Genomic DNA, 57467 nt, shown 5'->3' with positions numbered 1-57467 from the left:
GATACGACTGCCGAGCACCTTCAAATCCTGATCCGGAAGCGCGATATCCAGCGCATCCATCTGCCCGGAAAAACGGCTGCGCAGCAGCATGACCGCGCCTTCAATGACCAGTTTGAGGCTGACCGGCTCGGCGGCGGTGCGGCCCTTGCGTGCCAATATCTTCAGGTCACCGGTAATCGTGCCGATGCGCTCGGTCAGCGCGGCGATGTTTTCGAGATTTTCGGTCGCCTCGGACAAACGGTCGCGTTTCAGCAGGGTGCGGGCATTGTCGGCAAAGGCGCGGATCGTCGCCACGGGCTGGTTGATTTCATGCGCCACACCCGCCGCCACCTGGCCCAGAATCGAAAGGCGGTTGGCCTGCACCAGCTCATGCTGCACATTGCGCAACTCGCCCGTTGTCTTTTCATGCAAAGCGATTTCCGCCTGCAGATGGTCACGGGTCTTCGTCAGGTCGCGGGTTCGCTCCTGCACCTTCATTTCCAGCTCCGTGCGGGCGCGCTGCTCCTCTTCCTTTTCCTTGAGCGTCTTGTGTCGGCGCCACAGCCACAGGGCCGAAAGACCCATCAGCGGCATCAGCGTCGCCAGCGCCACCACCCGGCCCTCGCGGATGGCGGCGTTCAGCGCCGGCGCTACGGGTTGCAGGTAATGCAGGGTCCATGTGGTCGTCGGCACCGGCGTTTCCAGCCGCAGATAATCGCCGCGCTCCCGCCCCGGCTCATCGACATGGATCAGCGGAACATCATCGCCCGATGAGCGGGCCGGCCGGAACGGCAGGGTCGCCAGCGTCTCATTGCCGAATTGCAGGCTTTCGGAAATCACCTTTCGCCGCGCTTCATCAATCGGCGCAACGGTCTTGAAGCGCCATTCCGGCACGCTCGTCATCAGCACGACACCGTTTCTGTCGACCACATAAACCGGCTTGCCGCCAATGTTCCAGTCCGATTCCAGACGATTGAACTCCACCTTGGCGATGACAACACCAAGCGGCCGCCCGTTCGCGGCATCGATGCGGCGGGAAATATAAAGACCCGGCCGGCGGCTGACATTGCCGAGCGCGTAATGTTCGGACATGCCGGTCTTCATTGCCGCCTGAAAATATTCGCGGAATGCGTAGTTGGAGCCGACGAAGCTGTCCTCCTCCCGCCAGTTGCTGGAAGCGATGGTGAGACCGGTTGGCCCGGTCACATAGATGACCGACGACTGCGTGCCTTCAATCAGCCCCTCCAGCTTGCGGTTCAGCCGGTCAACTGCGACGGCGTCGCCGCCATCCAGCGCGGTGGAAAGATCGGGATCACCTGACAGAACCAGCGGAATGGCGCGCGGCCGCTCCAGCGCGACATTCAGGAGCGCAATCTTCAGTTCGGCATCGGTTGAGGCCTCGAAACCCGCCGTTCGCATTGCCTGATGACGGGCGAATTCATCGGCCACCAGCAGGGCACCAAGACTGACGAGCAGCCACAGGCCGGCCAGCGCCAGCCACTGCGCGCGACGTTTCGCCTGAGAATGAGGTGCCTGATCCTGATAGGTCATGCGCTAATTGTGCGGATTTACACACAGACCGCAAGAGAATTTGTCCGGAATTCCGCACAAATGCCCGTGAGCCGGCAAAGCACCAATAAAAAGTACTTTTTAAATCAGGCAGTTACGACAAATAAGCAAGTCTGGCATGCGTATTGCACATGACTCCGCAATCGGCGCGAAGCCGTCAACGTCACGGCGATCCCGGGAGGCCAATAAAGGCAGGGTGAGGCCGAGGAGGAAAAAACATGATCGACAGCACAGCCGTGGCCGCAGGCCACGCCAAGCAGCCATTTTACAAGCACCTGTATTTCCAGGTTCTGGTCGCCATCATCGCCGGTATCGCGCTTGGCCATTTCTATCCGACCTTCGGTGAGCAGCTGAAGCCGCTCGGCGATGGCTTCATCCGCCTCGTCAAGATGATCATCGCTCCCGTCATCTTCCTTACCGTCGCAACCGGCATTGCCGGCATGAACGACATGAAGAAGGTTGGACGCGTGGCCGGCAAGGCCATGATCTACTTCCTGGTGTTCTCCACCCTCGCGCTCGTTGTCGGCCTCATCGTCGCCAATACCGTGCAGCCGGGTGCCGGCATGAACATCGATCCTTCGACGCTGGATGCCAAGGCCGTCGCGACCTACGCCGACAAGGCCCATGAGCAGACCATCACCGGCTTCCTGATGAACATCATCCCGACCACCATCGTCGGCGCATTTGCCAGTGGTGACATTCTGCAGGTGCTGTTCTTCTCGGTTCTGTTCGGCATCGCACTCGGCATCGTCGGCGAAAAGGGCAAGCCCGTCACCGATTTCATGCATGCCATGATGTATCCGATCTTCAAGCTGGTCGCGATCCTGATGAAGGCCGCCCCCATCGGCGCTTTCGGCGCCATGGCGTTCACCATCGGCAAATACGGCATCTCGTCCGTCACGAACCTTGCAATGCTGATCGGCACCTTCTACGTCACGTCGGCCCTGTTCGTGTTCGTGGTTCTCGGCGCCGTCTGCCGCTACAACGGCTTCTCCATCGTCGCGCTCATCCGCTACATCAAGGAAGAACTGCTGCTGGTTCTCGGCACCTCGTCTTCCGAAGCCGCCCTGCCGGGCCTGATGAGCAAGATGGAAAAGGCCGGCTGCAAGCGCTCCGTCGTCGGCCTCGTCATTCCCACCGGTTACTCCTTCAACCTTGACGGCACCAACATCTACATGACGCTGGCGGCCCTCTTCATTGCTCAGGCAACCGGTATCCACCTGTCCTTCGGTGAACAGATCCTGCTGCTGCTCGTTGCCATGCTCTCCTCCAAGGGCGCGGCCGGCATCACCGGCGCTGGCTTCATCACGCTCGCCGCAACGCTCTCCGTCGTGCCATCCGTTCCGGTTGCCGGCATGGCGCTGATCCTCGGTATCGACCGCTTCATGTCGGAATGCCGCGCGCTCACCAACTTCGTCGGTAACGCCGTCGCCACCATCGTCGTCGCCCGCTGGGAAGGTGAACTGGATCAGGACCAGCTTGCCCGCGTGCTCAGCGGCCAGGAAGAAATCTCCGGCATCGCCGATGTGGATACGGCACTGCCGGCATCGGTTCAGCCCGCCGAATAATACGACCTCCCAAGGTCCGGCCTGTCGCGGCTCCGTCCGGACAGGCTCTTACATGAAGGCCGGCGCATCATGATCGATGCGCCGGCCTTCCACGTTCAGATATAGTCGTGAAAACAGTTCTTATCGCCGGGCAGATGTTATAGAGCCAGACGGGAGCGAATGGATGAACGGAGTCGGCATCACATGAAGAACCTGTTTCTCGCCTGGCAATTCTGGGCACTGCTGTCAGCGGCTTTTGCGGCGCTCACCGCCATTTTTGCGAAGATCGGCATCGAAAACGTCAATTCCGATTTCGCCACCTTCATCCGCACCATCGTCATCCTCGCCGCCGCGGGCCTGATGGTTTACATCACCGGCAACTGGCAGCAGCCCTCCACCATTTCCGGGCGCACCTGGTTGTTCCTCGTGCTTTCAGGCCTGGCGACCGGCGCATCGTGGATATGTTATTTCCGGGCACTGAAAATCGGCGATGCCGCCCGCGTCGCCCCCATCGACAAGCTGAGCGTCGTCTTCGTCGCCGTCTTTGCGGTGCTGTTTCTCGGGGAAAGGCTGTCGTTGCCCAATTGGCTCGGCGTTGTCCTGATCGGCTGCGGCGCAGTGCTCGTGGCCTACAGGGGATAGAACGATGCCGGCCGGATGAACCGACCGGCAATATCTGCGGGAATCTTCAGCCGCGCGCGGCCGCGACCTTGTCGAGACCACGTTTCACACCAGCAAACAGCTCGTCCAGCTGCTCCGCCGTGATGATCAGCGGCGGGCAGAAGCAGATGGATTCGCCGATCGGCCGGGTGATGACACCCTCTTCCTCGATGGCCGCGGCAATAGCGAGCGTCGTATCGCCGGCCTTCAAGCCTTCCCATGGCTTCACTTCCAGCGCGCCAAGGAGACCGACGCCGCGCGAGGAATGAATGAGCGGATGATCGGCAAGCGCCTTCAGATGATCAAGAAATTTGCCCTCCAGCCGGGCGACATTGCCGACCAGATCACGCTCCTGAATGATCTTCAGGTTTTCCAGCCCCACCGCCGTCGCGACCGGATGACCGGAGGCGGTGTAACCATGGCCGAAGGAGCCGATCCGGTCGGACTCATCGGCAATCGGCTGGTAAAAACTGTCATTCATGATGATCGCCGAAAGCGGCATGTAGGACGACGAAATCTGCTTGGAAACGACAAGCACGTCCGGCTTGATGCCATAGGTCTCGCAGGCAAACATCTTGCCGGTGCGACCAAAACCGCAGATCACCTCATCCACGACAAGCAGAATGTCGTATTTCTTCAGGATCGCCTGCACGCCTTCCCAATATCCTTCCGGCGGCAGGAGAACCCCGCCGGCGCCCATCACCGGCTCGCCCCAGAAGGCGGCGACGGTTTCGGGGCCTTCGCGGAGGATCAGGTCCTCCAGCTCCTTCAGGATACGCACGGTGAAATCCGCTTCGCTTTCCCCATCCTTGCCGAAATGCACATAGGAGGGGCAAGCCGTATGCAGCATGCGGTCCAGCGGCAGATCGAAGCTCTCATGGTTGCGCGGCAGGCCGGTGATCGAGGCTGATGCGATGGTCACGCCATGGTAACCCTTGATGCGGCCGATGATCTTTTTCTTGTCTCGTCTGCCCAGCGCATTGGAGCGATACCACACCATCTTGGCGGCAAGATCATTCGCCTCGGAACCAGACGAGGTGAAGTGCACCTTCGACATCGGCACCGGCGAAAGCTCGATCAGCAATTCGGCGAGATCAACGGATGGGCCATGCGTCTTGTAGGAGAAGGTGTGGTAATAGGGCAGCTTCTGCATCTGCTTCGTTGCAGCATCCACCAGCCGCTGTTCGCCAAAACCAAGCGCCACCGACCACAGCCCCGCCATCGCCTCGATATAACGCTTGCCGCTGCTGTCGGTGACATAGATGCCCTCACCGCTTTCGATCACCAGACCGCCGGTCTTTTCGAATTTGCGCAGGTTGACGTTCGGGTGCATCTGATAGGCGATGTCGCGTGCCTCGACGGAATTCGGCAGGATGGTCATCGGTAAGGGCTCCGTTTCGGTTGGATTGGGCTGAGGCGTCAGACGTGCTGGCCGCCATTGATGTGAATTTCCGCGCCGTTAATGTAGCGCGACTGGTCCGAGCAGAGGAAATAGATGGTCTGCGCCACCTCCGCCGTGGTGCCCAGCCGGCCGAGCGGCACCTGGGCTTCTACCAGCTCCGCCGTTCCGGGAGAGAGGATGGCGGTGTTGATCTCGCCCGGCGCAATGGCATTGGCGCGCACGCCGCGCGGGCCGAATTCATGCGCCAGTTCCCGCGTCAGCGCCGCAAGCGCTGCCTTCGAGGTGGCATAGGCCACGCCGGCAAAAGGATGTACGCGCGAGCCGACAATCGAGGTGACATTGACGATAGAGCCTTTCGCGGCCTCCAATTCCGGCAAAAGCGCGCGGGCGAGCAATGCCGTGGAAACGAGGTTGACGTTGAGCACACGCGTCCAGATGTCAGCTGTGGTATCCGCCACACCAAGTCGGCTGCCGCCTTCGCCCTTCGGTGAAATACCGGCATTGTTGACGAGAGCCGCAAGTTTTCCTTCTGGCAGGCGCGAACGCACCTCGGCCGCCAGATCTTCAATGCCGGATAAGTCCTCAAGATCTGCCTGGATATGGCTCTCCCGCGCCGATGGCCAGCGGCACTCCTCCGAGAATGGTTGCCGCGATACGGTGAGGATTCTCCAGCCCTTCTCCTGAAACAGCTTGACGGTGGCATGTCCTATTCCACGGCTGGCGCCGGTCAGAAGCATAAAAGGAACTGCCATATGAGAACTCCCGTGCCATGCGGACCGTTGAGCCGATCGAACATTCAGCCCGCATGTTAGAGAGTTACAACCGGTGGACAAGGGCTTTTTTGTCGCGGCGCGCCGGCGGGAAAACCGCCACGGGCTAATCCCATTTGATGGGCGCCTTTCACCCGAAGGGAATATTTGAAGCCGGCCGTTTGCCCATAAAATGAAGTCTCCCGAATTTGTGATCTGTATTGGGAGGGGGCAAAAATGCGTATCGACATCATCGACACCGACGCCGGTTTCGAGGCGATCCGGCAAAACTGGGACGCGGTGTTCATGGCCGATCCCCATGCACGGCATTTCCTCTCCTGGGGCTGGCTCAGGGATTATATGCCACGCCGCAAGCGCTGGTTCATTCTGGCTCTGCGTGAACGCCCGGAAGGCTCGCCCTATGTGGCCTTTTTCCCGTTGCGCCTCGTCACCGAGCCGGACAAGAAAACCGGCCGCTTCCACGACAGCATCGTCATGGCCGGCAATGCAGCGGCGGATTACACCGGCTTCATCACCCTGCCGGACTATGAAAATCACGCCGTCGCCGGTTTCTGTTCCTACATTCGCCAGCAGAACTGGACCGAACTGAAGCTCGACTACCTCTCCGGCCCGCCGGAACGGCACAGTGCGATGGTCCGTGCGCTGCAGGGGCCACTCGTCATGTTTCGCGACAACATGCCGACCAACCCCTATAACATCAACAATTGCATCTGCCCGGTGGTCGCCCTGCCCGATACTTTCGACGGCTATCTCGACAGCCATATGAGCAGCCAGACCCGCCAGAAGCTCAGGCGCTTCCTGCGGAAAGTGGAGGGTGGCGATGAATATCGCATCACCTTCGCAACGAAAGAAACGATCAAACGGGACATGGATATCCTGTTCGACTTCTGGCGCATCCGCTGGGCGCCACACAAGGGCAAGGAACGCACGGAACTGCTGATCGGCGCAACACGGCAGATGCTGATGGATGTCTATATCCGAGGCGATCTGGAAGTGCCTGTCCTGTGGTTCGGCGACCAGCCGCTCGGTGCACTCGCCAACATCATCGACCGGCAGAAAAAGTCTGTGCTGTTCTACATCACCGGCCGCGACGAAAACTGGAAGACCCCCTCGCCCGGTCTTGTGCTGCACGGGCATTGCATCCGCAGAGCCATCGAGCAGGGTTTCAAAACCTATGACTTCCTGCGCGGTAATGAGCCCTATAAATATTTCTTCGGACCGGAAGAGCAGAAGCTCAGTTGCACGCTATTCCGCACCCGCTCGGGCGAAAATCTCGGCGGCACGCTGCATCCACGCAGTATCCGTTTCGTCTATGAACAGGGCCTCAAATTTTACAAGACCGGCAAAAAACCCGCCGCCAACATCGCCTTTGCCCAGGTGCTGGCGGCAGCAGCCGACCATTCCGGCGCGCAATTCGGTCTCGCCAACCTGTCTTTCGACCGGGGTGAGTTCCGGGAGGCGGAAATCGCCTTTCTGGCACTTCTTGCCAGCGGTCAGGACCCGGTTCTGCTGTGGATGCGCATCGGTGAAGCGCGGCTGGCGCAACAACATTATCACGAGGCATCAGAAGCTTTCCGGCAGGTGACCAATCGCGCGCCTTTCCACCGCGAGGCGCTTTATAAATGCGCCGTCGCCCTCATCGCCGCCGAAAGGGCGGTGGAAGGTGCCGAAATCCTCGACAGGCTGCAGCACTACCATTCGGACGACGCCGCGCATCTGGAATATGCCGAGAAAGCACGCGCGGCCCTTGCACGGCTGGAATTGGCCAAACCAAAGGCCGCTATGCCTGCCGATGTCATCACCCTAGCCGCCAAGCCCAAGACAACCGGCAAACGCTGGCACCCGCCAAAGGTTTTGCATTGAAGGCAATGATCTGTAAGTTGCGGCAGGAAAAACCGGCCGCAACCCGCAGGGATTTTTATGTTTCTGACCAACAAGGACATGCTCGATCTCATCGAGCTTCGCCATGATCTCCATCGCCATCCGGAAACCTCCGGCGAAGAAAAGGAAACAGCCCGACGCATCCGCGCTTTCCTCGAACAGGCAAAACCCGACCGGCTTTATGCCGATCTGGGTGGCCATGGCGTCGCGGCGGTCTATGACAGCGGCAAAAGCGGCCCGGCGATCCTGATCCGCTCGGAACTCGATGCCCTGCCCATCCACGAAAAAAGCGAGGCCGAATACCGTTCCGGCACCGACGGCAAGGGTCACCTTTGCGGCCATGACGGCCATTCGACCATCTTGACGGCGCTGGCGCTTGGCCTTTCCCGCAACCGACCGCAAACCGGCAGCGTCATTCTCCTTTACCAGCCGGCGGAAGAAACCGGCGCTGGGGCGGCAGCCGTCATCGCCGATCCGCGCTTTGGCGAGATAAAGCCGGATTACGCCTTTTCCCTCCACAATCTTCCAGGCCTGCCATTCGGCCATGTCAGCGTGGTGGAAGGGCCGGTCAATTGCGCTTCGCGTGGTATCAAAATCCGTTTCTCCGGCAAGACGGCGCATGCCTCCTCGCCGGAGCACGGCGTTTCGCCGATGCAAGCGATATCGCAGCTGATGCCGGCCTTGACCGATCTCGGCTCCGGCTTTCCGCCAGAACCCGATTTTTCGATGGTGACGATCACCCATGCAGTGATGGGCGAAGCGGCCTTCGGCATCTCGCCGGCCGACGCGGAAATCTGGGCGACGCTGCGCACACTCACCGACGACCGGATGGAAAAGCTCTGTGCGGCTGCGGAAGCGCTTGCAAAAAAGCTGGCGGACGAACAGAAACTGACGCTCGACATCACCTACGACGATATTTTCCTGCATTGCGAAAATGCGCCTGACGCGGTCGATCACATTCTGCGGGCGCTGGATGAAGAGAAAATTTCCCATAGTTCGGAAGGGCTTCCCATGCGCGCTTCCGAGGATTTCGGCCGCTTCCGCGCCGTCTCGTCATCGGCCATGTTCTTTTTAGGCGCAGGCAAGGATTATCCCAACCTGCACAATCCCGATTATGATTTTCCGGACGCGCTGATCGGCATCGGCGCAGGCATTTTCATGCGCATCATCCGCAACCTGACGGATGCGGGATAACAGCGGCCATTTTCTGGCCGCCGCCTCCTGGCCCAACGTCAGCCGCCTTGCGGACCGTTGCTCGGCCGGGCCGCGCGCACCGCCGCCAGTCCGCGGATACCATCCTTATTGCCGATGGACGTCAGGCTTTCGAAAATCTGGGTCGCTTCGCCGTAACGGCGCATGGCAAGATAGGAATAACCGCGCAGCACCATCAGATCCGCACGCTCGTCGGCAAGCCGAGAACGCTGATCGAGCAGCAGCAGCGTCTCCGCATAGCGTTTTGACTGGAAGGCGGAAACCGCCCTGTCCGCTAGGATAGAGACCTGCAATTCGGTCGCACGGGACCGGTCCATGCCCGATTTCGTCGCCGAAACGGCCGCATGGTCCGTCAGCCCCATGCGTAGATAAGCAAGGCTCTGGCCATAGGCCGCATCGCTTTTGACCGTCGACTGGCCGCCTTCAATGGCGGATTCGAAGGCTTTCAGGGCTTCCGCCGGCCGGTTTGTCTCCATCAGGCACCAGCCGAGATCGAGCGCCTGTTGCGGCGGCAGTCGCTGCGGATCGGGATAGGCTGCGCAGGACCGGGGACGCGATGCGGCGCGGGCTTCCCGTTGCGCTTGCGCCGGGCGGCGTGCCTGCTTGCGCGAAGGCTCCGGAGGCGATTGCTGAACGGCTGGCTGGCTGTACACCACCGCTGTCTCCGCCTGCGGCACATAGGGCGCGGGTGCTGTCGTCGGAGAGGCCGCGGCAACAGGCGGTGCGGTTACCGGCGCCAGCGGCTGGCCGGACTGGTCCACCATGCGTGCGGTTCCCACATCGGCGATCCGCTGCGAGCGGCTTGCCCATTGCTGCTGGATGCCGCGCAGACCGGCAAGATTGCGCAGGTCATGATAGCTGAGCGCCACGCCATAGGCCGAAGGTTCGTCATCCGGTTTCCAGCCAAGCGCCGTACTGAACCATTGCAAGGCAAGCGGCGTCTGCCGGAAAGCGAGCGAATACCAGCCGAATTGCTGCGCCGTCGCCGCATCCTTGCGCGCCACCGTTTCGGCAGCGATGCGTTGCAGCACATCCGGCGGCAGCACGACAGGCGGTTCAAGCGCCAGAAGATTGGCCGTTGCGGCAAGATAGGTGGCAAGCGCGTCATCAGAAGAGGTGCGCCACTTATACATGACGTCCTCGGCCTCACGCGGCTCGTTGCGGTCGATCAAGGCCAGCGCCAACCCTTGCGAGGCAGATGCGCTGTCTTCCTCTTCCCGCGCCTTGCGGAACCATTTTTCCGCCTCTGTCATGTTCTTCTGGCGAATGTTGTACCAGCCGAGCAGCAGGGCGTCGCTGGCCAGCTTGTCAGTCTCGGCAAGTCTTTCAAGCCGCATCAGGTAAGCGGAAGGAACGGCAATGCCTTCCTTCTCCCCCGCCTTTGCCACGAACTGGCGGGCGAGATCATTCTTGACCGGTTCGAATTCCAGCTGGCCATCGGCGCCGGGCTTTTCCTTGGCCAGCAGCTCGCTCATCATCTCCGTCGGTAAAAGCGCGGATGCCTTCTGCACCGTGGCCAGCCTGTCGCTTGGCATCGTGCAATTGTTGAGAATGTAGAGATAAGCGTCCCGTGCCCGCCCCATGCGGTCGGTATTGGCAAATGCATCGGCGACCCGCCATAAAACATCGACTTCGCTGCAGGTCAGCAGGCCGGGATTGTTTGCCGCAGCGTCAACCACCGTCGCATATTGCTTGAGATCAGACGCATTGACGAGGCGCTGGCGCGCTTCGGCGAGAGACAGCATGCCGGTCAGATTGTCGGGCGGCTGCCAGCCGGGTTCCGTCTGCTGGCGGTCGGCAATCGCCTTTCGCACTTCGGCATAACGGCCGTCGGTATAAAGCTCCCACATGGCATCGAGTTTGGGATCGCCATTTTCGGGAATGGCGAGCGGATCGGCCGGCGGCGTCCAGTTCGGATAAAGCGTGCGCAGCCGGGCAATCTCGGCCTGAAGGCGCTGGGTATCGCCTCTGGCCGCGAAATAACGCAGCGCGCTGAGATCGACCTCGGGCATATTGGCCGCAGCCGGTTCAGCCGCGCGGGGAGTGGGCGCCTGCGCCATTTGCGGCTGTGGTGATTGCCAGCCGGTCTGTGACGGGCGATCCATTGCCGGCACCGTTACCGGCGGCGTTGCGGCCGGCACCGTGACAGGCGGCGTGACCTGCGCCATCTCGCGATTTTTCAGGAAGGCATTGATCTGCGCGGGATTGGCCGCAGCCGGAGATGGGCGCGGTACCGCACGGTTGTCGCCAACCGCCGACGTATGCACGTCAGACACCCGCCCGAGAATGCTGTCGCGCCAGTGGAAGGCGGCAAGCGCAATCAGGAGCAGGATGAGAGCCGAGGTCGACAGTGGCTTGTTCATCGGCATTCCCCGTTATTCCTTGCCAGAAACGACAATGCCAGAAGATGCAATGTGGAAGGATAATAAAGTGTTGGCTGGAAGCTTTTAAGTTCGGCGGGAATGGCCGGACCGCCGGCAACGCAGGCCGCCAGCGCCGGAATGATGCGGTAGCCGGGGTCCGACAGGACGTCCTTGACCGCTCCGCTCTTCAGGTCGAAAGTCCCTGCGGCACCGCTTTCCAGCATCATGCCATCCTTCAGCCGCGCAAGCAGTTCCGGCGCTCCCATTTTTGCCCTTGAGAGATAAAGCGGGATACGCACAGCATTATAACCGAATTCCGGCGGAAAACCCGAAGCCGGCTCCGGCTTCGTCTTCACCGACACCCAGTCGGCCGGCAACTTTCTGTCGCTGAAGGCAAAAGCGCCGACCTGCGCCACGCCGTCATCGACAAGCGCTTTCCACAGCGGTGATGGCGCAACCAGATCAAGGACCGGAAACGCCTCGAAAATGAGATAGGAGGGGTTGACCACCGGGCCATCGCCTCGGTCATCCTCACCAAAACCGCTGGCGGCCGGCAAAAGCAGCGTTCGCCCGCCGCGCTGCACCACGGTCTTCCTGAGGATGGCGGATGCGATGGCTGCGGATGCCTCGGCATAATCCTGCCGGTTCCACTGGCCCGCGGCGAGCGCCAGCGCATAGGCGATCAGGATATCGCCATCGGTCGCGTTGTTGATGTCAGTGACGTGCGGCCTTGTGCGCGGATCCCATTTCCAGACGGAAAGTCCGTCGTCGCGCACCAGCAGTTCGGTGCGGGTGAAGCTCCAGATCAGTTCGAAATCGGCGAGGTTGTCGGAGAGCACGGCGAGCCACATGCCGTAGCCCTGCCCTTCGCTGTGGCTGATATTGCCGTTACCGGTATCGATGATGCGCCCGCCGGGATCGAGAAAGGCGTTCTTGTACGCGGACCAGGCCTCCGGCGACACCGATGCCGCGCGGGCGACGGAGATGCCGGCAACCAACGCCATCACGGACAGGCAGATAATGCGGGCAAGTTTCGAAACCCCGCCCGTCATCGATGTCGTCCCATCAGGCGCAGCATCACGAAGGTGGCAAAGCCCAGAAGCGACACGAAGCCAATGAATGCCAGCGAATAAGAAAGCACATTGGAGGACAGCCAGTTGGCAGCGATCAGTCTCCAGTTGGAGAGCGAAAACGCCCCGGTAATATAGAAATACGGCCGTTCCACCTCGACTGTTTCGACCTTTGCAGCAGCCGCATCGTAAACGGCGACCCGTCCCGTGACGTCGCCCCAGCGGTTCTCGCGCGTCATGGCCGACATGCCGTCGAGAAGCTCTGCCGATGTTGGCGCGGTGGCAAGCGTCCAGACGCCTTCTCCGGAGGGGCTGAGCCCCTGCGCCAGCATGAAGGAGGCGTTGGCAGGCGGGGCATAGGGCTGCTCGGCGGCTGGCAGGAAACGCAGCGTATCCGAACTCAGATCGAAATTCCGCTTCATCCAGTCCTCGAAGGACGAGACCTGCCCCTCCCAGACGCCGCCATCCACCCTCTCCCGCCAGTCGTTGAACAGGGTCTCGCTGTTTTGCGCGGGTGGCTGGACACCGGTTCCGACTTTCCAGGATATCTGGCTGGAGGGAACGAGATTGAACTGGCTGATCAATGCCTGCGGAAATTGCGAAATCGTTCCGACAAACAGCGCATCGCGATCGCCGATGACAAGGGGCGAAGCGACGGTCTCAACATTGATCGGATGTCCCGCAACACTCGCAAGCCGGCTGACGAGGGTTGCCGCCGCCGACATGGTGTCGGTATCGAACCGATCGAGCGAGAGGGCAACCGGGCTTCTGGCAGCCCTGTAAGGCTGGCCGGCACCCGCCATCGCCGCGAGATCCGGTTTGCGACCGATCCGGGCATAATCCGGAATATGGATTTCGGTGGTGTCGAACAGGGCAAAACGCGGGGTCGTGCTGGCCGGCGCGCCCGGCGCGCAGGCTTGATCCTGCGCCGTCATCAACACCGCCTCGATCGTTATCTTGTTCGGTCCCGGCTTCAGATGGCGCATCGTGACATTGATGGGCAGATGCCGGAAAATACCGCCGCCATTGTTGGAGATCGGCACCGTCGAAGCAATCTCGTTATTAACGTAGATGTCGATATGGCTGCCGGGCAAGACCTGCGAGGAATAGGCAGCGTCGAGCAGCAGCGATGCCTCACCATAGGCGGACGCATAAAAATCGGCGGGCATGCCGATGTAGAACTCGTTGCGGAAACGGCGTCCGCTAAACTCGCTGCTTTCGAGGCCAAGTTCGGAAAGCGCGATGCGGCGATCCGAGGTGATGAGCGGAACGTCCGGCGCATGCCAGCTGCGGGTCGAAAAAGCCGTTCTCTGGGAGCCGGGCGCGCGCGAGATCGAGGAAAACAGTGTCTCAATGGCCGCCTGCACCGCCTGCGGAGTGGGGCCGCTGACGAAAAGCGGCGAAAACCCGCTGGGCACCGCACTGCCAAAACCGGCAAAGGCGCCCGCCGATGCTTCCGGCGGCAACGCCCCGGCGATACCCGCAATCTCACGGGCGGTGCCTACCAGAACCGTCAGCGTTCCGGGCTTGCGCTCGGATGAAGGGGCCGTCACGAAGCGGATCGACTGGTTCGGCATCAGGGTTCGGAGCGCCAGCGCCTGCGAAAGGCGCAGGAGTGAATCCGCAAATGCCGGATTACCGAGCGACGGCGCGACGATCTCGATCGAGGTCGCGGCTTTACCATCAGGTCCAGTTGCCTGAATGTCGTCAATATTAGTGAAAGCGCCGGCAACATCGGCATTGAAGCCGATATAGGTGTTCGCCGGATTGACGTCGGTCCACAGATCGTAGGTGGACTGGATCGTGCAATCGGTCCTGTGTCGCTGCTGCACGCCGAGCGTCACGACATTCGAGCCGACCTGCAGCACGCCGGGCGGGATTTTCAGGGAGACATTGCCCTCACCGTCAGGCGCTTCAATGCGCGCCACATCCAGTGGAACATTGTTCAGGCTGACCTGAAAATTCGAGCTTTCAGGCGCAACCACAATGGCGTTCTGATAACCGATATTAAGCGAAACGGCGGCATTGGCCTGCTCTGGCGTCAGATAGATGCCCCATTGCCGCCGGTCCGTCTCGCCGGAAAGGCTGAGCTTCTCATAGGGCAAAATGTAACGGCGGCGGCTATCCGCAGGGGACAAGGGGGTCTGCACCGTAGCTGGTCTTGCTCCCTCCTGACGCGGAGGAACAGTAACCGGCGGAACGACGGGGCGCTGCGGCGGTTGCGCCCCGGGCGCCGGCTGAACCACAAAGGGCGGCTGCGCCGGCGGTATGGCCGGAAGCGGAACCGGCGGCGGCTGGCTGGGTGCCGCTGGAGGAACGACGACGGGCGGCGACACCGGTGCAGGCGCAGTCTGCGCCGGCCTTTCCGGGGACATATCAAAGGGTGAGGACTGCGCCATCGCACCGGTTGCGGCGGCACCCCACATCAATGCTGTCAGCGAACCCCTGATCTTTTTACCGCCGGTCATTTTACAGCTCCGGCAGGTTTGACGTTTTTGGCCGAGGGCCGGAGCGCCTTGACCAGATAAAAGAGACCGCGCTGCGTCTGAAACAGCGATATGGCGAGGAAGATCGCCGTACCACGAATGAGGCCGGGGTTCCTGCGGCGCACGCGCTGGAACTCGCTCCACTGTTCGGAATTGGCGAAGATCAGGTCGGCGATCAGGCGGTGATCGACGGCGCGCTGCGGTGAGAAGGTACAGCCGATGGAAACCAGTCCTTCGCCGCGCACCGTCCGGACCACCTTGACGGGCATGGTTTCCGGCACGCCTTCGCTGTGGGGCTTCACCTTCACGATCGCCGTCGTGTTCTTTTCGACGGTCGTGGCACTGTCGAACAGATTGATCAGCAGCCCATGCACCGATACGTTGTCGATGGAGGCCGGCACCCATGCGTCACTGCCCTCGAGCTTGACCTCGCAACGCCGCTTGACGGTGATGCGTCGCGACGCCGACTTGTCACCGCGCTCGGAGACGACACCGAGCGCACAGCCGGCAAAGATGAGGTTGAGCAGGTTCCAGCCGCCGACGACCAGGGTCACATCGGCCTTGTAGGGCTCGCTATAGATGCGCCAGATGGCAAAGGCCATCGCGACCACCAGAAGCGCGAAAATCACGAAGAAGGGACGGCTGATTTCCGATAGCCGCGCCTCGGCAATGGATTCGTCCTTGGCCGTCACCTTGAAGGTCGGTTTACCGGGATTGAAGATCACGGAGACGACCGCAGGCAGAAGGTGGACCGTCTGTACATATTCGTAAAGTTCAGAAATCCACGGCCAGCGGAAGCTGCCATAGAGATAGTTCTGCATCATCAGGTTCACGAGCATGTAGGCGGCCGTATAGGCGAGGAATTCGCCACCCGAAGCCACGAAAATCTGAAGGTCGAAGAACAGGTAGAACAGCGGTGCGAACAAGAAGATCGTGCGCGGGAACGGAAACAGCCAGAACAGCGTCGACGACATGTAACAGAGGCGCTGCGTGAAGGAGAGGCCACGCTTGAACAAAGGCTGACGGAAGATCAGGATTTGCATCATGCCCTGCGCCCAGCGGCTGCGCTGGCCGATGAAGCTGGCAAACGTGGCCGGCTGCAGGCCGGCGATCAGCGGCTTGTCGACATAGATGCTGTTCCAGCCGCGCGAATGCAGCGCCAGTGCCGTTTCGCAATCCTCGGTGATGCTGACACCGCTGAAGCCTTCGGTATCCTGCAGCGCCTCTCGCCGCAGCACGGCGGCGGAACCGCAGAAAAACGCGCCGTTCCACTTGTCGAGACCACGCTGGATGATGCCGTAAAACATCTCGTTTTCGCTGGGCATCGTCTCGAAGGTGCGCAGATTGCGCTCGATCGGATCGGGATTGACGAAGAAATGCGGCGTCTGCACCAGGAAGAGCCGGGGGTCTTCCTCGAAATAACCAACCGTCTCCAGAAGAAAATCGCGGGCGGGCGCATGGTCGGCATCAAACACCGTCACCAGTTCGCCGGTCGAATGGGCAAGACCATTATTGAGATTGCCGGCCTTGGCGTGGACGTTGCGCTCGCGCGTCAGATAACGCACGTCGAGATCCTCGCAGAGCTTCTTCAGTTCCTCGTGGCGACGCTGCGCCGCCTGCGCCTCAACGATGTTGCTGGAATTGCGCTTCTGCACCGAGCCGCCATCATCCAGCAGCCACACCGTGAACCGGTCGGCCGGATAATCCATGTTCTTGGCCGCCGCCAGCGTGTTGGCCAGAAGCTCGGCATCCTCATTATAACTCGGCACGAAGACATCGACCGTCGGCCGATAGTCCGGTGAGCCGGGCCGCGTCTTGCGCGACGGCAGCGGCATGGAGACGATGACAAGGCTGAGGCCCAGCATCACGACGCTGTACATTTCCGCCAGATAAAGCAGAAAGCCGGGAATGAAGTTCTCGAGCTGGTTGACGGGCGGCAGCGTGCTGGTGGTGCGCCAGTAGACGTAACGCAGAACGATGGCCGTGCCGAAACCCAGCGCCACCAGACGCCAGGCCCCCTGCCCGTTGAACCCCTTGATGGTTGCCAGAAGAACCAGCGAGATCGCGGTCGCGACCAGATGCGTCTGCAGGCTGACCGGCATCGTGACGATGGCCAGAACGCAAAGCGACACAAGCAACCAGACAATGACTGTGATGGCCTTGTTCATCCAGAAACTTTCCGTTCTCTTCGCCATCCGGAATTTCGGCCCGGAATTTCCGCTTCATTCCCGGTGATCATCTGCATCCCTGGGCCGCTCCCGAACCGGCCAGACATGCTGGCGAGGGAATGGACACCTGCGGAACCTGTGATGGTTGCTGGCCGCTCCTTGCCGTTTCGCTCTCGGCGCGCTGGCCCATTGCTGCTGATCGTGCAGGCTGAACGGGCGCGCCAGCCGATGTGGGCGACGGAATATTGACAGCAGCAACGGGCGGCAGCGGCTGTGGTTCCGGCTGCACCGGCGGGGCGGCAACCGCGCGACGGACTGGCGGCGTTGTCGGCACGCTGGCAGTCACTTCGCCGCCGGGCCGCATCGGCACCTCGTTTGTCTTCAGGGGATAGACCGGATTGCCCGGCCGTCCGAGGTTTTTGTCCACCGCCTGCGGCGTGCCGTAAGGGTTCCAGCTTTCAGAAGCATAGGTGCCGGTGATCGTGTAATTATACATCACCGCCAGAAGTCGCTCGACACTCGCGCCGGACTGGCAGAGGCGCAGCCGCACCTTGATGCGGCCGAGATTGCGGAAATCCTGCCGCATGCTTTCCGGCGAGCGTATATCCTGCCAGCCATACAGACAGGTATCATCACCCCGGCCGCTGCCGGCGGCATAAGAAAAGGCGCCATAGCCATTCTGCAGGTAGTTCGCCGACATGGCGATGTTTTGTCCCGGAAATTCGGTGCGGATTTCACGCGCGACTGACGCAGCCCGAAAACCGCTGAAACCAAGAGCGTCGCGATCGGTATCACCGGCCTGCTGCGGGCCGAAAAACTCCGCCTTGATGTAGTTCTGTCCGGGCGTGGCAGCCTCGGATCGCAATATGACCTGTTGCGCCACCGCATTGGAATAGGTGCGGTTGACCACGGTGACGATTTCCGGACCACCAGGCGGCGGGAAAACCAGCGCTTCGGACGGAGACAACATCTGTGCGCCCCCGAACGAGCGAACGCCCGCGGGAGTATTGCAGCCCGTAAGAACCACAATGGAGAACAGCAATGAAGTATAGGCAGAAAATCTCACTGCCTTGTGCCCCTCTATTTCCCCAACGCCGCCCATATTAAAAAGAGGCCGAATCACTAATGACGAGACCATTCCTACGAAATACGTGAGGACTACGAATAAGCAATCTCAAATTTTCGTTGTAATTTCCGACACTTTGTGGATTCCGAATCACTCTGGACGCGCTATTTGCCACTGAGGACCGTGGAACCAAACGCACGAATGCGGGTTGGCTCAGGGTGAGGTCGATGATTTTACGGTTGCAGCGCAATATGTCCCATGGTCTACTTGCTTCTATAATCACGTATTTTTATTGATCTATTTTTTCATTCGACTGTAAAAACAGAGAGTTAACTGATGACAGTGCAATTTCCGAGTGCCGCCCAGGCGCTTGCCGAAGAGATCGGAACATTACGGAAATGGCTGAATGAGGATGCCCTGCCGCTATGGTGGGAGGCGGGTTCGGCCCGCCCGGATGGCGGCTTTTACGAGCGCCTCGGCCAGGATGCCAAACCGGTTTTTTCCGATGATCGTCGCGCCCGTGTGCAGCCGCGTCAGGCCTATTGTTTCGCCGCCGCCGGCCAGCACGGCTGGCAGGGGCCATGGAAAGACGCGCTCCTGCATGGTCTTTCCTGGTTCGAAAAGGTCTATCGTCTCGATAACGGTCTTTATGGCAACCTCGCCGACCAGACCGGCAAACTGATCGATCCGTCCTTTGATCTCTACAATCAGGCCTTTGCGCTTTTCGCCGCCGCCCAGACCGCTGCGAGCCTGCCCGAGCGCAAGGACGAGATGCGCGGCCGGGCGCTGGATATTCTTGCCATCCTCAAGCGCGACTACAAACACCCCGTCGCCGGTTTCGAGGAGGAAAACCCGCCGCGCACGCCGCTCTGTTCCAACCCGCACATGCATCTGTTCGAGGCGATGCTGGCCTGGGAGGTGCAGGACCCGGAAGGCCCATGGTCGGCGCTGGCCGACGAGATCGCCGATCTGGCGCTCACCCGCTTCATCGATGGCGGCAATGGTGGCTTGGGGGAGTTCTTCGAGCATGACTGGACACCGCATAAGAGCGACAAGGGCCGGATCATGGAGCCGGGCCACCAGTTCGAATGGGCATGGCTTCTGGTGCGCTGGGGCAGCCTGCGCAACAACGCTGAGGCGATCGACAAGGCCAAACGCCTGTTCGAGATCGGCGAAAAGCATGGCATCTGCCCGCGCCGCAAGGTGGCGGTGATGAGCCTCTACGATGATTTTTCGGTGCATGACGGGTTGGCGCGGCTGTGGCCGCAGACGGAATGGCTGAAGGCGGCCGTGCGCCTGGCAAGCGTCACCTCCGGCGAGGAACGGCAGCGTTACCTCGCCTCGGGCCTCAGGGCCATCGGCGCGCTGCAGCCTTTCCTCGACACGCCGGTGAAGGGTCTCTGGTTCGACAAATGGCCGGCCGACAGGCCGATGCTCGACGAGCCGGCACCGGCCAGCACGTTCTATCACATCGTCTGCGCCATCTATGAGGCTGAAGCGATGCTGGCGGTCAGCGGATAATGTCCGGGCGGGCGAGCGGGCCGGGCGTCCGCTCGACCCGCTCCGGCCTCAATCAAGCCTTGGCCGGGCGCACCACGCGCCAGTCGGGCTTGCCGAGATTGTGCGGCCAGGGGTGCACGTCCTTGTCGTTGAAATAGACGACTTCTTCCAGCTTCGGAAAATCCGCCTGTTTCAGCGTTACGTCGTTCATCCATGGACGGACATAGGAATCGCCGCCTTCATAACCGAGTTCCGCGACCCAGACCGGCCGGTTGAAGGTTTCGACAAGTCCGTATCCCTTGCGCAGCAGATCGGAGAATGTCTTCGGTCCGCCATATTCGATCTTGTCGTAATCTTCGAGACCGAAGACCGAAAGGCCGACGAGATCGGCGTAGTTATCGCCGGGATAATAAGCCCGAAGGCCATCAAGACCCTTGGGCGACCACATAACCTTGACACCGGGAACCGCCCTGCGGGTCATGTCCACCATGCGTTTATAGGCCGTGATGTAGTCCCGAGGGTTCCAGCCGGACCATGAGAAGCGGCCGGACGTGTCTTCCATTTCCTGACCCCAGCGCAGGATCAGCGGGCTCTTCATCGCCGACATGCGTGCGGCTATCGCCTGCATGTTCTTGTCGTAGTCGCCTCCCAGCACCTTGCGGCGCAACTCGTCGGAGGAAAGCCGCCAGTTGACGTCCCATGACCACGGTTCGACGGTGATCAGCACATTGCGCTTGCGCTCCAGGGCATAGGCATCCGCGAGCGCAAGACTGTCGAGATCCACGTCTTCCCAGGGCAGGAACAGATGTTCCGTCGCCACCCCGGCCTGTCCGGTGAAATCACCATGCGGATCGTAAGCACCGAAACGGATACCATCCGCATGCAATGTCGGACGTTTGTCGGCAAGCGTCTTCATGCCCGTGGCGCCCATGGGTGCAACACCCTGCGCATCCAGTTTGAACATGGGGTACATGCTGGCCGAAAAAGCCACTGCCGCCCCGCTTGCGAAGAGAAGTTTTCTTCTTGTTATCTGCATGACACTTTCCTCCCTACCGCGTCGCCGTCATCGCCTTGCCATAGGCGGCGATCTGCGGGGTGACGTCGTCCTTGCGGACAAGTTTCAGAAATTCATCGCCGGGCCTTGGCGGGTTGTGCCGGAACACGTACCACTGGCCGCCCTGCTTGCGCTGATAGAGCACCTTGCCGATGCGGCCGTGGTCGAAGCAGGTATCGGCCTTGCCGCTTCCATTCTCGGCTTTCCAGGTGGCGCGCATGCACAGCGTGCCCTTGGCATCGACGGTCCAGATGCCCTCACCGACGGATTTTTTGCCTTTTTCTTCCGTCAGGGCGATGAATTTGCGGCCATCGGCAATGAAGCGTCCGCCGCCCGTATCCCATTTCCAGGTCTTGTCGAAGTACATTTCCACGACTTCGCTGGTTCTGAGCGGTTTCGGCGTCTTCGTGCCGCCTGCGGCGTGGACGGCACTGGGCGCGATCACCGCAAGGCAGAGTACGAAAGCGGAGAATCCGCAGTTGCTTATTGTTGTTCTCATCACAGCCTCCTCCTTCTATTGTCCGACCCTATTGTCGGCCAGCATGATTTCTCCGGTTGCCACTGTCGGCGACGGTGCGACGGCCGGTTCCGCCTGCATTTCCCGATGACCGGGCAAGCCCGGCAGGGTGATGCGCAGCTTCACGCGCACCGATCTCGCGCCCTCCACACCCGCACCGGCAACCGTAAAACGCGTTTCGGTGAAGGTGACGTAGGGCTGCCCGTGCGACAGGGCTTCAAGCCCACCGATCGCATGTGAGCTGAGTTCCGCGGCGCTGCCGGCAACGAGCAAGAGTGAACAGGCGGCAGCGGTTGCGCCGCCGCGCATCGCCGGCAATCGCGGCAAGCCGTTTTCCATCGCGTGACGGATAAGCAGGAACACGGAAAGTCCCGCATAAATCGCCACATTGATCGCCCCGAAAATGAAGAAGCCTTCCGCTCCGCTATCGCGTGGCGCCAGCACCATGGCGAGAAAGCTCACCGCCGCCAGAACCATGTACGGCACGATGACCCGCAGCGGCAGCGGCGGTTTGGCCTGCGTGCCCTTGGGCGTGATGCGGAAGTCGACGAAGTCATCACGGATGGTGTCGCGGATCGCCGCCAGCACACCCATCAGCGACCAGGGCCAGCGCAGGAACAGAAACACCATGGCTTCCCAGCTGAAAAGCTTCGCATCATGAGGGCGGAAAGCCCCCGTTGCCCGCCAGAAAAAGGCGAACAGGATCATGATCAGCGAAATGGGCAGGAAATGCGCCAGAAACGCCGGATAGGACGCATTGACCAGCACTTGCCCACGCAACAGGGCAACGACGGGAAGCACGAACATCAGCGCCATGAAGCCGGAAAACAGCGGATACCAGAGTTGCGAAAACAGGAACTGGAATTTCAGCCGCAAAGGCAGCTTCGGCACATAATGCCGTGAATATTGCAACAGGATTGTCATCAGGCTGCGTGACCACTGGAATTCCTGCACGATGAGGTCGGCAAAGGTCGCCGGCCCGTCGCCATGGGCTATGGCGTTGACGGCATGGACACCGCGCCAGCCACCGGCATTCATCAAAAGCGTGGTGGAATGATCCTCGGCAAGCTCGGGGCCGAGACCGCCCACCTCACGCAGCGCTTTCGTGCGCACGGCGTAGTGAGAGCCGATGCAGAGCGGCGCCCAGCTATTGTTGTAACCGAGCTGCAGCGCGCCGTGCAGGCTTGCCTCCGCATAAAGCCTGCCGCGCGCGGCCCAGCTCTCGCCGGCATTGGCATCACAGATGCTTGGGGCGGAGACATATCCAACCGACGGATCGGCAAAGGGACGGATGATCTCGCTCAGATAATCCGGTTCCGGCACATGATCCGCGTCGAACTGTGCGACGAAATCATAACGCTCATAGCCATAATGATCGTAGAAATAAGCAAGATTGCCCTCCTTGCAGCGGGTGCGGCGCGGCCAGGTCTTGCGGTGATAATCAGCGACGCCCTTCCGGGTCGAGACGAAAACACCATGCGCACCACACCAGGCAAGCGTTTGCGCATCCGGATCTTCATCCGCAAGCCAGACGTCGAATTCCAGGCCCTTCTGCTCCATGCCCCTTTGGTCCAGCATGGCCAGCAACGTCTTGCGCACCACGGCGAAAGGCTCCGACGGGGCTTTGGTAACGACCATCGCCACCCGGCCTTTGGGCAAAGGGGAACGCCGGTCGACGACGCGGGCGTTGAGGAATATGAAGATGAAATAGGACGGCAGCAGCGTGATCCACGCCAGCGTCAGGGTAACGACGGTATAATAGGGCCAGTCGATCACCCGGTCGCGGTCGAGCCACCAGATCCAGAAATAGCCAAGAGTCACCAGCCAGCCGCCGATGCCCAGACGATAGGCCATGCGGTTCCAGCCGGTGAAGACCGGCAGCATCCGCAATGAGCCCGCGGCGGCACGTACAGGTTGGACGGAAGGAGTGGAGCGCGCCGTCATGACCGCACCTCCAGTCCGAAACCGGGACCGGCCGTGCGGATGATCGTGTCGATATCGGAATGTTTCGGCGCAAAGCCGAGCGTCTGCCTTGCCCTTTCAATATCGGCGAACAGCGCCGGCGGATCACCTTCGCGCCTTGCGCCGAAATGCACCGGCACTTCCTGACCCGTAACGCGATGGATAGCCCGGATGATATCGCCAACCGAGGTGCCGTGGCCCGAACCAAGATTGACACGCAACGTCTCCCCGCCATCCGCCAGATAATTGACAGCGGCCACATGGGCATCGGCGAGATCGCTGACATGAATATAGTCGCGAATGCAGGTGCCGTCCGTGGTGTCGTAGTCCGCGCCGAAGATATCGAGTTGCGGCAACCGCGCCGCAGCCGCCATTAGTGCCCGGGGGATCAGGTGGGTCTCCGGTTCGTGGCGTTCGCAAAGCTCGCCATCGGGATCGGCGCCGGCCGCGTTGAAATACCGCAGCGCCACGAAACGCAGGCCATAGGCCGCGGCGTAATCATCCAGCGCCATTTCGAAAATCAGCTTGGTGCGCCCGTAAGGATTGACCGGCATCTGCGCGGTTTCCTCGCGGATTGGTAATTGTGGCGGCACGCCATAGGTGGCGCAGCTGGAGGAGAATACCAGCCCGCCAATATTCTGGTCGAGACAGGCATCCAGCAGCGAAAGGCTGCCGCCGACATTGTTGCGGTAATATTTGCGCGGATCTTCGACGGATTCGCCGACATAGGCATTGGCGGCGCAGTGGATGACGAAGGCCGGCTGGAACTCCCTGAGCGTGGCCTTCAGCAGGTCACGATCAAGAATGTCGCCCTCGATGAAAGGCCCCCAGCGAACCGCATCTGCATGGCCGGTCGAGAGATTGTCATATGCGATGGGCCTGAAGCCGGATTTTGCCAGCGCCTTGCAGATGTGGCTGCCTATGAATCCGGCCCCGCCCGTGACGAGGATTGTGCGGGCCATCTCATACGGCCTCCGCCACTTTCCTGCCGGACAGCAAAGCATCGAAATAGACGATGGTTTTTTCCAGTCCGATTTCGAGCGGCACGCGCGGTTGCCATCTCAGCTGCTCGTTAGCCCGCGAAATATCCGGGCGGCGCTGCTGCGGATCGTCGATCGCAGCCGGCAGATGCACGATGCGCGAGCGGGAACCCGTCATGCGAATAACGATATCGGCCAGTTGCCGCACCGGAATTTCGCTCGGATTGCCGAGATTGATCGGTCCGGTGCAATCCTTCGGCTTGGCCGAAAAACGCAGGAAACCGTCGATCAGGTCATCGACATAACAGAAGGAGCGTGTCTGGCTGCCATCGCCATAAATGGTGATGTCGGCCCCCTTCAGCGCCTGGACGATGAAGTTGGAAACCACACGTCCATCATCGGGCCGCATGCGCGGCCCATAGGTGTTGAAGATTCGTCCCACCTTGATATCAACGCCATAAAAGCGGTGATAATCGAAAAACAGCGTTTCGGCGCTGCGTTTGCCCTCATCGTAACAAGCTCGCGGCCCGATTGTATTTACATTGCCGAAATAGCTTTCCGGCTGGGGATTAACGAGTGGATCGCCGTAGACTTCCGATGTCGAGGACTGCACTACGGTTGCACCGCATCTGCGCGCGACCTCCAGCACATTGACGGCGCCAAGCACATTGGTGAGCAAAGTGCCGACGGGATCGCGCTGGTAATCCGGCGGCGAAGCCGGCGAAGCGAAGTTGAAGATCAGCGAGACGTCGATGTCATAGGGTTTGCGCACGTCGTGCTCGACCAGCAAAAACCGCTTATTGTCCCGTAAATGCTCCACATTCGCCGTCCGCCCGGTCGAAAGATCGTCGAGACAGATCACTTCGTGGCCGCAGGCCAGTAGACGCTCGCAAAGATGGGAACCAAGGAAACCAGCGCCGCCATTGACGAGAACGCGCTGGCCAGGACGCCATTCCGAGTAGATCGTGACGCCATTATCATGCTCGTTGGGAACGAAATTACGCATTACACACTCCTCCCCATGAGGAATCAGCCCGGCTGATTCATCTCGAACTGGATCAAACTCCCGATTGTGCGGTATCTTGAATATCATCCTCCGGTTTTTATTTCTTCTGGAGGTTTTAATATTTCGATTCGATAGTTTTCAACTTTTATGATAGGCGCGGTGAAAAACAGGTCAACTTCATTTTGTCGAAATATTACAATTGATTACCCTGAATTACTAAAAATAGCCCTTGGTTTAATACTTTTTAACTACGCCTCCTTTATGCCTTTCTTATTGAGCATTAGCGCAAGCTTCGCTCAACCAGTCGGGACTATCCTGGTTTTGTAAGGCTCGGTCCACCGGGACAAAACCGCCCGGCGAGATGCGACAGACAGTCGATTTCAGGGGACATACACGATGAATGAAATGCCTTATTCCAAGAATGGCAAAGCAGCCAGACGCAATCATTTTGCGCTCGTTGCCGCAGCCCTTGCAGCACTCACTTTCGCAACGGCCTCATGCGCCGTGGTCGAAGACGCTGTTTTCATCAAGACCGCATCAGCGGATACGACAACCATGAAGACGCGGGTTACTCCAACCAGGGCTTCCTACGGCTACGACAAGACAGGCAATGCGGCTGTGACGCTTGTTGCCGACGCGTCGTCCGAGGCACCGTCGATATCGCGGCATTCCTATTCCGGTTCTTCTCCCTATATTTGCTCGCCGAGCGGATTTGGCCAGAGGTCCCGCTGCTTCCTGAGACCGTAAGTCTCGGGCCGGAACATCGGCGGAAACTGGCGCCCGGGCGGCCTCGGCCTGCCTGATGCTCAGTTCTTCCAGCCGGATAAGGTAGCGTCGTCGTCCTTGTTGAAGAAGCGCGATGCTGCCTCCGTTCGGTTGCGCACGTTCATCTTCTTATAGATGTTGCGAACGTGAACCTTCACGGTGTTTTCGGACAGATGCAGCCTGTCAGCGATGATCTTGTTTTGCGTACCCTTGCAAAGCAGGTCGAGGATTTGCACCTCCCGTGTCGTCAGCGCCGCCATTTCGCCCCTGTTTGCCGCAAGGGCGTCGGCGCGGTTGGCAATAACGGCGTTTGTCTGAACGCTCTTGCCGCTGACGGCCTGGGAATAGGGTGTGAGCTTGCCGAGGAGAGCCGCGGGAAAATGTTCTCCGCCCTTCATCAAAAGGTCAACAGCCGCCATGAACACGTCAAGCCGCAGATTGAGCGGCAACACGCCGTCGATGACGCGCATTCCCACCAGTTGCTTCAACGGTTCCTCAAACTTGTCGATGGTCTCGACCACCAGTGCGATCGGCGCATCCGGATGCTTTTCGTGGATTGCCGCAAGAAGATTATGGAGCCGCTCGCCGGACATGCGATAAGGCAGCACCAGCCGGACATTTGCCCCGTAGTCGTCGTTAATAGTCGACGACGAGGTAACGCTCACCACCGCGAATGTGGGGAACTTTTTGCCCAACGCCTCCACGAGGCACTCGGAAAACAGGTCCGGATCCGCTATGATCAATAAAGTTCCATTTATAGGTGAAACGGCGTTTTTTTGTTTTGCCGCATAATCTGAAGTTCCCATGAACATTGACGCCTCCCTAAAGCGCTTACGCATTACATTCTTTTTGGTGTGCCGTCTGTCGTCCGCCAGGACGCCCCCAAGACCATAGGGGGCAATTCCCGCCTCAAGCCATGTCAACTATCATTAATTACCTGTTAATTTAGGAGGCTAATACGAAAAGCTGTGTAAATAAATGGCCCATACGGGTTATTTTTTACATTAGGCATACAAAATTGATTACGGTGAGAGAAAATCATTCACTTGGAAATCATCAAGGAAACAAAGGCGTTAGAAATGCCTCCGCTCCGGTTTTGTATTCCAAGAAAATATAACTTTTAGTTGAAAGACCTTTTCATATCTCGCATGCAAACGATCCCGGACGATGTGCCGTTTCGGGATGACGCCCTTTTCCCTTGCAAAAGCACGATGGTTTTAAGAAGCCGGTTTTTTGCCGCCAAATCTGCGGATATTTGCTGCAGCGGCCGCGAAAACGAGCCTTGGCCTACCCCTCCGGCATATATATTCCGGTTATGGGTGCCGATATGTTTAGCCCGAATTGATAGCTAGAAAGCGCAATTTTTCTGCGGCACAGTCTGACCGTCGCTGAACGGCGGCCGATGAAAAGACTATCCCGGCCTTAACGTGTGTTTGCCAACGCCGGTTCCTTTTCAAGAAAACACGCAAGCAAAAAGACGAAGCCACCGCGCTCCCCATTGGAGCGAGGAACGGATTTGTGCGCCTTTTTACCGAGTAGCGCACAGGGGCTGAACGAAAAGAGCCCGGTCGCGGGCCGATGCCGAACCGCAGATGAAACGTACCGAGTGCATCTGCAAACATCAATCTTTGTGCAACACGGAGCAAGCGCGAAAAAATCCCGTTTGAGATGAGAGGGATTTCGAAAGCTGCTCCGAGCTTTTTCGGAGGAAATCGAAATGGGTTACAATTCACAGCCAGCCGGCGACGACATCACCAAGATCGGCGCTCTTTCCGAGGGTTTTGCCAACACCTCGACCAATGACGCCAAGGTGGAAGACAGCAATGTCGGCACCGCAAACGGTGAAAACCGCAACAACGACAACAGCGACAACAGCACCAATGTGGATGTTGACGCCAAGATCGATGTAGCAGTCGGCAATGGCGACAATCGCGACAACGACTATGACTGGAGCTATGACAGCAAGTCGTACAGCGACAACGACACGACCACCAAGACGAGCACCGAAACCAACACTGATATCAAGACGGATTACGACTGGAGCTACGAAAGCAAGTCGTACAGCGACAATGATACCAATGTGAAAACGATCACGGACACGGACAACAAGACGTTCTCCTACTCCGACAACGACACCTCCACCAAGACCACGACGACCTCCGACAGCTTCAACTCCGCCGACAGCTACTACAAGTCTGATGACGACTTCGGTAACATCGCCGGCGTCAAGGATGTCGGCAATCTCGGCATCGCCGGCGGGGATCTCACCTTCAACCTGGGTGACGACTTCTCCTTCACGCTCGATGTCGACAACATCCTCAACAGCTCGCTCAACGGCGACGGCAATGACACCGGCTTCAGCATGGTGCAGGCCAACCACCTGGCAGACCAGGATCAGGCCTACGACATCAAGATGCAGAATGGCGGTGCGGAAAACCACCTGAGCGCCAATGCCGGCGACGCCTATGGCGCGGAAGGCATGGACGGCAAGGGATGGGACCTCAAGGCCGGCGACGACGCAGCAGGCACCAGCACTGCGGATGCATCGGCAATCCTTGCAAATTCCGGCTTCCATCTGGAACTGGTGCAGGGCGCCAACATGCTCTCCAATGCCGTTGACGTCACGATCACAGGCGGTAACTCGCATGTATCCGACGTCGGTGAGGATCACTCCTGATACCCACCTCTTGACGAAAAGAGCTGCACCGGCACCCGCCGGTGCAGTTCGCGGTTGAAGGACCGGTCTGCGTAAGACGAAGCACCGCCTTTGAGACGGGTGCCCTGCGCAGCCTCAGGCTCTGCCGCGATGATCAGGGAGGGACCTTCAATGCATATCGACAAGATTTCCGACATGATCGCGCATTTCATCGGCATGTTCGACACGGTGGTCGAGGAAGCGCGTCTGAGAAGCAACTATAGCGAAGGCCCGGCGCATTCCGATCCGGACCGACTGCCGGACGATGAGGCAGCAAGGCTGCTCGACAAGAACTATGACGTCCCGCTCGAGGATTACGATCCCGGTGTCAAATATCGCTCCGGCTATTACGATTTCGATTACATGCGACCGCATTTCGCCCGCGCTGTCGAATACGACATGCAGCAGCTTGCAAATGCCATCCCGGTCGATATTTCCGGCGCGCATTTCCGTTTTCCCGGCCGCCTCTCCTTTGATGAGCGCGAACTGGTGGTTCATACCGGTCCAGGCTCGGTAGCCGGCCATCTTACGCAGGTCAATATTCTCCAGGACGATGACTATCTGAACATGACGGACGGCCCGAATGTGGCGCGCGACACGACCTTCGTGACCGAGCGAACCGTCGAGTTCTACAACGAAGCCGCGGTCTTCACGCCCTTTTCCACCTTCCAGCGCACCGATAATTACGACGCGCTGCAGATGCTTGCCAAATCCGCGCACGACTATATAGAACACGCCCGCGACAATGACGTGACCTCGCTTGGCACCGGCGCGGACCAGGATTTCGTTCTGGCCGGCAACGATATCAACGGTCTTTATATCAATGGCGCGGTGGCCTACGACAAGCCGACGCTCGACGACTTCATGCCGGACCGCGGCATTGCCAAACCCGCCGAGGCACCGGAAAAAAGCGACGTTTCCCTGCATGAAGACAGCCCGGCCGGCAACAGCCTCGATATAGCCGCTGGCGCCAATGTCGTCGCCAACATCGCCACGCTGGTCAATACCGGCGTCATGACCTCGGTCACCGCCGTCATGGGCGATTATCACCAGATAGACGCCATCACCCAAGCCTATATCTACAGTGACCGGGACGAGATTTCTTCCGTCTTCACGCACTCGGAGGATCAGGCGGCAACGGCCGCCTACAACATCGCCAGCTTTCAGCGCAGTGTCTATCCGGGCGCGGAGAATGCCGCGGCGGACAGCCATGAGAGCGGCGAGCCGCCGATATTCCCCACCGCCTGGCGCGTCAGCGTGCTGGAAGGGGATGTGTCCTTCGTCCACTGGATCGAACAATACCAGTTCATCAGCGACAATGACACGATGACGATCACCACCTCGGGTGCGAGCGTCAGCCTTTTGACCGGCGGTAACGCCGCGCTCAACATCGCCAATTTCCTCGGCATCGGCATGCAGTACGATCTGATCATCGTCGGCGGCAATGTGCTGGACATGAACCTCATCAGCCAGATTGCCGTGCTTTACGACAATGACTGGGCCCGCGCCAATCCCGATGCACCTGGTGGCGCCACCGTCCAATCCGGCAATAACCTGCTCTGGAATGATGCCAGCATTCATAATGTAGGCAGCAACGACCGCTTCGAGACCATGCCGGACTATATGCACCAGACGGTGAACGCGATAAACGAACGCGATCCCAACATGCCGGATGCGCTTGCCCACGACGCCAACTTCGCCGGCTATCAGGGACTGAACGTCCTTTACATCACCGGCAACCTTTATGATGTCAGCATCATCAAGCAGGTGAGCGTGCTCGGCGATTCCGACGACGTAACCCAGGCCGCCGCCAAAGTCCTCGAAAACAACGACAATGCCACGGTCCATATCGATACCGGCAGCAACGCCGTCGTCAACATCGCACAGATCATCGATTACGACAGCTTCGGCTCCACCACCTATGTCGCCGGCGGCGTTTATTCCGATGCCATTCTGATCCAGGGCGGCATCATCGAAAACGACACGTCGCAGCCGACACAGCACGGCCAGCTGGCAAACGAGGTCATCGCCTTTCTTCACGACGATCCCGCCACCATCCAGAACGAATCCGACGGCGTCATCAATGGCGGCCACGACCTCTCATGGTCCAATGCCCACCCATCCGACGTCATGCAGACGGTCGTTGCGTAACGTCCGGCGGACGCGGCGGCAAACACGCCCCGCAATAGCCGAACCCGCAAACGCCGCAAGATCACCGGGGACCGATATAAAATGGATCATATCTCAAGGAAAACGATTGCCGACGGACGCTCGCTGGATTTGCCGCTGGATCAGGAAGCGGAAGACAGCAAACTGACGGACGCCTGTATTTCAGCCATCAACGAAGCCGTCGAAAATCTGCGCCAGTTATCCGGCGCGGAACAGGCGGCAAAAACCATTACATCCCCCACCCAGCCAACACCCCCGCAAACTCCTTCCGAACCGCTTGCAAAAACGGCACATCCCGAACAATTCCGGGACGTTCCCCCGGTAAGGCCGGCGCCACAGCCGGAGCGGCAACCCGCCTCCCCGGCGCAACCGCAAGCCAAGATCGACAATACAGAGCTGCCTTTCGTCAAAACCATCGACAATAATGACGGGCCGATCCGCGAAAACGAACGCCGCCCGGTGACGGGTGGTGGCGGCAAGGAGCCGACGGACAATGGCGGCGGCGGTGGCGGAGGTGGTGGCGGCGGAAGCCAGAGCGGCTTCCACAAGCGCAGCGAGCCGATCAATTTCGCCGCAAGTCTTGCAAAGGGCATCGCCGCCGTTCGCCGCAACATGGTGGTGGTGATGCTGTTCACCATCGCCATCAACATCCTGCTGCTCGCCATCCCGCTTTATCTGTTCCAGATATCAGACCGGGTGCTGACCAGCCGCTCGATGGATACGCTTGTCATGCTGACGGTGGCCGTGCTTGGCGCGGTTCTGCTGCAGGCCTTCATGGATGCCATCCGCCGCTTCATCCTGATGCGCACCGCCGTTGAGCTTGAAGTGCAGCTTGGCGCGCCCATCCTGTCAGCCGCCGCCCGCGCCTCCCTGCACGGCAACGGCAAGGACTACCAGATCCTGCAGGATCTGCAGCAGCTGCGCTCCTTCCTGACATCAGGAACGCTCATTGCATTTCTCGATGCGCCGCTGATGCCGCTCTTCATCGTGGTGGTCTATCTCGTCCATCCGCATCTCGGCATCATCATCATGGTCTGCTGCGCCGTGCTGTTCATCATCGCCTGGCTGAACCAGCGTTTCACCGCAAGGCAGTTTTCCGAAGCCTCGGGTTATCTCAGCCGCGCCAATTTCCACCTCGATTCCATGTCGCGCAATTCGCAGATCATCAATGCACTCGCCATGATACCCGAGGCGGTGAAGATGTGGGGCCGTGAAACGGCCGGATCGCTGAAGTCGCATGTGGCGGCGCAGGACCGCAACATCATGTTCTCCGGCGTCTCCAAGGCCGCCCGCATGATCACCCAGGTGGCGCTTCTGGGCTGGGGTGCGCATCTGTCGCTTTCCGGCGAACTGACCGGCGGCATGGTCATCGCGGCCTCGATCATTTCCGGCCGTGCGCTGGCGCCCATCGAAGGCGCGATCGAAGGCTGGCACCAGTTCAACAAATCCGCCGCCTCCTATGGCCGTATCAAGCAGCTTCTCGTCAGCTCGCCGCTTAATTTCCCGCGCCTGCGTCTGCCCAATCCGGAAGGGCGTCTGGATGTGGAGCGCATTCTCTTCGTACCGCCGCCACAGAAGAAGGTGATTTTGAACGGCATTTCCTTTTCGCTGAAAAAGGGGGAATCGCTCGCCATCATCGGCAATTCCGGCTCCGGCAAGACGACGCTCGGCAAGATGCTGGTCGGCTCCATCCTGCCCACCTCAGGCAATGTTCGTCTCGACCTCATGGATCTGCGCAACTGGGACCAGCGGCAATTCGGTGAAAGCATCGGTTATCTGCCGCAGGACGTGCAGCTTTTCCCTGGCACCATCAAGGCCAATATCTGCCGCATGCGCGACGATATCGACGATCGGCAGATTTACGAAGCGGCAGTGCTGGCCGATGTGCATGAGCTGATCGCCGGTTTCCCGCAGGGCTATGAAACCGTGGTTGCCGCCGATGGCGCACCGCTTTCGGGCGGCCAGAAACAGCGCATCGCACTTGCCCGCGCCTTCTTTGGCGATCCCAAATTCGTGGTGCTGGATGAGCCCAACTCCAACCTTGACACCCAGGGCGAACAGGCGCTGGCCAAGGCGCTGCTGCACGCCAAGAAACAGGGCATCACCACCGTCACCATTACCCAGCGCCCGGCACTTTTGCAGTGTGTCGACAAGATCATGGTGCTGAAAGACGGATCGCTCGCCATGTTCGGTGAAAGGATCGAGGTGCTGAAAGCACTTTCCGGCAATGGCCGTCCGGCCAACCAGTCCCCGCAGATCGAGGGTTGAGGTTCGTCATGTTCAAGAAGAAAAACGCCATTGCCGAAATCAAACCGCAGGGCCAGCTGGAATGGTATAGCGAAGTGCCGCGCTCCATCCGCCTGCATAGCTCCATCGGACTTGCCGTGCTGCTCGCCTCCTTCGGCGGCTTCGGATATTGGGCCGGCACCGCACCCCTCTCTTCCGCCATCATTGCCCAGGGCAGCTTCGTCGCCACCGGCAACAACAAGATCGTCCAGCATCTGGAAGGCGGCATCATCAAGGAAATGATGGTCAGTGAAGGCGACACGGTCAAGGAAGGCGACGTGCTGCTGACGCTCGACAAGACGACGGCGCTTGCCAATGAACGCATGTTGCAGCTGCGGCGTCTTCGCCTTGAAACCATCGTGACGCGCCTTCGCGCCGAAGCGCAGGGCGAAAAGACTTTCAAGGTGCCCGAAATCGTCATGAAAGAGGCCGGCGATCCTGACATCAACTCCATCATCCAGAGCCAGAACATCGTGTTCCACAGCAAGATCGTCAAGCTCGACGAGCAGCTGAACCTGATCGAAAAGAATATCCGTTCGCTGGAGTTCCGCTATGCGGGTTATGACGGGCAGAAACAGTCCTTCGACCGGCAACTCGCCCTTCTGACGCAGGAGCGCGATTCCAAGGAAAGGCTCGCCAAGGACGGCGTCATCCGCAAGACCGATATGCTGGCACTGGAACGCGCCATTGCCGACGCCATGGGCGATATCGCCCGTCTGACCGGCGAGATGAACCAGAGCGAGGCGGAAATCGCCAAGTTCAAGCAGGAAGCGATCATTGCCGTCAACGCCAACAAACAGGCGGCGCTCGATGCGCTGGAAACGGCTGAATCCGATCTCGACAGTGTCCGGGAACAGGTGCGTGGCGCTGCCGAAGTGCTGGAACGCACCGTCATCCGCTCCCCCGTCAACGGCACGGTGGTGCGGGCCTATTATCATACCCCCGGGGGCGTCATCACCACAGGCAAGCCGATCATGGAAATCCTGCCCGCCCATGTTCCCCTGATCCTTGAGGCGCAGGTGCTCAGAACCTCCATCGATCAGCTACATGAAGGCCAGACCGCCGCGATCCGTCTGTCAGCGCTCAACCGCCGCACCACACCGGTTCTGAACGGCAAGGTGTTTTACGTTTCCGCCGACAGCATCGAGGAAAATGCCGGCCTGCAGGTCAAGGACGTCTATATCGTGCGCGTGCAGGTTTCCGACGACGAGATCGCCAAGGTCCATAATTTCCATCCCGTGCCCGGCATGCCGGCCGATGTTCTGATCCAGACCTCGGAGCGCACCTTCTTTGAATATCTGACCAAGCCGATCTCCGACAGCATGTCCCGCGCCTTCAAGGAAAGATGAAGAAATATCAGTAACCTATACTGTCTTTTCCGCAGCGCTCAGCATATAATATCCGAATATATTTCGCCGGGGCGGGAGAAGCAGCATGGCGGTGATGTCGGATGTGTTGCTACTGGTCGGCAGGCTGAATTATGTGTGGACGAACACTGAAAGCCTGATGATCTATCTGATCGTCCATCTCCTGAAAGTGGAGAAGGAAGCGGCCATCGTCGTGTTTCTGACGCTCAATACCACACGGGCGCGCATGGACCTCATCGAGCGTCTGGCGAAACTCCCCTCAACGCCGACGCCGGACCGCAAGACCATTCTCTCCATCATGGCGCGGCTGAAGAAAGAAGCGCGGACGCGCAACAAATACAATCATTGCATCTATTCCTTCGACGAAAAGGGCGAAATCGCCAGCACCCAGCTGATGCGGCTGGTGGAGGACGACAGCAAGGTTCGTTACGGCAAGGTTGAACGCATGGACGAGAAGGAAATCGAGCACCTGGAAAAGTCGATTGCCGATATCGTCGATGTCAGCAAGGACATGTGGAAATTCATCCACGCCAGCCCGCATGTCTCGGCGGATTATCTCTAGGCTCTCGTCTGCAACCGCATACCGATCGCCGGGTGAGTTTCACCATTCTGCGCTGCCTTCACTGGCAGGCACAGTTTGCCTGCAGCGAAATAAAGCAGGAACGAGCCGATCTGGTAGGGGAAGATGATATCGATCTCCACGAAGGAGCGCACCACGAACAGCGCACAGATTGCAAAGAGAATAACGCCCTGCGGATCGCTCCTGCGCATCAGCACCGAGCGCAGATGCCCGAGCAGCGTGCCGTAAAGCACCATGCCAAGCAGCACCATGCCGACGATGCCATTCTCTACCACCGTCTCGATATAGGTATTATGGAAATGGAAGCCGGTGCGGCCGGTAATGAAGAAGTCGTTCCACAGGCGTTCGGCATCGGCAAAACCCGCCACCCAGAAACCCTGATAGCCGACACCGAGGATCGGCGTCTGTTTTGCCGCCTCGATGCCCTGCTGCCAGAGATAGGTGCGACCGGTAAGCGTCGAATCCTTGCCGAAAACACCCAGAATGGCATCGAGCAGGCCGAATTGCAGGGAGGCGACCACAAGCAGCCCGCCAAGGCCGCCGAGCACGAAAAACGTCATCTTGCGGTTGGCGGGAGACAGCATGCCGATCGGGATGAAGCCGATTATCAGTGCAACCACCGCCGCGGTGGTGATGGTGGATGTCGCCGATTGCGATGCGAGGAGGCTATAGGCCGATAAAAGTCCGGTCACGCCGGCGATTGGCAGCCAGATGCCTCTCTGTTTGAGAACCAACACGGAGGCGGCTGCAAAAATGACTCCGAGAGAGGCATAAAAACCGAGCTGGTTCTTCGACGAGAAGGCGCCGACGAAACTATACGTGCCATCCAGCGCATCGAAGAGATAGATGCCGAACAGCAGCGAATATAAAAGAACCACGGCGATGCCGATCAGCGCGCCGCGCGTCAGCGTTCGAATGGATGTCACCCGCATGGCGATCAAGGCGCAGACGATATGCGTCATATATTGGATGGAGGCGCGCATGGTCACCGATGCTGCCTCCGACCAGAAGCTGGACAGCACGGTGAGGATACCGAAGGCGAAGATCCACAGATAACGCGGATAATTGCCAAGCACCTGCCGGTAGTTGACCACCACCAGCGGCAGCCACATTCCATAATAGGCCAGAACCGAGATCTGCCCGAAACGCGACGAGTAGGCGAACACGAAGAATGACAGCGCAATCGCCGCCATTCCGAAAATTTCATTGCGTTCGGGATCGATCAGCGCCGATTTGGCAATCCGCATGCGAACCTCACTGCATCAGGATTTCGGACGAAACCTTGATGACGTCGCCGGGCTGAAGCAGGGTGTTTTCATCCACCTTCACTTCCTTCGGCTTGCCGTTTTCCTCGCGCACCACGAGATAGGTGATGGTCGCGGATTTACCCGACGGATCGAAACGGATCGCCTCGGCCGATTGCGCCAGCGCCTCCGACATCAATTCACGGCTGGTGGTCAGCTGCAGATTGAGCTTGTCGAGTTCCGCTTCGGTATCCTGCAATTCCTTGGAGCGCTGTGCCACCCAATCGTTGCGCAGGTTGATTTCGTCCTGGGTCGCCTTGTTGATATCCTGCTTGGCGCGCAGCGACTGCGTGTCGATATCAAGCAGGGTGGATTCCACCTCCGCCGCGCGTTCTTCCGCCGAGATGCGCCGCTGTGACAGTGCAAGCCCCTGCTCGTTCAGCCGGTTGACGCGGTCGCGGTCCTCGTTGGCGAGCTGGAGCTGGCGGTTCTGAGTTTCCGATTTTTTATTCAGCGATTCGACTTCGCTCTGCAAAAGGGCATGCAGATCCGTCAGCGCCTTCAGCTGAAGCGTATAACGCTCGGTACGGGATTTCATCAGCGCGCTTTCGCTGGCCAGAAGCGTATCGATTTCGCTGATCTTTTCCATTTCTGGCGTCTTGGCGATGGCCTGATCGCCCTTGACCTCGGCAACCAACCGCGCCTGACGGGCGAGCAGCCTTGCCCGCTGGTTGTCGTAGACGGCGGCATCGCCGCGTGCATTGATGAAGTCGCGGGCAAAACGCTGGCCGGCATCGGAGCGACGCAGGCCGCCGGCGAGACTGACGGCCTTCAGCACCGTGAGATTGGCGGCATAGGGATATTCTCCCGGTGTCTGCACGTCGCCGCTCAGAAAGATCGGCCGAAACTGGGCGATTTCGACGGAAGCCGAAGGCAGGTTGCGAAGCGCGAATTTGCTCTGAAGCTGGGCGCCGATCGCCTCACCGACTTCCGAAGGCGTTTTCCCCGAAACCTCCAGCTGGCCGATAAATGGCAAGGACAGCGCGCCGGATGGGCCGACGGAATAATCGCCGTTGATGACGTCCCAGTTGCGGATGCTGCCATCGGCCGGCTGCCATTCGGCGACACGGATGCGCAGCTTGTCGGCGGTGCCGAGCTTATATTGCCCACCCTCTGCCGCCAATGCGGAGAGCGGCGCGGCCAGGGCGACGGAAGCGGCAAGCACGAGGGCGGCAAGCGGACGGCGGGGGGTGGCAAAAAGGCCGTTCATCGGGAGACTCCCTGTTTGCTGAGCGCCATGCAGGCGATCAGACGATAGGCAACCGGGAAAGGCCGGCTGCGCAGCGCCGCAGAAGCGGCCGCTATTGTTAGCACCAATGACGCACCCGAAGACCGGACTTGGGATCCCGGTCGGGTGCGTGTCGAAACGAAAATCGATAAAGCCGAACTCAATATTGATTTCAGTAGCTGCCGCGCGACAGGCACACGGCGGGAATGGTCTTGACGATGATGAAGACATCCTGCCGCATCGACCAGTTCTGCACATATTGCGTGTCGAAAGCGACGCGGGTCTTGTAGGAGACGTCGTTACGGCCGCTGATCTGCCACAGGCCGGTCAGGCCAGGGCGGGTGCTGAGATAATAAGCGGCAGCGCTTTCATAATAGCTCAGTTCCTCGTCAACGACGGGGCGCGGGCCAACCACGCTCATTTCACCACGGATGATGTTGAGGAGCTGCGGCAGTTCATCAAGGCTAAGCTTGCGCAGCACGGCACCGACGGCGGTGACACGCGGATCGTTCTTGAGCTTGCGGGTCGCGCGCCATTCTTCGGCGGCTTCCGGATTGGCGGCAAGATATTGCCGCAACATCTCGTCACCGTTCATCGCCATCGTCCTGAATTTCAGGCAATGGAAATAGCGGCCATTATGTCCCACACGCCGGTGACCATAAAAGATCGGGCCGGGATCGGAAAATTTCACCAGAGCGGCGATCAAAAGGAAAATCGGGCTGAAGATGAGCAGCGCAAGTGCAGCCGATGCCATATCGAAGCTGCGTTTTGCGATGCCCCCGATAGGGAAACTGACATCGAAATCTTCGGAACTGCTGAGTGTCTGTTCAGCCGATTGGGTCGCGGACTTCATAGAGTGAACTCCATTTATGTTTTGCGATTGGTCGGTGCCCGAAGGCGCGTATTTCCGTCTAAAGGAGATAACAAGTCTGTGTTCGGAATTTGATGCTAATGGATTTTTTGTAAGGCACATTGCCCATGACCGTCTATGCGATTTCTTGCGGTGGCGGTCGATCAACCCCAGGGCAATATTAAGGGTTGCATAAAAAAGAAACAAATGTGCCTGCGGCCATGTGCACAGAGCATGGGTGGCCTCCCGGCATGTATTGTATTTTCGACCACCTGCAGTCTTTTCTTATATGTTTCTTATGACTTAATCGGATGAGACAGGAACGCCAAGAACAGCCATGCGTGTAATAGACTATTAAATTTTTTTGCGGCGCAGCAAGATTGCGGCAACGCATATAAAATTTGACATATTAGCCGGGATTTTTTTACCCGACACTCGGGCTTCGCCAAGAAAAAGCGATGGAAAAATTGCAAGGGCGGCGCAAAAGCGGCAAAACAATGGCAAAAATCCGCGCTTGAGCCGCGGAATATCTTTAAAATATTCGAGCCCCAACCCGGATTCGGCCCTGCCTGCGACAGGCAGAGCGCTTTCAGACCTTCACATCAAGCAAAATGCGGTGGAATCAGAAGGTGGGCGGCGTACAGGCGCTGATGACTTCGCACGGGACCGGCCCGATGCAGCGGAAGCGATGCGGCCTGCGGCTCTCGAAGTAATAGGCATCACCCGGCCCCAGCACCCGCCGCTCCTCATCAACCGTCACTTCCAGACGCCCGGAGAGGATGATGCCCCCCTCCTCGCCATCATGCACCAGCGGCACCTTGCCGGTATCGGCGCCCGGCTGGTAACATTCCTTCAGGATTTGCAGGCTGCGACCGAAGACATTGTCGCCCACCTGCCGGAAGGAGATCGGCCCCTTGCCGATCTCGACCAACTCATCCGCCCGATAGAAGGCCTTGCGGTTCGTCTCCGGCTCGAAGGCGAAAAACTCGGCAAGGCCGATCGGTATACCGTCGAGAATACGCTTCAGCGCGCCGACGGACGGGTTGGAGGTGTTACTCTCGATCAGCGAAATCGTTGAATTGGTCACGCCGGCGCGCCTTGCCAGTTCACGCTGGGAAATGTTGTGACGCAGCCGCAAATGGCGCAAACGCCCGCCAATATCCACCGACATGCTGCTGCCCCCGTTATCGTTGTTCGAAATATCGAAAATACTGCATTTCGCCTACAGCATTTTCAATGACTTGGCCACAGAGAGAAAAGGGCTTGTTCAGTCTGGAAAATAGCTTTCAATCATCATCAACGAACAGGAGAACCATTATGGACAACCCCAGCCGATCCAATTCCACCTCGCTCGACAGCTACTGGATGCCGTTTACCGCCAACCGCCAGTTCAAGGCAAATCCCCGCCTGCTGACGAGCGCCGAGGGCATGTATTACACCAGCAATGATGGTCGTCAGGTTCTCGATGGCACGGCTGGCCTGTGGTGCGTCAATCTCGGTCATGGCCGCCAGCAGATCGCCTCCGCCGTCAAACACCAGCTTTCGACCATGGATTACGCGCCCTCCTTCCAGATGGGCCACCCCGTCGCCTTCGAATTCGCCGAGCGGTTGGCGGAAATCGCCCCCGGCCCTGACGGGGCAAAGCTTGATCGCATTTTCTACACCGGCTCAGGCTCTGAATCGGTCGATACGGCGCTGAAGATCGCCATCGCCTATCAGCGCGCCATCGGCCAGGGCACCCGCAGCCGCCTGATCGGCCGTGAGCGCGGTTACCACGGCGTCGGTTTCGGCGGCATCTCCGTTGGCGGCCTCGTCAACAATCGCCGGGTTTTCCCACAGATACCGGCCGACCATCTGCGTCATACCCATGATCCCTCAAAGAACAGCTTCGTGAAGGGTCAGCCCGAGCACGGCGCCGAGCTTGCCGACGATCTGGAACGGCTGGTCGCCCTGCATGGCGCTGAAACCATCGCTGCCTGCATCGTTGAGCCGGTGGCCGGCTCCACCGGCGTGCTGGTGCCGCCGAAGGGTTATCTGGAGCGCCTGCGTGCCATCTGCGACAAGCACGGCATTCTCCTCATTTTCGATGAAGTCATCACCGGTTTCGGCCGCATGGGCTCATCCTTCGCCAGCAACTATTTCGGTGTTACGCCTGATATCGTCACCACCGCCAAGGGGCTGACCAATGGCGCGATCCCCATGGGTGCGGTCTTCACCAGCCGCAAGGTGCATGATGCGCTGATGCATGGCCCGGAAAGCCAGATCGAGCTGTTCCATGGCTACACCTATTCCGGCCATCCCGTCGCCTGCGCCGCCGGCATCGCCGCACTCGATATCTATCGCGACGAAGGCCTTTTCACCCGCGCATCGCAATTGCAGGATGACTGGCACAATGCCATCCATTCGCTGAAGGGTCTGCCAAACGTTATCGACATCCGCACCATCGGCCTCATTGCCGGCATCGAACTGCAATCGCGCGACGGCGCCATCGGCGCACGCGCCTATGACATCTTTGTGGATTGCTTCGAGCGCGGTCTGCTTGTCCGGGTCACCGGCGATATCATTGCGCTTTCGCCGCCGCTGATCGCCGAAAAATCCCATTTCGATGACATCGTCTCGATTCTCGGTGACGCGTTGAAACGCACAAATTAAAAGTATAAACCTCTAATATAAGAAAGGCTGCAATAGAAATTGCAGCCTTTTCTCATTTTTATCAAAAACATAGCGTACATAGATCATTTATTAAGCATGTTCTATTATTTTCCCGCAGTATAACCAACAGCGCGGGAACGTCCCCATGGCGTCGATTCAGAAAAAGATAATATTGGCAAGCATTGCGATCTTTTCCATCACCGGCGCCGCCACGGGCGTTGGCATGTGGGCAACGGAAACGCTGAACCGCAACAGTGAATATGTAGCACTCTCGGCCGAAGTGCTGCGCAACCACATGCAGGCGGACATGATGCATGATGCATTACGTTCCGACGTACTTGCCGCCATTCTCTCCACCAATGCCAGCATGGGCCTCGACCTCAAGACGGTTGAGGCTGACCTTGGCGAACATGAAGCCAGCTTCCGCGAAATGATCGAGGCCAACAGGTCCCTGTCAGCAGGCACAAACGTCAAGGCCGTGATCGACGGCGTCGAAAAACCGCTGCTTGCTTATATGGAAGCCGCCAATGCGGTTGTCGGCCTTGCGGGCTCCCGCCCGGAAGAGGCGGTCAAGCTGATGCCCGAATTCATGCGGCAATTTTCGGCGCTTGAAAAAGCGATGGAAACGGCCGGCGACCAGATCGAGGCCCTTTCCGATGCCGCCTCGGCCGAAAGCGAAAAGACCAAGGCGACCATCAACCTTGCCTTGAAGGGCCTGCTGGTTCTGGCGGCAATTTTCTCCGTCGGGCTTTTCCTTCTCACCCGCAGATCGGTTATCCAACCCATCCTGCAATTGTCAAAGAATATGGAAACATTGGCGGGCGGCGATACGTCTCAGCCACCCTCCGGCATCGATCGCAGGGACGAGATCGGCTCCATGTCCGTTGCCGTTGAAGTCTTCCGGCAGGCGGCAATCGCCAACCGGGCGCTTGAAGAACAGGCGGCAGCGGCCCGCCGGCAGGCGCAGGCCGATCAGGAGGCAACCCGCCAGCAGGCCGAGGAAGACGCCTCCGAACGGCTGCGCATCGCCACATCCGGCCTCGCAGCCGGTTTGAAGCGGCTGGCTTCGGGTGATCTGGCCTTCCAGCTCGATCAGGCCTTCGCCCCGCAATTTGAGGCCCTGCGGCACGATTTCAACAGTTCTGTCCGGCAGCTGGCCGAAACATTATTTGCGATTTCCGATGGCATCGGCACGATTGACGGCAGCAGCCGCGAGATTGCCGCCGGCGCCGGCGACCTTTCCCGCCGTACGGAAAATCAGGCAGCCTCGCTCGAACAGACCGCCGCAGCGCTTGAGGAAATCACGGCCAATGTTTCAAACGCCAACAAACGTACGTCCGAGGCGCGGCTTGCCGCCACCGACGCCAACCACAGCGCCCTGAAATCGGTTGAGGTGGTCAGCCACGCCGAAGAGGCGATGCGACGCATCGAGACATCATCGCGGCAGATTACCGGCATCATCGGCGTCATCGACGAAATCGCCTTCCAGACCAATCTTCTGGCGCTGAATGCCGGGGTGGAGGCCGCCCGCGCCGGTGAGGCCGGCAAAGGCTTTGCCGTGGTGGCGCAGGAAGTGCGCGACCTCGCCCAGCGTTCCGCAAAGGCCGCAAGCGAAATCCGCGACCATATCCGCCAATCATCAGCGGAAGTGGAAAGTGGCGTGAAGCTGGTTCTCGATACCGGTACGGCGCTGAAGGATATCGGCGAACGCATCGCCGGCATCGACCAGCACATGACCGCGATTGCGACATCCGCCGCCGAACAATCAACGGGACTTGCCGAAATCAACGCTGCCGTGAACTCCATGGATCACGCCACCCAGCAGAATGCGGCCATGGTGGAACAATCCACCGCCGCTTCGGCAACGCTTGCCGCGGAAACGGCAAAGCTGCGCGCGCTGGTTTCACGTTTCCGTCTGGATATGGAAGATGTTGGTGGCCATGACGTTATCCGTCACGTTGCCTGAGACGGGAGCATTGCGCTGCCATTCGTCCATCGTTTCCAGCCGCTGACTTCAGCGGCTGGAAATTTTTTATTTGTCAGTAGGTCTGAACCGGCTGCGAAAGGCCATCGCCAACCACGCCATTGCCATATTGGGCAACGGGCACGCCTTCCTGGCCGATCGGCACGCCCTGCTGCGCCGGGCCAAGCGCCGTCACCACGATCGGCGTACCGTCCGGCACGCGATTATAGAGATCGACGATGTCCTGGTTGATGAGGCGCACGCAGCCTGATGATACCGACTTGCCGATGGTCCACCATTCCGGCGAACCGTGCAGACGGTAGATCGTATCCTTGCCGTCCTTGAAAATATAGAGTGCACGCGCGCCGAGCGGGTTCTTGAGGCCCGGCTCCATGCCGCCATTTCGGCTGCTATAGGGCTCCAGCTCCGGCTGGCGGGCGATCATTTCATCAGGCGGCGTCCAGCGCGGCCACTGGCGCTTGTACTGAATGACGCCGCGGCCGGCCCATTCGAAACCCGCACGTCCGAGGCCGACGCCATAACGCATGGCCTGACCGTTCTCATAGGTAAGGTAAAGGAAATGGTTGGCCGTATCGACGACGATGACGCCGGGGCGCTCGCCCGTCGGATTGGCCACCATCTGCCGCAGGAACTGGCGCGGAATCCGCTTATAGGGAATTTCCGGCAGCGGAAACTGCTCGTCCGGCTTGGGACCGTACATCAGCGCATACATCGGATCTTCCGCGGGGGCGGCCGGCCGTGCGGCTTCACGCGCCGTGGTGTTGCAGCCCGCAAGGCCGGCAAGCGCCAATCCACCTGCTCCAAGCAGGAAACCCCGCCGGGTCGTTGTCGTCTCGTTCAATTGAAAAACCTCATTTACGTCATCTCACACTGGCAAAGGGGTCTGCCAGCGCCGCATCGGGGCGGCTGATAGGGTACTTCGTGCCGGAAACCTGCGATGCCATGGACTTGGCGCCGCTGGATTTCAGAATGGCACGGAAGCTCGGATGCATGCCGCCGTCTACATACGCGCTGAGTGGGGCGGAAGTTCCCTCGTTCATCGCAGCGGCAATTTTTTGTTGTTCCTCGGCCAGTTTCGATGCCACCGCCGGGTCCGGCTGATTGATGGCTGGCGGGCAGGCCGCCAGAGGATCGGCAGGCTCACCCTCGGCGAATTCGCTGTTGAAGACATAGCGCCGGCCGCAAACGGAGACCTTCGGCTGGCGGCGCGTCACCTCGAAATAGTCGTAGCCTTCCTTGAGCGTGCGCCAGAAGGGCATGTTGGGATCGTCGCGATGCGCCACCATGTTTCGTGCACTCATACGGAAGGGATAGGCCTGCACCTGGAAACGATCCTGCCCGCCCTGCAGCGCGCGCGCCACGACGGCGTAAATCTCGCCCACCTGTTGGTCGGTCATGGCGTAACAGCCCGACGACGAACAGGCGCCATGCACCATCAGCGCTTCGCCGGTGTAACCGAGCGCCGATTCCAGCCGGTTGGGATAACCGAGATTGAAGGAGACGTAATATTGCGAATTCGGATTCAGCATGCCGGCCGAGACGTGATAAAAACCTTCCGGCGCCTGCCGGTCACCGGTCTTCATCTTCGGTCCGAGCTTTCCGGACCAGCGGCACATGGGATAGGTCTTCAGCAGCGCATAGCTTCCGGTCTTGTCGATCTTCCAGACCTCAAGTTCGCTTTCCTGCTTGAAAATACGAACGAGGACCGGGCTTTCCGGCCGCATGCTCTTGGCAGACATCTGCGCCATCATCTTGGACGACAGCTTCGGCGGGTCCTTCTTGACGCTATCGAGACCCATGGAGGTGCACGCAGCAAGACCGCCGCCGATCGCGACGACCGCAGCTACTCTTACCCCCGCCATCACCTTCAGCCGTAACCCCGCAACTGCGAAATCCAGCAATGCCTTCATGTCCATGGATCGTTCTGCCCGCCTGATTTGCCCGCCTTTCCGGCAGACGCTTAACTAGCGAAGGTGGCCATAACGCGGCAACCTCGCACATGGACAAAGTCTCGTGAACAGACGTTACCCTTTCGTTAATCATAGGGACACAAGCCCGTGAGGGGTACGTCAGCAGGGCAGACGCCCCCTATCGAAGCAGCCCCTGCCCGCCATCGATCCATACCGGCGTGCCGGTAATGTGGCGCGATGCGTCCGATGCCAGAAAACCGATCAGCGCGGCGACATCGTCGCTTGAGCCCGCCACACCGCCGGTCACGGGAATATCGCCGGCCGGAAACCGAACCGGCACCTCAGTCTTTTCGCGTCCGCGTATATCGGTGTTTTCGTCGATTGCCGTTTCGATCTCCCCCGGACACACGGCATTAACGCGGATGCGGTGACGCCCAAGCTCGAGCGCCAGTTGCTGGGCCATAGCAAGCTGCCCCGCCTTCGTCACGGAGTAAGCGGTAGCGCCGGGGGAGGTAAAGGTTCGTGTGCCGTTGATCGAGGAAACGATCACGATGGAGCCGCCACCGGCCGCCTTCAGATACGGCACGCTGGCATGCACGGTGAGATAGGTGCCGCGCAGGTTGATGCGGATCGTGTCGTCCCACTCGGAAGGCTTCAACTCATCAATGGGCGCCCAGACACCGTTGACGCCGGCATTGGCCACCACGACATCAAGGCGACCGAAATCCTCCGCGAGCGCTGCGACCGCGTGTCGCATGGCCGCCTCGTCCGAAACATCGGCGAGAAGAACTTTGGAAGAGCCGGATGCGGTCTTTATCTCCTCGGCCACGGCCAGCAATTCGGACTCGGTGCGGCCGAGCAAGCCAACCGAAAAACCAGCGGCAGCCAGATGCAGGGCGGCGGCACGTCCGATGCCGGAACCTGCGCCGGTGATGAGGGCAACTTTGCGATGAGCCAATGTCACACCCCGCCTTTTCTCGAGGCTATCGAGGTGACGGTGGCCGAAACCGGATCGCTGGCTGGAAAGCTGTCTTCCAGTCCCTCGTCCAATTCCTCTTCAAGAATATCGCGATCCTTCGCGGTGCGGGCGCTGGCCTGACCATGCGGACCATCATCCTGCGCCGTTCCAAGCGCTGAAAACTGCGACGACGCATCAGCGCCGTGGCGGGTGCCGAAAGCCGTCAGCTGAACCATCACTGCACTGGCGCGCTTGATGGCCTCCGCATCATCGATGCCTTCCAGCCCATCGGCGAGACGGACGGAGACCTGGTCGCCGTCGCTGCCGACGAACTCGACGGATATGACACCGTTATTGCGTTTTACATAGGTCGTGGAAAGTTGCATGACATGCCCTCCGATTTGACAAGCATCGGCCTATCAATCCGATGCGGTAACACTGAAACCTGAATTCACAACGATGGCAGAGCGGAAGGGGTTCCAGATGAATCAGGCCTTTAGCCCGGAAATGCAGGCGAGTTTCTTCAAGCGAGACGCGCTGGATGTCGCCCGTGCGCTCATCGGCGTGGAATTTCGCGTCGGCAATGCCGGCGGCATCATCGTGGAAACCGAAGCCTATCATCCCGACGACCCGGCGTCCCACGCCTTCAACGGGCAGACGCCTCGCAACAGGGCAATGTTCGGCCCGGCCGGCCATCTCTATGTCTATCGGTCCTATGGCATTCACTGGTGCGCGAATTTCGTCTGCGCGCCCGGCTCTGCGGTGCTTCTGCGCGCCATCGAACCTCTGACCGGTCTGGACATGATGAAACTGCGGCGGGGAACCGACAAGCCGAAACTTCTGTGCTCCGGCCCCGGAAGGCTTTGTCAGGCCATGGCGATTACCGGCGACATGGACGGCATGCCGCTCGACGCCCCTCCGTTTTTTCTGCGTTTGCCACAGGAAGCCGCCGCGGTGACCAGCGGCAGGCGTATCGGCATCAGCCGCGCGGTGGATTATCCGTGGCGCTTCGGGCTTGCAGGCTCGGCCTTTGTCAGCAAGAAATTCGAAAATCCGCGAACGCAGGACGTTTAAAGCACTTTCGGCGGCTGATCGTTTTCGTCGGGATTGGGGGTCGGAATTTCATCCGGCAGCCTGTCGGGTTCGGGCTCTTCCACCGACGGAATATCCGGCTGTGGCGGCACCGGCATTGGCGGTTCGGGATAGGGTTCGACGGGAACGGTCGACATCGCGGCCTCCTGATATAAATGCGCGACCCAAACCGGATTACGCTTTCATCTATCGGGACAACGCGCCTGCGCCGTCGCCATTCAGGCGGCGCAACACACAAATTCGCCCATCGGTCATATGCCGATCAGGTCCCTCCGGTCCGGTTGCGCCGCCCCGTGGTTGTACAGGGAAAACGCCGGGACCGGCGGTCCGTTCCGTTTTTTGAAGAAGCTTTTTTGACGGCTCAGGCAAAACCGAGCGCGCTACGGGAAATATCGCGGTTTTCGCAATAATCGCGGGAGTGGGCCTCATGGCCATGCTCACGGGCGGTCGAACGGGTCAGTTCCGGGCTTGGAACATTGAGCAGCGCGTCGGCATAGGTGCCGGTCGCTTCCACGTCATCGATCACTGGTTGCTGTTGCGGTTTTAAAAATTCAAACATCCGTCGTCCTCCTTCGACACGTCCCCTCAACGCGCCGGCCCAAGTCCTGTTCCATAACGAACACGACTGCTTCGATTATACATGAGATGTCGCCGCCGTATAGATGACGAAAGGCGAACGCTATCAACTGACGTTCACAAAATGGAGTGGAATCAGTGAGCTATACCGACAAGTTCAGGCAGGCCCGACCGACTCCCGTAGGATCAGCTCCACCGGCCACAATTCCTGCACTTCGCGCACCGGCCTGCCGCCGATGATCTGCAAAAGCAGGTCGGTCACCCGCATGCCGGCCATACGCATGGGAGAACGGGTGGTGGAAAGCGGCGGCAGCATGCTTCCCGGGGTGAGATAGGGAAACACGTCATCATGGGCGATGACGGAGACGTCCTTGCCGATCGTCAGCCCCATCTGGGTTGCCGCACGATACACACCCTGCGCCGTCATCATCGCACCCGCAACGAAGGCCGTCGGGCGCGGCGTCTGCTCCAGAAGCGAGCGGGCGAAGCGAAACGCCGTCTCCTCGCTGAAATGCTCGCTGATCATGAAACGCGGATCCGGCGTGATGCCGTGGGTCGCCAGCGCATCGCGAAAACCCTGTTCCCGATCCTGCACGAAAGTACGGCCGACCGGACCGTTGATGAGAGCAATCCGCCTGTGCCCACGCTCCAGAAAATGGATCGTCGGACGATAGGTCACATCATGATTGTCGATATCGAGCCAGGCATGTTCGAACGGTGTCTTCGAGCGGCCATGCACGATGAACGGCACACCCAGCCTGTTGAGCAGCGCAATGCGCTCATCCTCCGGGCGCGGTGAATGCACGATGATGCCATCCACCCTTCCGCTCGACGCAAGTCGGCTGAAAATCGCCAGTTCCTCGTCAAGATCATTGTCGACAGTGACGCTGACGAGGATGTCGGTCTCTTCCCCTTCCAGCCGGGTCGCCATTCCACCCATGAACTCCGAGAAGAAATGCCCGCCGCCTGAACGGCCCATGACAACACCAATGGCACCCGCCCTGCCGGTTGCCAGCCTGACCGCGTTGGCATTGGGCCGGTAGCCGTATTTCAGCGCAGCCTCCATCACCCGCTGCCGCGTTTCCTCGCGCACCTCGGGGTAGCCGCCAAGCGCCCGGCTGACGGTGGTGGGCGACAGCCCGACCTTCTCTGCGAATTCCTTGAGCTTCATGTTTTTTGCCAATTTGCCCCTGCATGCGTCGCCGCTGCGGATTTTTCAAGCCGACAAAAATTGAAAACGATTTCAATTTTCTCCCACCTGAAACCTTACAGTTGGTTTTCCTGAAAGGCAAAGCCGAAAAATTCCAGACGAAAATCCCCAATTTTCGCTCAATTAGAAAGAGTATTGACAGATTGTCTAGCTTTTGCGAGCTTTCCGTCGGTCAAAAGCGCTTTCAATTTTGAGGATAATCGGGAGCGTCAACGGAGGAGTTTGACAATGAATATTTCCATGAAGACTTTGTTCCTGTGCGGAGTGGCGTTTTCTGCCGCTGTTTCCGCGCAGGCGGCTGAACTTTCCATCGCCGCCAATTCGACCGGCAAGAACGTCGCGTTCTTCCGCGAACGCATCGCCGCCTTCGAGAAAGAAACCGGCCACAAGGTCAATCTCGTCACTATGCCGTCGTCTTCCAGCGAGCAGTTCAGCCAGTACCGGCTGTGGCTTGCCGCCGGCAACAAGGATGTCGACGTCTACCAGACGGACGTGATCTGGGCGCCGCAGCTGGCCGAGCAATTCGTGGATCTGACTGCAGCGACCAAGGATGTCATCGGTGATCATTTCCCCTCCATCGTCGCGTCGCAGACGGTTGACGGCAAGCTCGTCGCCATGCCGATGTTCACCGACGCGCCGGCGCTGTTCTACCGCAAGGACCTTCTGGAAAAATACGGCAAGCAGCCGCCGAAAACCTGGAAGGAACTGAGCGAGACCGCCAAGGAAATTCAGGACAAGGAACGCGCGGGCGGACAGAAGGACCTCTGGGGCTTCGTTTTCCAGGGCAGCGCCTATGAAGGCCTGACCTGCAACGCGCTGGAATGGATCGCATCGGCCGGCGGCGGCCATATCGTCGAAAGCAACGGCGATATCTCCATCAATAACGAGAAGGCTGCAGCCGCCATCGAAACAGCCAAGGGCTGGGTCGGCACCATCGCGCCGCAGGGCGTGCTCGCCTACAAGGAAGAGGAAGCGCGCGGCGTCTGGCAGACCGGCAATTCCGTCTTCATGCGCAACTGGCCCTATGCCTATGCGCTTGGAAACGGCGCCGACAGCGCCATCAAGGACAAATTTGGCGTCACGCCGCTGCCGGCAGGCGAAGAAGGTTCGGCGCCTGCCTCCACACTTGGCGGCTGGAACCTTGCCGTTTCGAAATATTCCGACGACCAGGAAGCCGCCATTCAGCTCGTGAAATTCCTGGCATCAAAGGACACCCAGAAGCTGCGCGCAATCCAGCTTTCCAACATGCCGACGATCGCTTCGCTCTACGATGACAAGGATGTCGCCGAAGCACAGCCCTTCATGCCGACATGGAAGCCGATCTTCGAGACCGCTGTTCCGCGTCCTTCCGCCTCGGCCAAGGTGAAATATAACGAGGTTTCGGCCAAGTTCTGGGGCGCCGTGCACAACACGCTCTCCGGCAACGGCACGGCGGCGGAAAATCTCGAACTTCTCGAGGTTGAACTGACCGATCTCAAAGGCAACGGCTGGTAATCCGGCCCGCGCGGGAGATGGTCTGGCCTGATCGTTTCCCGCGCCCCAACCGCGAGATATCCCCATGAACGACATCGCCCTTCAAAGACCGGTCGCGGCAGCCGGCACCGGCTCCGATCTGCAGTCGGAACGTCTGAAATCCGCCTGGCTGTTTCTTGCCCCCACATTTCTGGTGCTGGCGCTGGTGGCGGGCTGGCCGCTGGTGCGCACCGTCTGGTTCAGCCTCACCGACGCTTCGCTCACCAATCTCGAGGGTGCGCAGTTCGTCGGCCTCAAGAACTACCTTACCTGGATCACGCTCAGCAGCGGCCGCACCATTTATCGCGGCTTGCTTGCCGATCCCGCATGGTGGGGCGCGGTTCTCAATACGCTGAAATTCACCGTCGTCTCCGTCAGCCTCGAAACGATACTCGGCCTCATCGTCGCGCTGGTGCTGAATGCCGAATTCAAGGGACGAGGCCTCGTGCGCGCCGCCATTCTCGTGCCCTGGGCCATTCCGACCATCGTCTCGGCGCAGATGTGGGCGTGGATGCTGAACGACCAGTTCGGCATCTTGAACGACCTGTTCCTCAATCTCGGGCTGATCTCCAGCAAGATCGCCTGGACCGCCAATCCTGAAACCGCGATGGTGGCCGTGCTGATCGTCGACATCTGGAAGACGACGCCCTTCATGGCGCTGCTCATCCTTGCCGGCCTGCAGATGGTGCCGAAGGACATGTATGAGGCGGCCAAGGTGGATGGCATTCATCCGGTCAAGGTGTTCTTCCGCGTCACCCTGCCGATGATCCGACCCGCACTCATGGTCGCCGTCATCTTCCGCATGCTGGATGCGATGCGCGTATTCGACCTCATCTACATCCTGACGCCGAATAATGCCCAGACCCGCACCATGTCGGTGCTGGCACGCGAGAACCTGTTCGATTTCGACAAGTTCTCCTATGGCGCCGCCGCCTCAACCATGCTGTTCCTCATCATCGCCTCGATCACGGTCATCTACATGTGGCTCGGGCGCGTCAACACCGATGGAGCCGCGCGATGACCCTGCCAAGCATCCTGAAAACCACCGCCTTCTATGCGCTTGTCGCCATCATCATGGTGATTTCGGTATTCCCGTTTTATTACGCGATCCTGACGAGCCTGAAATCCGGCTCGGCGCTGTTCCAGGTCAATTACTGGCCGCGTGACTTCTCGCTGACCAATTACAGCTTCGTCATCGGCAACGGCACTTTCCTGCGCAATCTCGGCAATTCGCTGTTTGTCGCATCTTCCGTCGTCATACTCTCGCTGTTCCTTGCGGTAACGGCGTCCTATGCTCTCGCCCGCGTCCGCTTCCGTGGCCGCGCGCTGCTGCTGCTCACCATCCTGTCGGTTTCGATGTTTCCGCAGATCGCCGTTCTCGCCGGCCTGTTCGAACTGATCCGCTGGGCGGGCATCTTCAACACGCCGCTGGCGCTGATCTTTTCCTACATGATCTTCACCCTGCCCTTCACGGTCTGGGTGCTGACAACCTTCATGCGCGACCTGCCGATCGAGATCGAGGAAGCGGCGATCGTCGATGGTGCGACGCCCTGGGTCATCATCACCCAGGTGTTCATGCCGCTGATGTGGCCGGCGCTCGTCACCACAGGGCTTCTCGCCTTCATCGCAGCGTGGAACGAATTCCTCTTCGCGCTCACCTTCACCTCATCGAACGAGCAGCGCACGGTGCCTGTCGCCATCGCGCTCCTGTCGGGCGGCTCGCAGTTCGAAATACCCTGGGGAACGATCATGGCGGCCTCCGTCATCGTCACCGCCCCGCTCGTCGTCCTCGTTCTGATCTTCCAGCGACGCATCATCTCCGGCCTCACCGCCGGCGGCGTCAAAGGCTAGGAGAAACATCATGACCACCATTCAACTGCGCGATCTTCGCAAATCCTTCGGCGCCTTCGATGTCATCAAGGGCATCGACATGGACATCCGCTCCGGCGAGTTCATGGTCTTCGTCGGCCCTTCCGGCTGCGGCAAGTCCACGCTTCTGCGCCTCATCTGCGGGCTGGAGGAAATTTCCGGCGGCACGCTCTCCTTCGATGGCGAGACGGTGAACCGCCTGCCGCCCGCCAAGCGCGGCGTCGCCATGGTCTTCCAGTCCTATGCGCTTTATCCGCATATGACCGTGTTCGAAAACATGGCCTTCGGCATGAAGCTATCAGGCGCGGACAAGGAACAGCGCAAGAAGCGCGTCGAAGCGGCAGCCGAGATGCTGCAGCTCACGCCCTATCTGGAACGTCTGCCAAAGCAGCTTTCCGGCGGCCAGCGCCAACGTGTCGCCATCGGCCGTGCCATCGTGCGCGATCCGAAGGTGTTTCTGTTCGATGAGCCGCTTTCCAACCTTGATGCGGCATTGCGCGTTGCCACGCGTCTGGAAATCGCCAAGCTGCACCGCTCGATGCATGACACGACGATGATCTACGTTACCCACGATCAGGTCGAGGCCATGACGCTCGCCGACCGCATCTGCGTGCTGCGTGACGGCCGTGTCGAGCAGATCGGCACGCCGCTGGAACTCTACGAAAGTCCGGTCAACACCTTCGTCGCCGGCTTCATTGGCTCGCCGAAGATGAACTTCCTGTCAGGCAAATATGCCGAGACGGAAGGCGCAAAAACCATCGGCATCCGCCCGGAGCACATCACCATCACCACCGACGGCAGCGGCTGGAGCGGCGAGATCGTGCATTCGGAAATGCTCGGGTCGGACAGCTACATCTATGTCGAGATCGGTGCCGGTGAACCCGTCGTCGTTCGCGAAGAAGGCGTGACCGACCGTAAGGCGGGCGAGCGTATCGCCCTCGTGGCGGATGCGACGCAGATCCATCGTTTTGACGCCGAAGGCCGGGCGCTTGCCCGCAACCCCGCCCGGGGTGCTGCCTGAAATTTCAACTTTCGCCGGGACCACCCAAGGTCCCGGCTTTCACCGAGGAGCATGAAAATGACCATCAACACCGTTGTATGGGGCGAAAATATCCACGAACACATCAATGAGACGGTGCGTTCGATCTATCCAAACGGCATGCACAACACCATCGCCGATGCGCTCAACCAGAACCCCGAGATCAATGCCACCACCGCCACGCTGCAGGAGCCGGAACATGGCCTGTCGCAGGAGCGCCTCGACAAGACCGATGTGCTGGTCTGGTGGGGTCACAAGGACCATGGCGCGGTGCAGGACGAGATCGTCGAGCGCGTAGCCAAACGCGTCTGGGAAGGCATGGGCCTCATCGTCCTGCATTCCGGCCACTTCTCCAAGCCGTTCAAGCGGCTGATGGGCACACCCTGCGCGCTGAAATGGCGTGAGGCGGGCGAACGCGAGCGTCTGTGGACCATCAATCCGCGCCACCCGATTGCCGCCGGTCTGCCTGAGCATTTCGAGCTGGAAAACGAAGAAATGTACGGCGAGCAGTTCTCCGTGCCGGAGCCGCTGGAAACCGTGTTCATCTCCTGGTTCCAGGGCGGCGAAGTCTTCCGTTCCGGCCTCACCTGGCGTCGCGGCGCCGGCAATATCTTCTATTTCCGCCCCGGCCACGAGACCTATCCGACCTATCACGATGCCAATGTCCAGAAGGTCATCAGCAACTCGGTGAAATGGGCCTATAATCCGGTTGGCGCACTGAAGAGCATTCACGATGCCCCCAATGTTCCCGTCGACAAGGCGCTGGAGCCGATCGAAGAACGCGGCCCCAAGCTGCACAAGGCAGGCGAAGCAGGTTACAGGTAAAAAGCCATGAGACTTCTCATTCTCGGAACCGGCGGCATGGCCAACAACCATGCCACCTATTTCTCGCAAATCCCCGGCGTCGAACTGGTCGCGGCGGTGGATGTGGACGATGTGGTGGTGCGCGGCTTTGCGCTCCGCCACAACATCCCGCTCTCCTTCACCTCGCTGGATGACGCCATTGCCTGGGGTGAATTCGACGCGGCAGCCAATGTCACGCCGGACGCCATCCACCACCCCACCAGCCTGAAGCTGCTGGCAGCTGGCAAGCATGTCTTCTGCGAAAAGCCGCTGGCGGAAAACTACGCCAAGGCCGCCGAAATGGCCGATGCCGCCGAAAAAGCCGGCCTCGTCGCCATGGTCAACTTAACCTATCGCAACGTCGCCCCCTTGCAGGCGGCGCGCGAGATGGTGCTGGCAGGCAAGATCGGCAAGGTGCGGCATCTGGAAGCCTCCTATCTCCAGAGCTGGCTGGTTTCCAAGGCCTGGGGCGACTGGATGACGGAGAGCAAGTGGCTGTGGCGGCTTTCCACCAAGCATGGCTCCAACGGCGTGCTGGGTGATGTCGGCATCCACATTCTCGACTTCGCCTCCTATGGCGCGGGCAGCGATGTGGAACGCATCTTCACGCGGCTGAAGACCTTCGACAAATATGAAGGCAATAAAATTGGCGTCTACGACCTCGACGCCAATGACAGCTTCACCATGACCGCCGAACTGGAAAACGGCGCCATGGGCGTCATCCATGCCAGCCGCTGGGCGACGGGGCACTTGAACGAGCTCCGCCTGCGCATCCATGGCGACAAGGGTGCGCTGGAAGTCATCCATACGCCCGACTATTCCAGCCTGCGTGCCTGCATCGGCGAGGATGTGGAAAAGGCAATCTGGAAGACGATCGATGTGGAGCCGGTGGCGACGAACTACGAAAAATTCGCCAAGGCGGTCATGGAAGGCGGCCCCGCCGATCCGGACTTCCGCCATGCCGCCAATCTGCAGAAGGTGCTCGATCTATCGATCATCGCCGATCGGGAACGGCGTGAGGTGGCTGTTTCGGCTTGATATGAAAGAACAACATGCGGCAAAACGTTGCCGCATGTTTCTTCTCCCCGAGGGGGAGAAGGTGGCCCGAAGGGTCGGATGAGGGGGGCAACGTCCCCGGATTTCGGCAAGCTTGCCCCCTCATCCCGCTGCCGCGACCTTCTCCCCCTCGGGGAGAAGAAACAAGCGGCAACCGATCGCGTCTCATGGGCGCGAGATTTTACCTTTCCGCGCCGCCTCAAACCCCGCGCTTGTTCCCCCACAACAGCACATGCAGCTGCGGCAGCACCCGCGCCGAAAACCAGCGGTCTTCGCTGACCTTGTCCACCAGCCACAACATCCGGTCCATCACCCCGTCGATATCCACACGCGCATCGTCATCATCCGGCGGCGGTGGAGTGTGGTTACCGGGCTGCAGATAGACGGGCAAATGCGGGAAACGCGCGGATGCCGCCTTGGCATAGGCATAATCCACATCATCGAAGACCACGATCTTCAGCGCCACCTGCGGCCCCTCGCCGGCGGCGGCAAGACAGTCCTCGAAAGCCTGCCAGTCCGTTTCCATGCCGCTTGATGGCGGCTTGGGGCTTAAAACCAGATGGTCAAGATCGGCAAACCAGTCTTTCGCGATGCTGCCCTGCGTTTCCAGCGCGAAGCGATACCCCTCACCGTGCCCCCTGGCGATCAAAGGCCCGAGCGGCTGGATGGCGGGGTTGCCGCCGGAGAGCGATACCGTGAGCGGAACGCCGCCCGAAAGCCGCCGTACCTCCTGCCAGATCACCTCGACCGACAGCGGTTTCCACGTGTCGCGGTAGTCGCTATCGACCGCATGCAGCGTATCGCACCAGGAGCAGCGGTAATCGCAGCCGCCCGTGCGCACAAAAACCGTTGGCAGACCGATCAGCAAACCCTCACCCTGAATGGTCGGGCCGAAGATTTCGCTGATGCGGATTGTGGTTTCCTTGGCTGCAATCTTGTGTGCAGCCACCGTCATGGCCGGTATTCCGCCCAGGTCTTGGCGGTTTCGCTCACCCGAACCGCACTGGTTTCCGGCAGGCGATCCTTGCACCAGTCGTAGAAATGCTTCGCCAGATATTCCGCCGTCACCCGGTCATGGCCGAGAACGTCGTTCAGGTGGCGATGGTCGAAATGATCGTCGATATAACGCTTTAGCGGCGAAAGCTCGTGATAGTCGCGCACGAAACCGTGCTCATTCAGGGCTTCGCCCGATAATTCGACCTCAACGATATAATTATGGCCGTGCAGACGGTTGCACTGGTGATCGGACGGCAGACTTTTCAGCTGATGCGAGGCGGAAAAGTGAAATTCCTTGGTAATGCGGAACATCAGCGCACCTCCTGTGCCGCAAAGGCATGGGTGGCCGCTACCCAGAAGTCCGGATCCTCATAATCGGTCGGATCGGTAACACCGGCCAGATGAAAAGCCTCGCGCCGCTCCACGCAGGTGCCGCAACGACCGCAATGGGTGAGACCACCCTTGTAACAGGACCATGTTTCGCCAAACGGCGTGCCGTATTTCACCGCATCGGTAACGATTGCCGCCTTGGAAACCGTGACATAGGGCGCAAACAGGGTGACATCGGCATAACCTTCCAGCGCATGCGCCTGCATGGCATTGAAGCTGTCGATGAAGCCCGGCCGGCAGTCGGGATAGATGAAGTGATCGCCGCCATGCACGGCAATCGCCACAGCATCCGCCTGCTGTGCAGCAGCCAGTCCAAAAGCGATGGTGAGCATGATGGCATTGCGGTTCGGCACCACGGTGGAGCGCATGGTCTCCTCCGCATAATGGCCATCAGGCACGTCGATATCGTCGGTAAGCGCCGAACCGGTGAGATGCGCCCCGATGGTTCTGATATCGATGATATGATGCGGCACGCCGAGCCGTCTGGCACAATCGGCGGCAAAATCCAGTTCCTTCCTGTGGCGCTGGCCATAATCGAAGGAGACGAGAGCGAGAAGTTCATGTTCCGCCGCGATTTTATGCGCAAGCGAAACGGAGTCCAATCCGCCGGAGCAGATGACGATGGTTTTCATAATTTTGGATCCCTTGTTTTGACCGGGTGGGCTGCGACCGGATACGGCGCGGCTTTAAAGCAAAGCGCGGGATTTGTGAAGGGCTGTGGCGAAAACACGAAAAGCGGCGAAGTCACCTTCGCCGCTTTTCAGACAATGTAAATGTCAGCGCAGCAGCGCCTGTGCCTCTTCAATGCCGAGTGCGGCCGGCTGGGTGCAGGTCGTCGTCATCTCGATGAAGCGGCCTTCTTCGCCAGACTTCAGGATCGAGGTCATCACATCGATGCCGTGCAATGAGCGGTCGAGCGAGCAGCGGGCGTCACGACCTTCAAG

The 57467-nt window shown here is 59.6% G+C and carries 49 protein-coding genes (2 of these 49 running past the window's edge); 20 read left to right on the top strand and 29 right to left on the bottom strand.

All coding sequences use genetic code 11. The features are described from left to right. A protein-coding gene (locus tag QSV77_RS17280) for a sensor histidine kinase (RefSeq protein WP_302734422.1) crosses the window boundary here: on the bottom strand, positions 1 to 1530 show its 5' portion. 312 nt of this gene lie to the left of the window's left edge; only the first 1530 of its 1842 coding nucleotides appear in the window; it begins with the start codon at positions 1528 to 1530; the stop codon falls past the left edge of the window. Positions 1531 to 1766: 236 nt separating this feature from the next. Here QSV77_RS17280 and QSV77_RS17275 point away from each other — a divergent pair, with 236 nt between their 5' ends. Further along, positions 1767 to 3116: a dicarboxylate/amino acid:cation symporter gene (locus QSV77_RS17275; RefSeq protein ID WP_142842708.1), complete on the top strand. Its 1350-nt coding sequence runs from the start codon at positions 1767 to 1769 to the stop codon at positions 3114 to 3116. Between the two features lie 183 nt (positions 3117 to 3299). After that, a complete protein-coding gene (locus tag QSV77_RS17270; RefSeq protein WP_302734421.1) occupies positions 3300 to 3737 on the top strand; it encodes an EamA family transporter in 438 nt (145 codons plus the stop codon). Between the two features lie 46 nt (positions 3738 to 3783). On the opposite strand, the gene QSV77_RS17265 is transcribed toward QSV77_RS17270, so the two are convergent. Continuing rightward, positions 3784 to 5136, bottom strand: a complete 1353-nt coding sequence (locus QSV77_RS17265) for an aspartate aminotransferase family protein (protein WP_302734420.1) — start codon at positions 5134 to 5136, stop codon at positions 3784 to 3786. 38 nt (positions 5137 to 5174) lie between these two features. After that, positions 5175 to 5909: an SDR family NAD(P)-dependent oxidoreductase gene (locus tag QSV77_RS17260; protein ID WP_194287719.1), complete on the bottom strand. Its 735-nt coding sequence runs from the start codon at positions 5907 to 5909 to the stop codon at positions 5175 to 5177. 234 nt (positions 5910 to 6143) lie between these two features. Between QSV77_RS17260 and QSV77_RS17255 the strand changes: the two genes are divergently transcribed. Together QSV77_RS17255 and QSV77_RS17250 are read left to right on the top strand one after the other, a co-directional pair. Then, the gene (locus QSV77_RS17255; RefSeq protein ID WP_302734419.1) at positions 6144 to 7790 is read left to right on the top strand and encodes a GNAT family N-acetyltransferase; all 1647 of its coding nucleotides are present in this window, start codon (positions 6144 to 6146) and stop codon (positions 7788 to 7790) included. Between the two features lie 57 nt (positions 7791 to 7847). After that, a complete protein-coding gene (locus QSV77_RS17250; RefSeq protein WP_302734418.1) occupies positions 7848 to 9002 on the top strand; it encodes an amidohydrolase in 1155 nt (384 codons plus the stop codon). Between the two features lie 38 nt (positions 9003 to 9040). Here the strand turns inward: QSV77_RS17250 and QSV77_RS17245 are convergent, their stop codons facing one another. From QSV77_RS17245 to bcsN, 5 genes are all read right to left on the bottom strand, one after another. After that, a complete protein-coding gene (locus tag QSV77_RS17245; protein WP_302734417.1) occupies positions 9041 to 11389 on the bottom strand; it encodes a cellulose synthase in 2349 nt (782 codons plus the stop codon). Continuing rightward, complete coding sequence (locus QSV77_RS17240) at positions 11380 to 12435, bottom strand: glycosyl hydrolase family 8 (RefSeq protein WP_302734416.1); 1056 nt, start codon at positions 12433 to 12435, stop codon at positions 11380 to 11382. The genes QSV77_RS17245 and QSV77_RS17240 overlap by 10 nt, the downstream gene beginning before the upstream one ends. After that, a complete protein-coding gene (locus QSV77_RS17235; RefSeq protein WP_302734415.1) occupies positions 12432 to 14921 on the bottom strand; it encodes a cellulose biosynthesis cyclic di-GMP-binding regulatory protein BcsB in 2490 nt (829 codons plus the stop codon). Before QSV77_RS17235 ends, QSV77_RS17240 begins: the two co-directional genes overlap by 4 nt. Further along, a complete protein-coding gene (gene bcsA / locus QSV77_RS17230) occupies positions 14918 to 17107 on the bottom strand; it encodes a UDP-forming cellulose synthase catalytic subunit (RefSeq protein ID WP_302734414.1) in 2190 nt (729 codons plus the stop codon). Before bcsA ends, QSV77_RS17235 begins: the two co-directional genes overlap by 4 nt. 67 nt (positions 17108 to 17174) lie before the next feature. Further along, positions 17175 to 18077, bottom strand: a complete 903-nt coding sequence (gene bcsN / locus QSV77_RS17225) for a cellulose biosynthesis protein BcsN (RefSeq protein ID WP_302734413.1) — start codon at positions 18075 to 18077, stop codon at positions 17175 to 17177. Positions 18078 to 18509: 432 nt separating this feature from the next. Between bcsN and QSV77_RS17220 the strand changes: the two genes are divergently transcribed. Beyond that, on the top strand, positions 18510 to 19694 hold the full coding sequence (locus QSV77_RS17220; RefSeq protein ID WP_302734412.1) for an AGE family epimerase/isomerase: 1185 nt from the start codon (positions 18510 to 18512) through the stop codon (positions 19692 to 19694). 52 nt (positions 19695 to 19746) lie between these two features. Here QSV77_RS17220 and QSV77_RS17215 read toward each other — a convergent pair whose 3' ends face one another. From QSV77_RS17215 to QSV77_RS17195, 5 genes are read right to left on the bottom strand one after another with little or no spacing between them, the layout of a single operon-like run. Beyond that, positions 19747 to 20709, bottom strand: coding sequence for a glycoside hydrolase family 26 protein (locus tag QSV77_RS17215; protein ID WP_142842699.1), 963 nt, complete (start codon positions 20707 to 20709; stop codon positions 19747 to 19749). A gap of 13 nt (positions 20710 to 20722) precedes the next feature. After that, on the bottom strand, positions 20723 to 21226 hold the full coding sequence (locus QSV77_RS17210) for a DUF995 domain-containing protein (RefSeq protein WP_302734411.1): 504 nt from the start codon (positions 21224 to 21226) through the stop codon (positions 20723 to 20725). A gap of 15 nt (positions 21227 to 21241) precedes the next feature. Continuing rightward, positions 21242 to 23188, bottom strand: a complete 1947-nt coding sequence (locus QSV77_RS17205) for a glycosyltransferase family 2 protein (RefSeq protein WP_302734410.1) — start codon at positions 23186 to 23188, stop codon at positions 21242 to 21244. Continuing rightward, positions 23185 to 24168 carry a UDP-glucose 4-epimerase GalE gene (gene galE / locus QSV77_RS17200; RefSeq protein WP_302734409.1) on the bottom strand — a complete coding sequence of 328 codons (984 nt, stop codon included), beginning with the start codon at positions 24166 to 24168 and terminating at the stop codon, positions 23185 to 23187. The genes QSV77_RS17205 and galE overlap by 4 nt, the downstream gene beginning before the upstream one ends. Before the next feature lies 1 nt (position 24169). Next, positions 24170 to 25192: a UDP-glucuronic acid decarboxylase family protein gene (locus tag QSV77_RS17195; RefSeq protein WP_142842695.1), complete on the bottom strand. Its 1023-nt coding sequence runs from the start codon at positions 25190 to 25192 to the stop codon at positions 24170 to 24172. A gap of 396 nt (positions 25193 to 25588) precedes the next feature. On the opposite strand from QSV77_RS17195, the gene QSV77_RS17190 reads away from it, so the two are divergent. Further along, a complete protein-coding gene (locus QSV77_RS17190; protein WP_302734408.1) occupies positions 25589 to 25939 on the top strand; it encodes a hypothetical protein in 351 nt (116 codons plus the stop codon). 59 nt (positions 25940 to 25998) lie between these two features. Here QSV77_RS17190 and QSV77_RS17185 read toward each other — a convergent pair whose 3' ends face one another. Next, positions 25999 to 26769, bottom strand: coding sequence for a helix-turn-helix transcriptional regulator (locus QSV77_RS17185; protein ID WP_302734407.1), 771 nt, complete (start codon positions 26767 to 26769; stop codon positions 25999 to 26001). A gap of 905 nt (positions 26770 to 27674) precedes the next feature. Here QSV77_RS17185 and QSV77_RS17180 point away from each other — a divergent pair. From QSV77_RS17180 to QSV77_RS17160, 5 genes are all read left to right on the top strand, one after another. Next, positions 27675 to 28634: a fibrinogen-binding protein gene (locus QSV77_RS17180; protein WP_142842692.1), complete on the top strand. Its 960-nt coding sequence runs from the start codon at positions 27675 to 27677 to the stop codon at positions 28632 to 28634. Between the two features lie 150 nt (positions 28635 to 28784). Continuing rightward, entirely contained in the window at positions 28785 to 30803 is a 2019-nt protein-coding gene (locus QSV77_RS17175) for a hypothetical protein (RefSeq protein WP_302734406.1), read from the top strand. An 81-nt stretch (positions 30804 to 30884) separates the two neighbouring features. Continuing rightward, on the top strand, positions 30885 to 33089 hold the full coding sequence (locus QSV77_RS17170; RefSeq protein WP_302734405.1) for a type I secretion system permease/ATPase: 2205 nt from the start codon (positions 30885 to 30887) through the stop codon (positions 33087 to 33089). Positions 33090 to 33097: 8 nt separating this feature from the next. Further along, positions 33098 to 34456 (top strand): HlyD family type I secretion periplasmic adaptor subunit, encoded by a 1359-nt coding sequence (locus tag QSV77_RS17165; RefSeq protein WP_269699406.1) that lies wholly within the window; start codon positions 33098 to 33100, stop codon positions 34454 to 34456. An 85-nt stretch (positions 34457 to 34541) separates the two neighbouring features. Next, a complete protein-coding gene (locus tag QSV77_RS17160; protein ID WP_142842688.1) occupies positions 34542 to 35036 on the top strand; it encodes a hypothetical protein in 495 nt (164 codons plus the stop codon). On the opposite strand, the gene QSV77_RS17155 is transcribed toward QSV77_RS17160, so the two are convergent. The 4 genes from QSV77_RS17155 to QSV77_RS17140 form a co-directional block, all read right to left on the bottom strand. Next, complete coding sequence (locus QSV77_RS17155; RefSeq protein ID WP_302734404.1) at positions 35033 to 36301, bottom strand: O-antigen ligase; 1269 nt, start codon at positions 36299 to 36301, stop codon at positions 35033 to 35035. The genes QSV77_RS17160 and QSV77_RS17155 overlap by 4 nt on opposite strands. A 7-nt stretch (positions 36302 to 36308) precedes the next feature. Beyond that, complete coding sequence (locus QSV77_RS17150) at positions 36309 to 37568, bottom strand: polysaccharide biosynthesis/export family protein (RefSeq protein ID WP_302734403.1); 1260 nt, start codon at positions 37566 to 37568, stop codon at positions 36309 to 36311. 190 nt (positions 37569 to 37758) lie between these two features. Next, positions 37759 to 38439 (bottom strand): sugar transferase, encoded by a 681-nt coding sequence (locus tag QSV77_RS17145; RefSeq protein ID WP_142842685.1) that lies wholly within the window; start codon positions 38437 to 38439, stop codon positions 37759 to 37761. A 619-nt stretch (positions 38440 to 39058) separates the two neighbouring features. Continuing rightward, positions 39059 to 39607, bottom strand: coding sequence for a cupin domain-containing protein (locus tag QSV77_RS17140; RefSeq protein ID WP_142842684.1), 549 nt, complete (start codon positions 39605 to 39607; stop codon positions 39059 to 39061). 146 nt (positions 39608 to 39753) lie between these two features. On the opposite strand from QSV77_RS17140, the gene QSV77_RS17135 reads away from it, so the two are divergent. Together QSV77_RS17135 and QSV77_RS17130 are read left to right on the top strand one after the other, a co-directional pair. After that, the gene (locus tag QSV77_RS17135; RefSeq protein ID WP_302734402.1) at positions 39754 to 41088 is read left to right on the top strand and encodes an aspartate aminotransferase family protein; all 1335 of its coding nucleotides are present in this window, start codon (positions 39754 to 39756) and stop codon (positions 41086 to 41088) included. A 145-nt stretch (positions 41089 to 41233) separates the two neighbouring features. Further along, positions 41234 to 43054 (top strand): methyl-accepting chemotaxis protein, encoded by a 1821-nt coding sequence (locus tag QSV77_RS17130; protein ID WP_302734401.1) that lies wholly within the window; start codon positions 41234 to 41236, stop codon positions 43052 to 43054. Between the two features lie 73 nt (positions 43055 to 43127). On the opposite strand, the gene QSV77_RS17125 is transcribed toward QSV77_RS17130, so the two are convergent. The 4 genes from QSV77_RS17125 to QSV77_RS17110 form a co-directional block, all read right to left on the bottom strand. Further along, the gene (locus QSV77_RS17125; RefSeq protein ID WP_046801347.1) at positions 43128 to 43913 is read right to left on the bottom strand and encodes a L,D-transpeptidase; all 786 of its coding nucleotides are present in this window, start codon (positions 43911 to 43913) and stop codon (positions 43128 to 43130) included. 19 nt (positions 43914 to 43932) lie between these two features. After that, on the bottom strand, positions 43933 to 44988 hold the full coding sequence (locus tag QSV77_RS17120) for a murein L,D-transpeptidase family protein (RefSeq protein WP_161991425.1): 1056 nt from the start codon (positions 44986 to 44988) through the stop codon (positions 43933 to 43935). A 172-nt stretch (positions 44989 to 45160) separates the two neighbouring features. Beyond that, entirely contained in the window at positions 45161 to 45946 is a 786-nt protein-coding gene (locus QSV77_RS17115) for an SDR family NAD(P)-dependent oxidoreductase (protein WP_302734400.1), read from the bottom strand. Then, positions 45943 to 46326, bottom strand: a complete 384-nt coding sequence (locus QSV77_RS17110; RefSeq protein WP_271363766.1) for a hypothetical protein — start codon at positions 46324 to 46326, stop codon at positions 45943 to 45945. The genes QSV77_RS17115 and QSV77_RS17110 overlap by 4 nt, the downstream gene beginning before the upstream one ends. Positions 46327 to 46423: 97 nt before the next feature. On the opposite strand from QSV77_RS17110, the gene QSV77_RS17105 reads away from it, so the two are divergent. Next, positions 46424 to 47014 carry a DNA-3-methyladenine glycosylase gene (locus QSV77_RS17105; protein WP_302734399.1) on the top strand — a complete coding sequence of 197 codons (591 nt, stop codon included), beginning with the start codon at positions 46424 to 46426 and terminating at the stop codon, positions 47012 to 47014. Here QSV77_RS17105 and QSV77_RS17100 read toward each other — a convergent pair. From QSV77_RS17100 to QSV77_RS17090, 3 genes are all read right to left on the bottom strand, one after another. Beyond that, positions 47011 to 47169 carry a hypothetical protein gene (locus QSV77_RS17100; protein ID WP_302734398.1) on the bottom strand — a complete coding sequence of 53 codons (159 nt, stop codon included), beginning with the start codon at positions 47167 to 47169 and terminating at the stop codon, positions 47011 to 47013. The two genes, QSV77_RS17105 and QSV77_RS17100, sit on opposite strands and share 4 nt — an antisense overlap. A gap of 224 nt (positions 47170 to 47393) precedes the next feature. After that, on the bottom strand, positions 47394 to 47591 hold the full coding sequence (locus QSV77_RS17095) for a hypothetical protein (RefSeq protein ID WP_035243556.1): 198 nt from the start codon (positions 47589 to 47591) through the stop codon (positions 47394 to 47396). 174 nt (positions 47592 to 47765) lie between these two features. Next, the gene (locus QSV77_RS17090) at positions 47766 to 48779 is read right to left on the bottom strand and encodes a substrate-binding domain-containing protein (RefSeq protein WP_269699397.1); all 1014 of its coding nucleotides are present in this window, start codon (positions 48777 to 48779) and stop codon (positions 47766 to 47768) included. A 267-nt stretch (positions 48780 to 49046) separates the two neighbouring features. Here QSV77_RS17090 and QSV77_RS17085 point away from each other — a divergent pair, with 267 nt between their 5' ends. The 6 genes from QSV77_RS17085 (at position 49047) to QSV77_RS17060 (ending at position 55119) form a co-directional block, all read left to right on the top strand. Next, entirely contained in the window at positions 49047 to 50312 is a 1266-nt protein-coding gene (locus QSV77_RS17085) for an ABC transporter substrate-binding protein (RefSeq protein ID WP_269699396.1), read from the top strand. Between the two features lie 64 nt (positions 50313 to 50376). Continuing rightward, positions 50377 to 51351 carry a carbohydrate ABC transporter permease gene (locus QSV77_RS17080; RefSeq protein WP_174057790.1) on the top strand — a complete coding sequence of 325 codons (975 nt, stop codon included), beginning with the start codon at positions 50377 to 50379 and terminating at the stop codon, positions 51349 to 51351. Further along, the gene (locus tag QSV77_RS17075) at positions 51348 to 52181 is read left to right on the top strand and encodes a carbohydrate ABC transporter permease (RefSeq protein ID WP_003523786.1); all 834 of its coding nucleotides are present in this window, start codon (positions 51348 to 51350) and stop codon (positions 52179 to 52181) included. Before QSV77_RS17080 ends, QSV77_RS17075 begins: the two co-directional genes overlap by 4 nt. Positions 52182 to 52191: 10 nt before the next feature. Then, positions 52192 to 53220: an ABC transporter ATP-binding protein gene (locus QSV77_RS17070; RefSeq protein WP_142842676.1), complete on the top strand. Its 1029-nt coding sequence runs from the start codon at positions 52192 to 52194 to the stop codon at positions 53218 to 53220. 57 nt (positions 53221 to 53277) lie between these two features. Then, positions 53278 to 54063 (top strand): ThuA domain-containing protein, encoded by a 786-nt coding sequence (locus QSV77_RS17065; protein ID WP_046801358.1) that lies wholly within the window; start codon positions 53278 to 53280, stop codon positions 54061 to 54063. 6 nt (positions 54064 to 54069) lie between these two features. After that, a complete protein-coding gene (locus tag QSV77_RS17060) occupies positions 54070 to 55119 on the top strand; it encodes a Gfo/Idh/MocA family protein (protein ID WP_302734393.1) in 1050 nt (349 codons plus the stop codon). Positions 55120 to 55336: 217 nt separating this feature from the next. Here QSV77_RS17060 and queE read toward each other — a convergent pair whose 3' ends face one another. From queE to QSV77_RS17040, 4 genes are all read right to left on the bottom strand, one after another. Then, on the bottom strand, positions 55337 to 56092 hold the full coding sequence (gene queE, locus QSV77_RS17055; protein ID WP_302734391.1) for a 7-carboxy-7-deazaguanine synthase QueE: 756 nt from the start codon (positions 56090 to 56092) through the stop codon (positions 55337 to 55339). Beyond that, complete coding sequence (gene queD, locus QSV77_RS17050; RefSeq protein WP_065117574.1) at positions 56089 to 56445, bottom strand: 6-carboxytetrahydropterin synthase QueD; 357 nt, start codon at positions 56443 to 56445, stop codon at positions 56089 to 56091. The genes queE and queD overlap by 4 nt, the downstream gene beginning before the upstream one ends. Next, positions 56445 to 57155, bottom strand: coding sequence for a 7-cyano-7-deazaguanine synthase QueC (gene queC, locus QSV77_RS17045; protein ID WP_302734390.1), 711 nt, complete (start codon positions 57153 to 57155; stop codon positions 56445 to 56447). Before queC ends, queD begins: the two co-directional genes overlap by 1 nt. Positions 57156 to 57299: 144 nt before the next feature. Next, positions 57300 to 57467: the 3' portion of a Gfo/Idh/MocA family protein gene (locus tag QSV77_RS17040; RefSeq protein WP_302734389.1), read on the bottom strand. It continues 966 nt past the right edge of the window; only the last 168 of its 1134 coding nucleotides appear in the window; its start codon lies off the right edge, out of view; it ends in the stop codon at positions 57300 to 57302.

Source organism: Agrobacterium sp. V1 (assembly GCF_030518355.1).
GTDB classification, from domain to species: Bacteria; Pseudomonadota; Alphaproteobacteria; order Rhizobiales; family Rhizobiaceae; genus Agrobacterium; species Agrobacterium cucumeris.
The sequence above is the reverse complement of the archived record's forward strand: the minus strand, read 5'-3'. Positions and strand labels throughout refer to the sequence as shown.

What these genes read in the sequence shown, in the direction of transcription:
- QSV77_RS17275 (WP_142842708.1), top strand. Translation starts at nt 1,767, where the DNA reads ATGATCGACAGCACAGCCGTGGCCGCAGGCCACGCCAAGCAGCCATTT.
- QSV77_RS17270 (WP_302734421.1), top strand. Translation starts at nt 3,300, where the DNA reads ATGAAGAACCTGTTTCTCGCCTGGCAATTCTGGGCACTGCTGTCAGCG.
- QSV77_RS17265 (WP_302734420.1), bottom strand. Translation starts at nt 5,136, where the DNA reads ATGACCATCCTGCCGAATTCCGTCGAGGCACGCGACATCGCCTATCAG.
- QSV77_RS17260 (WP_194287719.1), bottom strand. Translation starts at nt 5,909, where the DNA reads ATGGCAGTTCCTTTTATGCTTCTGACCGGCGCCAGCCGTGGAATAGGA.
- QSV77_RS17255 (WP_302734419.1), top strand. Translation starts at nt 6,144, where the DNA reads ATGCGTATCGACATCATCGACACCGACGCCGGTTTCGAGGCGATCCGG.
- QSV77_RS17250 (WP_302734418.1), top strand. Translation starts at nt 7,848, where the DNA reads ATGTTTCTGACCAACAAGGACATGCTCGATCTCATCGAGCTTCGCCAT.
- QSV77_RS17245 (WP_302734417.1), bottom strand. Translation starts at nt 11,389, where the DNA reads ATGCCGATGAACAAGCCACTGTCGACCTCGGCTCTCATCCTGCTCCTG.
- QSV77_RS17240 (WP_302734416.1), bottom strand. Translation starts at nt 12,435, where the DNA reads ATGACGGGCGGGGTTTCGAAACTTGCCCGCATTATCTGCCTGTCCGTG.
- QSV77_RS17235 (WP_302734415.1), bottom strand. Translation starts at nt 14,921, where the DNA reads ATGACCGGCGGTAAAAAGATCAGGGGTTCGCTGACAGCATTGATGTGG.
- bcsA (WP_302734414.1), bottom strand. Translation starts at nt 17,107, where the DNA reads ATGAACAAGGCCATCACAGTCATTGTCTGGTTGCTTGTGTCGCTTTGC.
- bcsN (WP_302734413.1), bottom strand. Translation starts at nt 18,077, where the DNA reads ATGTTGTCTCCGTCCGAAGCGCTGGTTTTCCCGCCGCCTGGTGGTCCG.
- QSV77_RS17220 (WP_302734412.1), top strand. Translation starts at nt 18,510, where the DNA reads ATGACAGTGCAATTTCCGAGTGCCGCCCAGGCGCTTGCCGAAGAGATC.
- QSV77_RS17215 (WP_142842699.1), bottom strand. Translation starts at nt 20,709, where the DNA reads ATGCAGATAACAAGAAGAAAACTTCTCTTCGCAAGCGGGGCGGCAGTG.
- QSV77_RS17210 (WP_302734411.1), bottom strand. Translation starts at nt 21,226, where the DNA reads ATGAGAACAACAATAAGCAACTGCGGATTCTCCGCTTTCGTACTCTGC.
- QSV77_RS17205 (WP_302734410.1), bottom strand. Translation starts at nt 23,188, where the DNA reads ATGACGGCGCGCTCCACTCCTTCCGTCCAACCTGTACGTGCCGCCGCG.
- galE (WP_302734409.1), bottom strand. Translation starts at nt 24,168, where the DNA reads ATGGCCCGCACAATCCTCGTCACGGGCGGGGCCGGATTCATAGGCAGC.
- QSV77_RS17195 (WP_142842695.1), bottom strand. Translation starts at nt 25,192, where the DNA reads ATGCGTAATTTCGTTCCCAACGAGCATGATAATGGCGTCACGATCTAC.
- QSV77_RS17190 (WP_302734408.1), top strand. Translation starts at nt 25,589, where the DNA reads ATGAATGAAATGCCTTATTCCAAGAATGGCAAAGCAGCCAGACGCAAT.
- QSV77_RS17185 (WP_302734407.1), bottom strand. Translation starts at nt 26,769, where the DNA reads ATGTTCATGGGAACTTCAGATTATGCGGCAAAACAAAAAAACGCCGTT.
- QSV77_RS17180 (WP_142842692.1), top strand. Translation starts at nt 27,675, where the DNA reads ATGGGTTACAATTCACAGCCAGCCGGCGACGACATCACCAAGATCGGC.
- QSV77_RS17175 (WP_302734406.1), top strand. Translation starts at nt 28,785, where the DNA reads ATGCATATCGACAAGATTTCCGACATGATCGCGCATTTCATCGGCATG.
- QSV77_RS17170 (WP_302734405.1), top strand. Translation starts at nt 30,885, where the DNA reads ATGGATCATATCTCAAGGAAAACGATTGCCGACGGACGCTCGCTGGAT.
- QSV77_RS17165 (WP_269699406.1), top strand. Translation starts at nt 33,098, where the DNA reads ATGTTCAAGAAGAAAAACGCCATTGCCGAAATCAAACCGCAGGGCCAG.
- QSV77_RS17160 (WP_142842688.1), top strand. Translation starts at nt 34,542, where the DNA reads ATGGCGGTGATGTCGGATGTGTTGCTACTGGTCGGCAGGCTGAATTAT.
- QSV77_RS17155 (WP_302734404.1), bottom strand. Translation starts at nt 36,301, where the DNA reads ATGCGGATTGCCAAATCGGCGCTGATCGATCCCGAACGCAATGAAATT.
- QSV77_RS17150 (WP_302734403.1), bottom strand. Translation starts at nt 37,568, where the DNA reads ATGAACGGCCTTTTTGCCACCCCCCGCCGTCCGCTTGCCGCCCTCGTG.
- QSV77_RS17145 (WP_142842685.1), bottom strand. Translation starts at nt 38,439, where the DNA reads ATGAAGTCCGCGACCCAATCGGCTGAACAGACACTCAGCAGTTCCGAA.
- QSV77_RS17140 (WP_142842684.1), bottom strand. Translation starts at nt 39,607, where the DNA reads ATGTCGGTGGATATTGGCGGGCGTTTGCGCCATTTGCGGCTGCGTCAC.
- QSV77_RS17135 (WP_302734402.1), top strand. Translation starts at nt 39,754, where the DNA reads ATGGACAACCCCAGCCGATCCAATTCCACCTCGCTCGACAGCTACTGG.
- QSV77_RS17130 (WP_302734401.1), top strand. Translation starts at nt 41,234, where the DNA reads ATGGCGTCGATTCAGAAAAAGATAATATTGGCAAGCATTGCGATCTTT.
- QSV77_RS17120 (WP_161991425.1), bottom strand. Translation starts at nt 44,988, where the DNA reads ATGGACATGAAGGCATTGCTGGATTTCGCAGTTGCGGGGTTACGGCTG.
- QSV77_RS17110 (WP_271363766.1), bottom strand. Translation starts at nt 46,326, where the DNA reads ATGCAACTTTCCACGACCTATGTAAAACGCAATAACGGTGTCATATCC.
- QSV77_RS17105 (WP_302734399.1), top strand. Translation starts at nt 46,424, where the DNA reads ATGAATCAGGCCTTTAGCCCGGAAATGCAGGCGAGTTTCTTCAAGCGA.
- QSV77_RS17100 (WP_302734398.1), bottom strand. Translation starts at nt 47,169, where the DNA reads ATGTCGACCGTTCCCGTCGAACCCTATCCCGAACCGCCAATGCCGGTG.
- QSV77_RS17095 (WP_035243556.1), bottom strand. Translation starts at nt 47,591, where the DNA reads ATGTTTGAATTTTTAAAACCGCAACAGCAACCAGTGATCGATGACGTG.
- QSV77_RS17090 (WP_269699397.1), bottom strand. Translation starts at nt 48,779, where the DNA reads ATGAAGCTCAAGGAATTCGCAGAGAAGGTCGGGCTGTCGCCCACCACC.
- QSV77_RS17085 (WP_269699396.1), top strand. Translation starts at nt 49,047, where the DNA reads ATGAATATTTCCATGAAGACTTTGTTCCTGTGCGGAGTGGCGTTTTCT.
- QSV77_RS17080 (WP_174057790.1), top strand. Translation starts at nt 50,377, where the DNA reads ATGAACGACATCGCCCTTCAAAGACCGGTCGCGGCAGCCGGCACCGGC.
- QSV77_RS17075 (WP_003523786.1), top strand. Translation starts at nt 51,348, where the DNA reads ATGACCCTGCCAAGCATCCTGAAAACCACCGCCTTCTATGCGCTTGTC.
- QSV77_RS17070 (WP_142842676.1), top strand. Translation starts at nt 52,192, where the DNA reads ATGACCACCATTCAACTGCGCGATCTTCGCAAATCCTTCGGCGCCTTC.
- QSV77_RS17065 (WP_046801358.1), top strand. Translation starts at nt 53,278, where the DNA reads ATGACCATCAACACCGTTGTATGGGGCGAAAATATCCACGAACACATC.
- QSV77_RS17060 (WP_302734393.1), top strand. Translation starts at nt 54,070, where the DNA reads ATGAGACTTCTCATTCTCGGAACCGGCGGCATGGCCAACAACCATGCC.
- queE (WP_302734391.1), bottom strand. Translation starts at nt 56,092, where the DNA reads ATGACGGTGGCTGCACACAAGATTGCAGCCAAGGAAACCACAATCCGC.
- queD (WP_065117574.1), bottom strand. Translation starts at nt 56,445, where the DNA reads ATGTTCCGCATTACCAAGGAATTTCACTTTTCCGCCTCGCATCAGCTG.
- queC (WP_302734390.1), bottom strand. Translation starts at nt 57,155, where the DNA reads ATGAAAACCATCGTCATCTGCTCCGGCGGATTGGACTCCGTTTCGCTT.